Raw genomic sequence first — 53,879 nt, 5'->3', positions numbered from 1 at the left:
GCCCGCGCCCCACGAGGCGGCCACAACGCGGAACCCGCCCACAGCGCGCGACCCCCACGCTTGTCAGCGCCGCAACGGCGAGACGGTGCACGGTGGAGACCGGCGCCATGTGGGCGGTCGGCAAGGTGGGAAGCATGGCCCCGGTCAAGGGTGGCTTGTGGCGGCGGGTACCACGTGCGACGTGAGAAGCGCCCGACGATCGGCGGCGACCCGCGTCGGCGGGAGGCGCCCACGTGGCCCCGCCGTAAACTCACAAAAAGCTTGTGACTGAGAGAAAAATCAGGCCCACAACTGCCCGTCGAGGCGTTCCTCGGCCTCGTCGAGCGTGCCCTCGTACGCGCCGGTAGACAGGTACTTCCACCCGCCATCCGCCACCACGAACACCACGTCCGCCCGCTCCCCCGCCTTGACCGCCTTCCCGGCGACCCCGAGCGCCGCGTGCAAAGCCGCCCCGGTGGAAACCCCGGCGAAAATACCCTCCCCGGCCAGCAACTCCCGGGTACGCCGCAAAGCGTCCCCCGACCCCACCGAGAACCGCGTGGTCAGCACAGACTCGTCATAAAGCTCAGGAATGAACCCTTCGTCCACATTCCGCAGCCCATACACCAGCTCCCCATAACGGGGCTCGGCAGCGACGATCTGCACCCCCGGCACCCGCTCCCGCAGGAACCGCCCCACCCCCATCAACGTCCCGGTAGTCCCCAGCCCGGCAACGAAGTGCGTCACCGTGGGCAGGTCGGCGAGGATCTCCGGCCCTGTCGACTCGTAGTGGGAGCGCCAGTTGGCCGGGTTCCCGTACTGGTACAACATCACCCAGTCCGGATGCTCAGCCGCCAGCCCCTTGGCCACCCGGACGGCCTCGTTCGAGCCGCCGGCCGCGGGCGAGGAGATGATCTCCGCGCCCCACATCCGCAGCAACTGCCGCCGCTCGTCCGAGGTGTTCTCCGGCATGACGCAGATCAGCCGGTACCCCTTCAGCTTCGCCGACATCGCCAGCGAGATGCCGGTGTTTCCGCTGGTCGGCTCCAGGATCGTGCAGCCGGGCGTGAGCAGGCCGTCCTTCTCCGCCTGCTCGATCATCCACAGCGCGGGACGGTCCTTGATGGAGCCGGTGGGGTTACGGTCCTCGAGTTTGGCCCACACGCGCACCTCCGCGGAGGGCGAGAGCCGGGGCAGCCCGACGAGCGGCGTGCGGCCGACGGAGTCGATCAAAGATTCAAAGCGCATCGTGTACGGCTTCCGCCTCGGGCGCGCCCCCGGAAGGGGCGGCGCTAAAGGGATCTAGCTCGCGCCGCCGGCGACGGCGGGCAGGACGGTCACCGTGTCACCGTCGGACACGGGCGTGCCGAGACCGCCGAGGAAACGTACGTCCTCGTCGTTCAGGTAGACGTTCACGAACCGGCGCAGGGCGCCCTGGTCGACCAGGCGGTCCTTGATGCCGGGGTGCCGGGACTCCAGGTTGGCGATCAGCTCGTCGAGCGTGGCGCCCTCGGCGTCGACGGCCTTGGCGCCGTCGGTGTAGTTGCGCAGGATGGTCGGGATGCGTACCTCAATGGCCATCGCTGATCAGGTCTCCTCATGTCGGGATATGTCGGGGTGAGCGGGGGACCGTTCAGCGACAGTCGTAGACGACGACAGAGGGCGTGTGCGCGAAGAGGAAGCTCTGGACATGACGCACCCGCGCGGCGGCGGTGGCGACAGTCCTCATGGGATAAACCTTACCTCTTCTTCGCTGATCTCCCCGTCGAGGATGCGGTAGGAGCGGAATTCCGTCTCGTCCTCTTCCCGGGTTGAGACCAGCACGTAATGGGCGTTCGGCTCGGCGGCGTAGCTCACGTCGGTACGTGAGGGGTAGGCCTCGGTGGCGGTGTGGGAGTGGTAGATCACGACGGGTTCCTCGTCGTTGTCGTCCATCTCCCGCCAGACGCGCAGCTGCTCCAGCGAGTCGAAACGGTAGAAGGTGGGCGAGCGCTCGGCGTTCTCCATGGGGATGAACCGCTCGGGTACCCCATTTCGCCCCGCGATGACCCCACACGCCTCGTCGGGGTGGTCGGCCCGCGCGTGGGCCACGATCCTGTCCACCAGTTCCTGCGAGATCGTCAGCATGGGGCGGAAACTACCAGAGTGCGCGAACCAGGCTGTCCTGCAGGTAGGTCAGCCAGTCGTAGGTGACGTAGGCCGGGTAGCGCGGGTCGTCCTCGGACATCATCGCGATCTCGTCGTGCACCTCTTCGGTGACCTCCAGCCGCGTGCCCAGCGCGAGCCGTACGTCGTTGAGCGAGCGCAGCCACGCCTGCGCCTGCTCGGGCGTGAGCTCGCTGCGGCCGGGCTTGGCCGTGTCCAGCATCGTCTGCGCGTCGGCGCGCTTGCCCTCGCGCAGCGTCGCCTCGGTGTAGCGGCGGAAGTCGGCCGCGTCCTCGTCGTCCTCGTAGGCGCTCGGGAACAGCCGCTTCAGCACCGGGTCCGAGGGCGCCTGCGCGGCGCCGATGCCGAGCGCCCGCTCCAGCGGGTCGTCGCTGGTGAGCCCCGGCTCGACCAGCCCGAGCACCTGGGAGACCAGCGACTTGAGTATCGAGACCTCGGCGGGCTCGAACTCGGCGATCACGCCGTCCTTGTGCGCGCTGAAGCCAGAGCTCACCGGTTCCGCCTCACTTCGCCGAGTCCGGCTGGAGCGTCGCCCACAGGCCGTAGGAGTGAAGAATCTGCACATCGCGTTCCATTTCTTCACGCGTGCCGCTGGAGACGACGGCCTTGCCCTTGTGGTGGACGTCCTTCATGAGCTTCTCGGCTTTTTCCTTCGAGTAGCCGAAGACGGTCTGGAAGACATAGGTCACGTACGACATCAGGTTGACCGGGTCATTCCAGACGATCGTCACCCATGGCAGATCGGGCCGAACGTCCGTTGACGGACGCTCGACGGCGATTGGAGCGGTGCTACCCACATCCCCGAGTCTGCCCTATCTGGGCCGTAGTCTTCGAGTCGTGACTATGACCATGAGCACTGCGTTGCTCACAGATCACTATGAGCTGACAATGTTGCAGGCCGCGCTACGCAGCGGCGCCGCCCATCGACGCGCCGTGTTCGAGGTCTTCGCCCGCCACCTGCCGGGCGGGCGTCGCTACGGTGTGGTCGCGGGCATCGGACGGGTGCTGGAGGAGCTGGAGCGCTTCCGTTTCGGCGAGGAAGAACTGGCCTACCTGCGCGACAAGCGGGTGGTGGACGAGTCGACTTTGGCGTTTCTCGCCGATTACCGATTTTCCGGGAGCGTGTGCGGTTATCGCGAGGGCGATCTGTACTTTCCGGCTTCGCCCATTCTCGTGGTCGAGGGCACGTTCGCGGAAGCCGTACTTCTTGAGACCCTGATCCTTTCGATTCTCAACCACGACTGCGCCATCGCCTCGGCCGCCTCGCGGATGGCCAACGCGGCCGGGGGCCGGCCGCTCATCGAGATGGGCTCGCGCCGCACGCACGAGCGGGCCGCCGTCGCCGCCGCCCGCGCCGCCTATCTCGCCGGGTTCACCGCGACCTCCAACCTCATGGCCGGCCACGCCTACGGCGTCCCCACAGCCGGTACGGCCGCGCACGCGTTCATCCTCCTGCACGACTCGGAGAAGTCCGCCTTCGAAGCCCAGATCGCCTCCTTCGGCGCCTCGACCACGCTGCTGGTGGACACCTACGACGTGCCCGAGGCGGTCAGGACCGCGGTCGAGCTGGCCGGCAGCGACCTGGGCGCGGTCAGGATCGACTCCGGCGACCTGGCCGCCGCCGCGCAGGAGGTACGCGAGCAGCTCGACGCGCTGGGCGCCTTCAAGACCCGCATCCTGGTCACCTCCGACCTCGACGAGTACGCGATCGCCGCCCTGGCCGCGGCCCCCGTGGACGCCTACGGCGTGGGCACCTCGCTGGTGACCGGGTCGGGGGTGCCGACGGCGGCGCTGGTGTACAAGCTCGTGGCCAGGGAGACCGCGAGCGGCAAGCTGGAGCCGGTGGCCAAGCGCTCGGTGGGCAAGCCGTCGCGGGGCGGCCGCAAGCACGCCTACCGGCTGCTCGACGAGACCGGCCACTTCGAGACCGAGCTGGTCACCACGTCGGCGACGGAGGGCGCGGTGCCGGAGGGCGGCATCCCGCTGCTGCACCCGCTGGTCGAGGACGGCGCCGTCGTGGGCCGCGAGCCCCTGGACGCCGCCCGCGACCGCCATCGCGAGGCCATCGCCCGCCTGCCCCAGGATGCCCTCCACCTCGGACGGGGCTATGCGGCCATCCCCACGGAATTCGCCTGAAGTATCGTTCTTGGTATGAGCACGGCGCTGATCATCGTCGATGTGCAGAACGACTTCTGCGAGGGCGGCAGCCTCGCCGTGGCGGGCGGCTCGGAGGTCGCGGCGGCCATCACCCGCCACGTGGCCGACCACGGCTACGCCCACGTGGTGGCCACCCGCGACTACCACGTCGACCCAGGCGAGCACTTCTCCCTGTCGCCCGACTACGTGACCTCCTGGCCCGCGCACTGCGTGGCCGGCACCCCGGGCGCCGACTTCCACCCCGCCTTCGACGTGGCGGCGGTGGAGGAGGTCTTCAGCAAGGGAACGCACGAGGCGGCCTACAGCGGCTTCGAGGGCGCTTCGGGCGACGGCGTCTCGCTGGCCGACTGGCTCAACGCCCACGGCGTGCACCAGGTGGACGTGGTCGGCATCGCCACCGACCACTGCGTGCGCGCCACGGCGCTGGACGCGGTCAAGCACGGGCTCGCGGTGACCGTGCTGCTCGACCTGACGGCCGGGGTGGCCCGCGCCACCACCGACAAGGCGATCGCCGACCTGACCGAGGCGGGCGCCGATCTGCGCGGGGCCCCAACGGTCCGTAGCTAGAGACTACGCAGAGTACACGTCATGTGATATCCAAGACGGCGACACCCCTCTGTCCGCGAACTCATACGGAGAGTCACCTCTCTCCTTGACCGTCTTGGGGTCTTTCATGCTCGCCATCTCCCTGGGCCTGGCATGGCTGGTGCTCGCGCCGCTCAGCCTCTGGGTGCTCTTCCGCGGCCGCAACCTCGCCAAGGCCGGCGCGGTGCTCACGCTCGTGCTGCTGGAGTCGGGTACGGTCGCCCTGGCCGACACCCTGGACCCGGAGCCGGTCGTGGTCTCCCACACCATGCCGCGGCCGGCGGCGTGCGCCGAGAGCACCCCGGTCCCCTCGACCGCCCGCGTGGTCGGGCGCCGCAGCCTGGAGCTGACCTGGCCGGCCTCGGCGACCGAGTGCGACACGGCGAAGGTGCTGATGCGCCCCAAGGGCCACCGGCTGCGCGTGTGGATCCACGAGGGCCCGCTGTCCGGCCGTCACCCCGGCGTCACGACCGTCCCGGTGCGCGTCGCCGACGGCGCCGCCTCCCTCAGGATCCCCCTGCCCAAGCCGGGGACCTACCGGGCCGTGGACGGCCGTACCGACAACCGCATCCCCGCCCCGGCCGCGCACTGAGCCCGACCCGCATCAAGCAGGAGGACGTTGGAGACGGGTCATTGTGTCGGGTGTCCCAAACGCCCGAAGACGCGCGGCCCGTATCCCCCGGGCGCGCGCTGACGCGCGGGCCCGAGGCGGCGGATCAGGGCCGGTCAGCGGCGCTGGGTGGCCCAGGCGCGGATCTTGGCGATGCGTTCCTGGATCTGCTCGGCCGTGGCCTGGGCGATGGGCGGGCCGCCGCAGGCGCGGCGCAGGTCGTTGTGGATGACGCCGTGCGGCTGGCCGGTGCGGTGGTTCCAGGCACCGACGAGGCCGTTGAGCTCGCGGCGCAGCTCGGCCATCTGCTCGTGCGGCGCCATCGCGGGCGCGGCGGTCTCGGCCTTCTTGGTCTTGGCGGCCTGCTGGTCGGACTGGCGCTTGCGCAGCAGGGTCGCGACCTGGTCGGGTTCGAGCAGGCCGGGCAGGCCGATGAAGTCTTCTTCCTCGGCCGAGCCGACCTCGGCGCCGGTGCCGAACTCGCCGCCGTCGAACAGCACGCGGTCGAAGGTGGCCGACGTCTCCATGGTCTCGAACGGCAGCTCGTCGCCCAGGACGTCGGGGTTGTCCTTCTTGCGGTTGGCATCCTGCAGGAGGGAGTCGTCGAGACCGTCCTCCGGGGGCCGCTTGTTGAGGATGTGGTCGCGTTCGAGCTCCATCTCGTTGGCCAGGCCCATGAGGGTCGGCACCGAGGGCAGGAAGACCGAGGCCATCTCGCCGCGCTTGCGGGCTCGTACGAAGCGGCCCACGGCCTGGGCGAAGAAGAGCGGGGTCGAGGTGGAGGTGGCGTAGACGCCGACGCACAGGCGCGGGATGTCGACGCCTTCGGAGACCATGCGGACCGCGATGAGCCAGCGGTCCTCCGACACGGCGAACTGCTTGATCTTCTTGGAGGCGCCCGGGTCGTCGGAGAGCACGACGGTGGCGCCCTCGCCGCTGATGTTGCGCAGGTGGCGGGCGTAGGCGCGGGCGGCCTCGTGGTCGGTGGCGATGACCAGGCCGCCGGCGTCGGGCACGCCGCGCCGTACCTCGGTGAGGCGGCGGTCGGCCGCCTGCATCACCTGGCGGATCCAGTCGCCCTTGGGGTCGAGCGCGGCCCGCCAGGCCTGGGAGAGCTGGTCCTTGGTGAGCGGGGTGCCGAGGGTGGCGGCGATCTCGTCGCCGGCGCGGGTGCGCCACTTCATCTCGCCGGAGTAGGCGAGGAAGATCACCGGGCGGACGACGCCGTCGTCGAGGGCGGGGCCGTAGCCGTAGGAGTAGTCGGAGACGCTGCGCTTGAAGCCTTCGGCGTCCTCGGCGTACTCCACGAAGGGGATGGGGCTGTCGTCGGATCGGAACGGGGTTCCGGTCAGCTGGAGGCGGCGGGTGGCGGGCTCGAACGCCTCGCGGATGCCGTCGCCCCACGACTTGGCGTCGCCGGCGTGGTGCACCTCGTCGAAGATGATCAGCGTCTTGCGCGCCTCGGTGCGGGCGCGGTGGAGCGCCGGGTGCATGGCGACCTGGGCGTAGGTGACCGCGACGCCGATGTAGTCGCGTGAGGTGGCGCCCTGGCTGTTCTTGAACTCGGGGTCGATGTTGATGCCGACCTTGCCCGCGGCGTCGGCCCACTGGCGCTTGAGGTGCTCGGTGGGCGTGACGATGGTGATCGCCCGGATCACGCCGTTGGCCAGGAGCTCGCTGGCGATGCGCAGGGCGTAGGTCGTCTTGCCCGCGCCCGGCGTCGCCACCGTGAGGAAGTCACGGGGCTCGCGCCTGAAGTAGAGGTCGAAAGCCTCCTGCTGCCAGGCCCTCAGCTTGGGCGCGGTGCCCCATGCTGCCCTGTCGGGATAGGAGGGTGACAGATGGGATGCGGCGAACGTACTCACCGCATCACTCCTGGGGTTCGTGTGCTTCGCTCTCTCACAGTGACCCAAGAGTAATCGGGCTCACCGACAAGACGTGCCGTAGAACATGGATCCTGGCCAACCTCATCCTTGCGTGCTATTGGGCGTCACGCGGCTTATCGCACGCTCGCCATCACCGTGTCGAGGGCCTCGATTGAGGCGGTATCCGCTGGTTGGAGCAGTCCGACCAGCAGAACGGACCGCCCGGGTCGCGTGAGAAGAGTCACCCGCAAGTACGCCGGGCGGTTGACCACATCCCGATATTCGGCCCGCAGCGCGCGCGTGTATCCCTGGGGCAGGGCCCGGTCGTCGACGATGTCGACCTTGTCCCCTTTGAGGAGCAGCCGCGAGTAGAGCTGCGCGGTGTCGGCGACCATTGTGCGCGCCCCCTGCGCGGAGTGCGGTACGGCCCGCGCCATCACCACCCCCCGCTCCGACCGCGCCACCGAGGTGAACCCGGTGACCGGCGCCACGACCCCTTCCTGCCACCCCTGCGGCAACGTCAGCGTCACCTGGGCGACGGCGTCCACGAGCCGCCCCTGGACCGGCGGCGGGGTCGCCATCCTGAACACGACCACGACCAGCCCGCCGACCAGCCCAGCGGCCACCAGGAGCGCCAGCACGGCCCCCGCGCGCCTGCGCCAGAGCCGTCGGCGCACCGGGCTGGGCGTCGCCGGGCTGCCGTAGTAGCGGGCGGAGGGGGGCAGCGACTCCCACGGCGGCGGCTCGACGTCGCGGCCCGCCGTACGCCTGAGTGGGGGGTTCCACGGCTCGTCGGGATCGTCGGGCAGCGGAGGGGTGCCGCGCGGCGAGCCGGGCGGCCAGACGCGGTGATCGTCCTCCATGGCACCTCCTCGTCCCGCTGTCCTATCACTCCTCCCGCCGACGATTCCGGCGATCCGCGATCGCTGGGACGGGAGGGGAAAGTTAGGCGATTGAGGGGTACGGCGGGGCACGCGTCACCGGCGGGGGCACGATCAGTGCTTACCCGGCAACCCGCCCGCTCACTCCGCGCGATCAGGTCGCGGTGCGGGCCGAAAGGAGCGTCGCGGCCAGGGCGATGGCGGCCATGAGGCAGGAGATGACGATGAAGCCGGTCGCGATCTGTGAAGGGGCGTGGCCGATCATGTTCACCAGCGCGCCGCCCACGCCGATGGTCAGGGCGGAGCCGAGCATGTCGGTGACCGAGAGGGCGGCCGAGTTGGCGCCCTGCTCGTTGAGCGGCGACTGCTTGAGCGCGGTGACGCTGACCGTGGTCATGCCGATGCCCATGCCGAAGCCGGCGATGATCCAGGCGGGCACCGCGACCCACCCGGTGATGCCGGGGAGGACGGACAGCATGGTGAGGAGCACGCCGATCATCACGCAGAAGGCGCCCAGCCGGATGCGCCTGTGGGGCAGGGCGTCGCGGCGGCTCTGCAGGTAGGAGCCGGTCGACCAGCCGAGGGCGCCGGTGGTGAGCGCGATGCCGGCGGTGGTGGCGTCGAAGTCCTTGACCTCCTGCAACGCGAGCGGGATGTAGGCGTTGACGCCGAAGAAGGCGGCCGAGAAGAACCCGCGCATCATGACCGTGGTGGGCAGGCCCCGGCCGAAGCGCAGCGCGTGCGGCGGCAGCAGGCGGTACAGGCCGTACCCGAGCGCCGCCAGACCGGCCACGCCGATCAGGCCGCTCTCAACCGTGTGCTCCTGGATGCCGTAGAGCAGCGCGCCGGCGCCCACGGAAGCGCAGGTGGCCGCCAGCGCCATCAGGCCCGGCCGGGAGCGCGGGCCGGTCGAGGGGACGGCCTCCTCGGTGGACTTCCTGTTCAGGGCGGGGACGAGCATGACCAGCGCCGGCACGACGAGCGGGATGATGCCGTAGAAGACCCACTCCCAGCCGAACCGGTCGCCGACGAAGCCCGCGATGGCAGGTCCGACCATGGCGGGCACGACCCAGGCGGCCGACAGCCCGGCGAAGACCCTGGGACGCACCTCGGCGGGATAGACCCGGGCGATCATGACGAACAGCGCCACGATCGTGGTCCCGGCCCCCAGCCCCTGTACGGCCCGCGCCACGATGAACATCTCCTTGCTCACCGCCGCCCCGGCCAGCCCCATCCCGGCGACGAACAGCACCACGCCCACCAGGAACGGCATGGTGTAGCCGCGCCGGTCCGACCAGAGCCCCGACACCACGTTGGCGAACAGGCTGGCGATGAGGAAGGCGGAGAAGCTGATGCCGTACAGCGTCTCGGCGTGCAGGTCCTTGGAGACCTGGGGCATGACGACGCCGACGGACATGCCTTCGAAGGCGATGAGAGTGGCGACGAGGAGGATGCCGAGGGTGGCGGTGCGGTAGGCGGGCCCGAAGATACGGGGTGGGTCGACTGGAGCGTCCAGAGTCTTCGGTGCTGTCACCCCCATATCCTAGATGTCACCATTTTTCACTTCAAAGTAACCCCGGCGTTGCGGCCACAACCCGGTAGCCAGCGAAGATGGCACCATGCGATCTTCCACCAAGCCCGAGCGGGCCGAGCCCGGCACTCTGCTGGGCGGCGGCTCGCTGCTCGCCGGACTCGCCGGCCTGGCCAGCGGCCCCGTCTGGGCCCTCGCTCCCGGCGGCTGGATGGCCGCCGGCTACGCGCCCAACCCGTTCAGCCTGATCGCCGGCCTGGTCGGCCTGCTGTTCGGACTCGGCGGGCTGCTCACGGGGCTGGCCACCTGGCGTACCGGCGGCAGCCGCGCGGGCGCGCTGCTCGCCACCGCCGGACTGGCCGTGTCCCTGCTGTCGTTCGTGTAGCCCCGTCAGGTCTCCGTGCCGCGGTAGGCCGCCCACATCTCGTGCATCCTGACCGCCTGGCCCTGCGTGAACTCCTGCATGCACCGGTCGTAGGAATAGTCCATGAAGTTGCGGATCGGATCGGCCCCGCCCAGCGGGCAGGTGTCCTTGACCCCCGGGCAGCCCTCGGTCGGCAGCGCCTCGGGGGGCGTGTCGTCCACGCCGTCGCCGGGCTCCTCGCAGCCGTTCTCGAAGGTGTGGAACAGCCCGAGCCAGTGACCGATCTCGTGCACGCCGGTGAAGCCCAGGTCGAAGTTGCGCAGGGCGCCGCCGGGCAGGCTGCGCCAGTCGACGACGACGCCGTCCAGGCGCGGGCCGGAGGCGTACCAGAAGGGATAGGTCGAGAAGCCGAGCACGAGTTCGCTGAGCTGGCCGACGTAGAGGTTGAGCGTCTGCACGCCGCCTTTGCGCAGGTGGCCCTTCATCGCCGCCTCGTGACCCAGGGGGTCGCCGAACCAGGACGTGTTGCGGGTGAGCGTGATCCCGTCCAGGCGGAAGCGCACGCCGGTGTCGACCCCGCCGAGCCGCCCGCCGTACGCGGAGTTGAGCGCGGCGATCTGCGCGCGCACGGCGTCGTCGGGCGCCCGCCGACGGCCGTCGGTGAGCACGTGCACCCAGGTCGGGATCGTGATCGAGGTCGGCGGCTTGGTGTCGCCGAGCCGCTCGCCGAGTTCGGCGAGCACCTCACGCACCTGCCGCGGATCGGGCTCGCGCACGTGCGGCGCGCGCACGTCGGGCGGGCGCTCCCCCTTCAGCCGGGGTACGGCGGGCCGTTCGCAGGACGCGGCGGCAGCAGGGTGGTCGATCGGTGGCACGGCCGCGAGCAGGCACACCAACAGAACGGCGGTCGCACGCCGGGCCATGCACTCCCCCGATACGGCATGAGCAGGTCAGGACATCCCGACCGTAGCCCTACCGGGGGCGATCACCCGTGATCAACACTCACTGCTTGTCGTCGCCGTCGCCGCCGCCGATCGGCAGCCCCTCGTAGATCTCCTTGCACTCCGGGCAGACCGGGTACTTCTTGGGGTCACGGCTGGGCACCCACACCTTGCCGCACAGGGCACGGATCGGCGTGCCCGTCACCATGGCTTCGGTGATCTTGCGCTTGTCGGCATAGTGCGCGAACCGCTCGTGGTCCCCGTCGCCGTGCGAGGTCTGCGGCGTGGTTTTCTGCTCAGGGAGGATCTTCGTGCTCACCCCATCGAGTTTATGCCCGCGGGCAAGTGCCCACCCTCCCGGACCCGTACGGCACGCCGCCGCGGCAGCGAGGCCAGCCCGGCGATCCACCCGAGCACGATCCCCCAGAGGAGCCCGGCCACCAGCCCGCCGCCCAGATATCCCGCGTACGCGCCCAGCCCGGCCTCGGCCGAGATGGCGGAGACCGCTGCCCGCAGCAGGCCCGCCAGCGCCGTGCCCAGCACGAACGCACCCCAGGTGCCCCAGAATCCGCGCCGCGAACCGGCCACGACCGCGACCAGGACCAGTGCCGCGCCGACGTCGGTCAGAAGGAAGAGCCAGGGCGTCTCACCGACCGGCGTCACCCGCAGCCCCGGCAGCCCGTACGGCAGGCCCACGGCGGACGGCACGGCCAGATACCCGACCCGCGTCACCAGCCAGGTCCCGAACAGGCCGAAGAACAACGCGAGCAACGCGGTGACGATCGCCGGAAGGCTATTGCGACCAAAGCTCATGTTCGGCAGGCTAGCGGCCACCAAGATTGTGGCGGAAGACCCCAGACGCGGGGAACCCCTCAGATGCCGGAGTTCGATGAGATGAAGCGTGCGCGGTGGATCGCAGGTGCCGTGGTGGCCTTGGTCGTGGCCGGAGGCGGCGTCGCCGCAGCGGCGAGGGAGGCGCCGCAGCCCGCGCGGAGGTATGTGACCGACGACGCGGGACGGGCGCTGATTCTGCACGGGTTCAACACCGCCAGCAGCGCCAAGAGCACGCCGGACGGCCTGCCGAAGCTGACCGAGGCGGATGTCGAGCGCGAGTACCGGGACATGGGGACGAACTTCGTCCGCTTCCTGTTGCAGTGGCGGGCTGTGGAGCCCTCCCCCGGCACCTATGACACGAAATATCTGGACAAGGTGGCTGAGCGCATCGGCTGGTACCGCAAACGCGGCTACCACGTCATGCTCGACATGCACCAGGACCTGTGGGGCAACGGCATCACCCCCTCCAAGGTCGCCGGGAACGGCGCGCCCCAGTGGGCCACGTTCATGGACGGCCTGCCGGTCGCCACCGACCAGCCCACCTGGGAGATGTACTACCTGGAGCCCGGCGTCATCCGCGCCTTCGACCACTTCTGGAACACCACGGGCGAGCACCCCGAGCTCATGGACCGCTACGCCAAGGCCTGGAGGGCCGTCGCCGACCGCTTCAAGGACGACCCGGCCGTCATCGGCTACGACCTCATGAACGAACCCTGGGGCGGATCGGTGCAGGCCGCGGCGTTCGAGACCGGCCCGCTCGCCACCCTTTACCGCAAGTCCATCGCCGAGATCCGCAGCGTCGACCCCGACAGCTGGATCTTCCTCGAACCGCAGGCGGTCGGGGTCAACTGGGGCCTGCCCTCGGCGCTGCCCGCCTTCGACGACCCGCGCACCGGACCGCCGCGCATCGCGTTCGCGCCGCACCTCTACCCGCTCCCGCTGGACCTGGGCGACGACTACACCGCCGGGTCCAAGGAGTGGACCGACCGCACGCTCGGCTGGTGGCGCGACAACATCCTGCGCACGGCCGAGCGGATGAAGGCGCCGATCGTGCTGGGCGAGTTCGGGCTGGACATGACCAGGCCGGGCGCCACCGACCTGGTCGAGCGCATCCTCGACGTCACCGACGAGACCGCCATGGGCCGCGCCTACTGGTCGCGCGACGACGGACCCTGGGGGCCCTATGACAAGGGCAAGGCGGGGCCGCTGGTGGAGGCGTACGCGCGGCCGTACCCGAGGGCGGTGGGCGGTGTCCCGCTGCGGATCGCCTACGACGAGAAAGCGGTGAAGCTGACCCTCACCTTCGACGCCAACGAGACCGGCGCCACCGAGGTCTACCTGCCGGGCAAGGACTTCCCGAACGGCGGCAAGGCCTCCACGGGCGAGGCCACCTGGGATGCCGCCACGCGCGTGCTGACCGTCAAGACCAAGACCTCCGGCCGCCTCGACCTGGTCATCACCCCCAGATAGCGGTACGGCTCCCGCCGGGGCGGGAGCCGTACGCCGTCGATGAAGGGGTTGGTCAGCCGATGTGGACCGGCTCGCCCTCGATCTTGCGGCCCGAGCGCACGAACAGCGCCAGACCGGCGGTGATCACCGCGACGATCGTGCTGACCGTGAACGCGGTGTGCATGCCGTCCATGAACGCCAGGTGCACGGCGTTGGTCAGCGCGTCGATGATCTGCTGCTCCATGCCCTGGGTCGCCTGCGGCGGGACGGTGCCGAACGCGGCGGCCTTCTCCAGGCCCTCAAGCTCCGCGGGCTTGAGCGCGGCGGCGGCCGGGCCGAGGTAGCCGGGCAGCTTGTCGGAGATGGTGCCGGCCATGACCGCGCCGAGGATCGCCGTGCCCAGCGCGCCGCCGACCTGCATGGCCGACTGCTGGATGCCGCCGGCCGCGCCGGACAGCTCCAGCGGGGCGTTGCCCACGATGATCTCGGTGGCGCCGACGAAGACCGGCGAGAGGCCGAAGGCCAGCAGCAGGAACGGCAGGCCGCTCTCGACGAACGAGGCGTCCATGCTGAGCTGCGACATCAGGAACATCGCCGAAGCGGTGATCAGCAGACCGACGGCCATGGTGATCTTCGGGCCGAGCTTGCCGATCGCCATGGCCGCCAGCGGCGAGGCGACGATCATGCCGGCGCTCATCGGCAGCATGCGCAGACCCGCGTCGAGCGGCGTCAGGCCGTGCACGCCCTGGAAGAAGAAGCCCAGGAAGAACATGGCGCCGAACATCGCGAAGGCCACCATCATCATCAGCACGGTGCCGATGGAGATCGACGGGTTCTTGAACAGCGACAGCGGGACCAGCGGCTGCTTGGCCCGGCTCTGCCAGAAGATGAAGGAGGCGGCGAACACGACGAAGACCGCGCCGAAGATCAGCGTCTTCGCGTCGGTCCAGCCCCACTCGGGAGCCTTGATGATCGCCCAGACCAGCGAGAACATCATGCCGGACAGCAGCACCACACCCGGCCAGTCGATCCTGGACAGGCTCGCGGCGCGGCTCTCCTTGATGATCACGAAGCCCATGATCAGCGCGACGATGCCGACCGGCACGTTGATGTAGAAGACCGACTGCCAGCTGACGTTCTCCACCAGCAGGCCGCCCAGGATCGGGCCGGCGGCGCTGGACAGACCGATGATCGCGCCCCACGCGCCCATGGCCTGGTTCAGCCGCTCCTTGGGGAAGGCCGAGCGCAGCAGCGCGAGCGCGGCCGGCTGCAGCAGCGCGCCGAACAGACCCTGGAGCACCCGGAAAATGATCAGCGCGGTGACCGAGCCGCTCAGCGCGATGGCCGCCGAGGTGATCGCGAATCCCGCGACGCCGAGCAGGAACACCCGCTTGTGACCGTAGATGTCACCCAGCTTGCCCGCGGTGATCAGGAAGACCGCCAGCGCGAGCAGATAGCCGTTGGTCACCCACTGCATGTCCGAGAGCGTCGCCCCCAGTTCGGCGCCCATGACCGGAGCCGCGATACCCATGACGGTGCCGTCGAGCATCACCATGATGACGCCCAGACACACCGCCAGCAGCGTCAGCCACGGATTCCCCCCGATAGCCGATTGAGCCCCGCCCGGGGGCGACGGTGCCTCCACCGTCGCCTTCGCGTGAGCCGCCATTCGAGTCCCCCTACGCTAGCCACCCCACATCGGGGCATAAGTAACCTAAGACTCAGGTAACTTATGTCATACGATGACAAATGACAAACGGGTTTTAATCGGCAGACGATGACTTATGTCATACTGTGACAGGAAGGTTTCGAGGGAGTGACGACTGTGGGACTGCGCGAACGCAAGAAGGAGAAGACGCGCCTCGCTCTTCTCGACGTGGCGCTCGACCTGTTCCTCGAACAAGGGTACGACGCCACCACCGTCGAGCAGATCGCGGGGGTCGTCGACGTCTCGCCCCGGACGTTCTTCCGCTACTTCTCCAGCAAGGAAGCCATCCCGCTGTGGTTCCACGAGCAGGGGGAGGAGACGATGACGGAGACCCTCAACGGCCGGCCGGAGGACGAACCGCCGTTCACCTCGCTGACACACGCCTTGCGTGCGGTGATTCACGACATGCAGGGCTCAACGCCCGAAGACGCCGAGCGGTTCCTCAAACTCCGCAAACTCTTCGAGAACAACCCGGCCCTCGTCGGCAAGTCCGTCGCCCGCGGCGCCGCGACCGAACTGCGCCTCACCGAGATCATCGCCCGCCGCCGCGGCGTCGACCCCGCCGACCAGCTCTCCCACCTCATCGTCGCCTGGGCCATGGCCACCATGCGGGTCGGCTTCGAGTGCCCCTACGAGCCCACGAACGTGCGCGCCATCGTCGAGCGCATGGAGCAGACGCTGGCGATCGCCGAGCGTTCGCTGAAGCCCGGCTGGGACGCCTAGTTCAGCGACGGGTCGTCCGGGCAGGTCGCCACGAACGCCAGCTCGCCCGGCTGCCGTCTGAGCACCCGCCGCCACAGCGTGCCGGGATCGTCATGGAAGGTGTCGCCGGACTCGGAGTCGACGACGTACCAGTGGCCCTCGGCGATCTCCGTCTCCAGCTGGCCGGCGCTCCAGCCCGCGTAGCCGGCGAAGATCCGCATCTGCGCGATCTCGCCCTGCAGGATCTCCGGCGGCGCGTCCAGGTCCACCGTGCCGAGGCGGGAGACCGCCGGCGTGCCCGCGTGCAGGCGCCGCCAGCCCAGAGGCTCCTCCCCGCTCGGCACCGCCGCCAGCGCCAGCGCGCTGTCCGTCTGCACCGGGCCGCCCTCGAACAACACCGAAGGCCCGGTAACGAGCGGGTCCCAGACGGGTAGCACCTGCGTCACCGAGACGTCGCTCGGCCGGTTCAGCACCACGCCGAGCGTGCCGCCGTCGAGGTCGTGTTCCAAGATCAGCACGACGCTACGCCGGAAGTTCGGGTCGTCGAGCAGCGGAGTCGCCACCAACAACCCGCCCACGTAGATCGCCTCCGCCATACCTCCATCATGAGGGAGGAGTAGGCCATCCCGCTGCCCCGGGTTACTGATGTTACGCAGTGCTATCAAACGGGCACTGTAGGTAGCAAAGATCACCATGCTGGGGGAAGCTATGACCATTGGCACCCGCCTCACTCTGGCAGCACTGGCGGCCCCTCTGGGCGCATTGCTCCTCACCTCCGCGGCCTTCGCGGCCGAACGCCCGTCGCCCGACGCACCCTTCACCGTGAGCGTCAGCAGGCCGAACTGCGAGAACAGGACCGTCGAGGTCAGGCTCCGCAGCGTCACCGACTACCAGACCGACTTCCAGATCACCCGCGACGACGACACCGTCGACACCGGCACGCTCGAAGCCCGCCGCAACTACACCAAGCGCATCAAGCTCGGCCACCAGCGCCGCGTCGAGATCGAGACCTTCTACACCACCCAGGACTCGCGCGACAAACTCGTCTCCCGCGACCAGGTGAGCAACGACTGCGGCGGGAACCACCGCCGCGCCTGGGACCGCGGCCGCGAATGGGACGACTGCGATCGCGGCGAGCCCTGCTGGGACGACGAGGAGTGCGACCGGGGCGAGGACTGCTGGGACGACGAGGACTGCGATCGCGGTGAGCCCTGCTGGGACGACGACGAGGACGACTGCCGCCGGGGCGACTGCGACGACGACGAGCTGCCCTTCACCGGGCCGCCCGCCGACCTGATGGGCAAGCTGGCCACCGCCGGCGGGCTCGTCCTGACCGGCGGCATCGTCTGGTGGTACGGCTCGATCTGGCCCCGGCAGAGCTACCGGCGCCCAGGCTCAACCCTCTAGCCCGAGGCCAGCCCCTTAGCCCGAGGCCCCTTAGCCAGGGGGAACCCTCTGGCGGGGCCGTACCCTCACCCTCCCGTGAACGCACCCGCCCGCGCGCCCGCCAGCGCGCGGGCGGCGGCGCGCTCGGCGACCTTCTCGTCCACCGGCTCCCTGGTGACCAGCAGGCGGTAGTACAGCGGCGCGGAGACCGCCCTGATCACCTCCATCCCGTCGGTGCCCTCGGGCAGTTCGCCGCGGGCCACGGCCCGATCCACCACGGGGGCCCAGGCGCGGATGCGGCGCAGGTAGAAGTCGCTCAGGGCCGTGGCCGCCGCCTCGTTGCCGGTCGCGGCGGCGATGACGGCCTGGAAGGTCGCGCCCAGGCGGGGGTCGGTGACCGCGCCCAGGACGTTGAGCGCGTTGGCCCGCAGGTCGCCCTCGATCCCGCCGGTGTCGGCGTGCGGGGCGGAGGACTCGGCCAGCTCGGCCATCAGGTCGGTGACCAGGCCGGCGGGATCGCCCCAGCGGCGGTACACCGTCGTCTTGCCCACGCCCGCCTTGGCCGCCACGCGGTCCATGTTCAGGCCGTGGAATCCGCACTCCACCAACTCGTCCTGGGTCGCCTCCAGCACGGCGGCGCGGGTACGCGCCGTGCGCCCGCCGGGGCGGACCGTTCCGGCCAAACGGGACTGCTGTTCCATTAAGGCTCCTTTGTGTGTTACCTTCGTGTTTATCTTAACGGAACGAATGACCCATTAAGGGGCTGAGATGACCGTACTCGCGGAGCGGACACACACGTCCGCCCGGATGACCGCCCGGCAGAAGCTGATCCTCGTGCTGCTGCTCGGCTCCCAGTTCATGCTGGCCGTCGACTTCTCCATCCTGAACGTCGCGCTGCCCGTGATTGGCTCGGGACTCGGGTTCGCGCTGGCGGACCTGCAGTGGGTGGCGACCACGTTCGCGCTGGCGGCGGCCGGATTCACCTTGTTGTTCGGGCGCATCGCCGACCTGTTCGGACGGCGGCGCCTCTTCCTGGCCGGGATGGCGCTGCTCGGGTTGTCCTCGCTGGCCGGCGGGCTGGCCACCTCGCCGGGCATGTTGCTGGCGGCCCGGGTGGCGCAGGGACTGGCCACCGCGATCGTCACGCCCGCCGGGCTCTCGCTGCTGACCACCTCCTTCCGCGAGGGGCCGCTGCGCGAGCGGGCGCTCGGGCTGAACGGCGCGCTGATGTCGGCCGGGTTCACCTCGGGCGCGATCCTCGGCGGGCTGCTGACCGACCTGCTCAGCTGGCGGTGGGCGTTCTTCATCAACGTGCCCGTGGCGCTGGCCGTGCTCCTGGCCGCCCCCGCCGTCCTGGCCGAGAGCCGCCAGGAGGAGCGGCCCAAGATCGACGTGCCCGGCGCGATCACGGTGACCGGCGGCCTCCTGGCCCTGGTGTACGGGCTGACCAGGGCCGGCGAGCACGGCTTCGCCGACCCGCTCGGGCTGGGCGCGCTGGCCGCCGGGCTGGTGCTGCTGGTGGTGTTCTGGTTCGTCGAGCGGCGCGCGGCGTACCCGCTGGTGCCGGTGTCGATCCTCGCCCGCCCCACCGTCACCTGGGGCAACCTGGCCGGGCTGCTCGCCTTCGCCACCGAGACCTCGCTGGTGTTCCTGCTCACGCTCTACCTGCAGAAGGTGCTCGGCTACTCGGCGCTGGCGACCGGGCTGGCGTTCGGGGTGCTCGGCGTCGGCACCGTCATCGGCGGTGTGGTCGCGCCCAGGGTGCTGTCCAGGGTCGGCAACCGGGGCGCGCTGCTGGCCGGGTTCGCGGTGCAGGGCGTGGCCACCGCCTCGCTCGGGCTGCTCGGCGCCTCGCAGGGCTGGATCTGGCTGCTGCTCGTGGCCACCTTCATCGGCGGCATCGGCAACATGGTGGCCATCGTCGGGTTCATGGTGACCGCCACCTCCGGCCTGCCCGACTCGGAGCAGGGCCTGGCCACCGGCCTGGCCACGATGACCCAGCAGGTCGGCATCACGATGGGCATCCCGGTGATGAGCGCCGTCGCCACCGCCGCGATGGGCACGGTCCTGCAGGGCGTGACAGTCGCCGTCCTGGTCAACGCCGCCCTGGCGCTGGCCGCCACCCTCATCCGCAGAGTCTGACGGAACGCGGCGGAACGCCGTGGCACGTACCGGAACGCCCTAGGAGCGACGGCGGGCAGCGGAGCCCGCCCGGCCTATGGAGCACGACATGCGCACTGGACGCCGACTGGCCGCCTTCTTCGCGGCCGGCGCCCTTTCCCTGGCCGCCCTCTCGGGGGCGGCCAACGCCGCGCCCGACAGCGCGCTGCTGGTCATCAGCAAGGTCACCAACGTCAAGTGCCTGGTCACCGTCAAGGGCCACGCCCACGTGGGCGCGACGGAGCGGGACAACCTGGCCATCCGCCTGTTCGGCGAGGACCTGTTCGGCGACGACGAGCTGGTCAGGGAGGGCCCCTTCTCCACCGCGCTCAACGGCGACTACTCCGCCGTGTTCACGGTGGCCTGCGCGGATCTCGACGAGGACCCGGTGGAGCCGGACAAGATCTTCGCCATCGTCCAGGTCTTCGACCGGTCCACGGGCGTCACGAAGAAGATCCGGTCGAACACGGTGACGGGCCTCTTCTAGCCGACCCGAGCCGGGCCCGCACGGGATGGAGAGCTCCCGTGCGGGCCCCACCAGGTGAATCAGGCCTCGGTGAAGCCGCGGGCGCGGCCGCCGGCGGACTCGCGGACCGCCGCCGCGACGGCGGTGGCCACGTCAGGGTGGAACACGCTCGGGACGATGTAGTTGGGCCCCAGTTCCTCCGGCGTCACCACGGCGGCCAGCGCGCCCGCCGCGGCCAGCAGCATCTCCTGCGTCACCCCGCCCGCCTGCGCGTCGAGCAGGCCGCGGAAGACGCCGGGGAAGGCGAGCACGTTGTTGATCTGGTTGGGGTAGTCGGAACGGCCGGTGGCCACGACCGCCGCGTGCTCGCGGGCGTCGTCGGGCTGGACCTCGGGCTCCGGGTTGGCCAGCGCGAAGACCACCGCGTCGTCGGCCATGGTGGCGATGTCGTCGCCGTTGAGGATGCCGGGGGCCGAGACGCCCACGAAGACGTCCGCGCCCTTCACCGCGCCGCGCAGGTCGCCGGAGTAGCCCTCGGCGTTGGTGTGCTCGGCGATCCAGCGCAGCGACTCGTCGAGGTCCTCGCGGCCCTTGTGGACCGCGCCGAGGTAGTCGCAGACGATCACGTTGCGGGCGCCCGCGGCAAGCAGCAGCCGCAGTACGGCGTTGCCCGCCGCACCGGCCCCCGCCATGGTGATCCTGACCTGGCCGATCTCCTTGCGGACCACGCGCAGGGCGTTGGTGAGCGCGGCGAGCACGCAGATGGCGGTGCCGTGCTGGTCGTCGTGGAAGACGGGGATGTCGAGCAGCTCGCGCAGGCGGCGCTCGACCTCGAAGCAGCGGGGCGCGGAGATGTCCTCCAGGTTGATGCCGCCGAAGCCGGGGGCGATCACCTGCACGGTGCGGACGATCTCGTCGACGTCCTGCGTGTCCAGGCAGATGGGCCAGGCGTCGATGCCGGCGAAACGTTTGAACAGCGCCGCCTTGCCCTCCATGACCGGCAGCGCGGCCTCGGGGCCGATGTTGCCCAGGCCGAGCACGGCCGAGCCGTCGGTGACCACCGCGACGGTGTTGCGCTTGATGGTCAGGCGGCGCGCGTCCTCCTTGTTGCGCGCGATGGCCATCGAGACGCGGGCCACACCGGGGGTGTAGGCCATCGACAGCTCGTCGCGGTTGCGCAGCGGCACCTTCGACTTCATCTCGATCTTGCCGCCGAGGTGCATCAGGAAGGTCCGGTCGGAGACCTTGTGGATGACCACGTCCTCGATGGCCTCGAGCTGGTCGACGATGGCCTGCGCGTGGTCGGTGTCGCGCGCGGCGCAGGTCACGTCGATGCGGAGCTTGTCGTGGCCCGCGGTGTTGACGTCGAGGGCGGTGACCACGCCGCCGGCGGTCTCCACGGCGTGGGTGAGCGCGCTGACGGCCTTGCCGCCGGCGGGCACCTCCAGCCGCACGGTGATGGAGTAAGACACACTCGGAACGGTCGCCACGTCATCGCTCCTTCAGGGCCTGACCAAGAGTGCCTTCCATGGTGCCACTTCTCGCGAGTGGACGATCCCACAGCTGATGTTTCCGGATACTTCCCCAAGATCAGGAAATGTTGCTACGGAACGTTCATTCAGTCCCCCAAGGGTCGTCCCGTAACCCCTGCACGAGGAGCACCATTGCGCACCCCCGCACTGCTGGCCGCCACCGCGCTGGCCCTGCTGACCACAGCGGCGCCCGCGACGGCGGCCGGGAACGAACTTCGCGTCAACCACGTCCAGACCATGGCGACGCACAACAGCTACCACCTGGAGCTGACCGACGAGGAGAAGGACGTCCAGCGCAGGACCGACCGCAACTGGTGGAATCTGCAGTACTCGCACACCGCCATCCCCAACCAGTTCGCCGCCCAGCATGTACGCGGCATCGAGCTGGACGTCTTCCCCGACCCCAAGGGCGGCCTCTACACCAGCCCGCTGGTGCGCCGCGACGCGGGCCTGCCCCCGCTGACCGACCCCGACCTGGCCAAGCCCGGCTTCAAGGTCCTGCACTGGGGCGACCACGACTACGCCTCCAACTGCTCGTCGCTGGTCAAGTGCCTGCGCCAGGTCAAGCAGTGGTCCGACGCCAACCCCGGCCACGTGCCGATCACCATCCTGACCGAGCTCAAGCGCACCGACCCCGCCAAGGAGGCGATGGGCGGCGCCAAGAGCCCGCCGTGGGACACGGCCCTGCTGGACGCCCTGGACGCGGAGATCCGCTCGGTCTTCCCCGGCGAGCGGCTCATCACGCCCGACAGCGTCCGCAGGGCCGGCCGCACGCTTGAGGAGTCCGTCCTGAAGTACGGCTGGCCGCGCCTCGACCGCTCCCGCGGCAAGGTCATGTTCTTCATGGACAACCAGGACCCCGCCCTGCAGGCCCACTACCTGTCAGGACGGCCGAGCCTGGAGGGCAGGGTGCTGTTCACCAACTCCCGCCCCGGCCGCCCCGACGCCGCCTTCATCGGCTGGAACGACCCGCTCGGCGCCAACGTCGCCCAGATCCAGGAGTTCGTGAAGAAGGGCTACTACGTGCGTACCCGCTCGGACGTGCCCTTCACCGAGGCCCGCTCCGGCGACACCACGCGGCTGCGGTCGGCCCTGGAGAGCGGCGCCCAGATGGTCAGCACCGACTTCCCCGTCATCGGCCTGTCGGCGCGCAACGGCTCCGAGTACGTGGGCGAACTGCCCGGCGGCGCCACGGCCCGGTGCAACCCGGTCAGCGCCCCGAGGGGCTGCCGCGACCACCGGCTGGACGTCAGTCCAGGGCTTCGGCAGCAGTGACGATCAGCTCCACGCAGACCGGCACCGGGATCAGCGTGCTGTCCACGGCCAGCTGGTACTGGCAGGGCTCGGCCGGATCCACCCTGTAGAAGTGCCGCACGTACGCGGTGCGGGCCCGGTCGTTGTCCTCGATCGTGTGACGCGCCTCCTTCTCGGAGACCTCCGAGAGGGTGGCCGTCTGCGCGATCCGGCGTTTCAGCGGGGCGTCCAGCCGTACGTGCAGGGCTCCGGGGTGGTCGGCAAGCACCACGGCTCCGGCCCGGCCCAGGAAGACGCCGCCCGTCTCCCGGGCCGTCTCCTTCATCGTGCGCTCGGTCCTGCGTACGAACTCCTCCGGAGCCAGGGGCAGGACGCCGGGCACGTACATGTCCACGCCGCCGAACGTGACCGTCGGCAGCCGCATCGCGCCGGACAGCAGCCGGCCGAGGCCGTGCTCCGCCCGGTCGTCGTGAGCCAGCGCCTCCTCCAGCGAGCAGCCCAGTTCCTGGGCCACGGCGCTGGGGATCGCGCGGTCGACGAAGGGCACACCAAGCCGTTCGGCCACGGCCGGACCGATCAGGTGCCCGGCCGTGCCGTACGTCGCCGAAATCGTGACGACCCGCATATCTCCAGGTTAGACGTCAGAAGAGGGCATTAGCCAGGGCCCTGCGCGCCTTGGCGAGCGACGGGTCCTCGGCCGGCAGCGCGTCGAACAGGCCGAGCAGGTGCCTGCGCGCCTTCTCCCGCTCGTCGCCCGAGGTGCGCTTGACCACGGCCACCAGCCGGGCGAACGCCTCGTCCACCGATCCGGCCAGCATCTCCAGGTCGGCCGAGAGCAACTGGGCGTCGATGTCGGCCGGGTCCTGGGCGCGGCGGCGTACCTCGTCGGGGTCGGCCGTCATCGTGCGCTTGATCAGCCCCACCCCGGCCAGGCCCATCCTGGCGTCCTCGTCACCCGGCACGCGGGCCAGCAACCGCTGGTAGGCCGCCTCGGCCTCGTCGAGGTCGCCCTTGTCGATCGCCTGCTCGGCGGCCAGCAGGTCGGGGTCGGCCGGCGGCTCGGCCTGGGCCTGCGGCTCCTGCGCCTCGTCCTCCTGAAGCTGCGGGCGGGCGTCGGGGTTGGCCTCGTAGAACTGCTCGACCGCGCCCATCAGCTCATCCAGCCAGCGCTGGATCTCCGCCTCGGGCAGCACCTGCTGGAATCCGGTCACCGCCTGGCCCTGGAAGATCGCCAGCACCGTCGGCACCGCCTGCACGCGCAGCGCCTGCGCGATCTGCGGGCTGGCGTCCACGTTCACCTTCGCCAGTACGGCCCGGCCGCCCATCCCGGCGACCACCTTTTCCAGCGCGGGGCTGAGCTGGGCGCTGCCCGGCGCCCGGGGCGACCACAGGTCGAGAATGACCGGCACCGTCATCGAACGGTCGATGACCTCGCTCGTGAACGTCGCCTCGGTGACGTCGGCCACCGACGCCGACGCGGCCTGGGGACCCGCGGCCTCCCGCCTGGCCTGCGCCTCCAGTGCCTGCTTACGCGCGCCCAAGTCCACCGCTCCGTAGAGCGACCCGGGCCTAGAGAAGTCCGCCATGCTCCTCATCTTGCCGCATGGAGGACGTGCGGAAGTCACCAGCCGCCACCCTGAGAGTGCGCAGCTGGTCGAACATCTGCTTCAGCCCGGCCTCGCCGTACATCTCCATGCCGAACTCCGCGGCCATGAGGTCGGCGGTGGCGTGGCGCACGGCCTCGCGGCCCGCGTCGGTGATCTCGGCGAGCACCCCGCGGCCGTCGCGCGGGTTGGGCAGGCGGGTGACCAGGCCCGACCGCTCCAGCCTGTCGACCGTGTTGGTGACGCTCGTGGGATGGACCATGAGGCGTTCGCCGATCTTCGACAGCGGGAGCGAGCCGGTTCTGCTGAAGGTCAACAAGACCAATGCCTCGTACCTCGCGAAGGTCAAGTCGTAAGGCTTAAGGAGCGAGTCAAGTTGCGACAGCAGGATCTGATGCGCTCTCATGATCGAAGTAACGGCGGCCATGGCGGAAGAGGGCCCGAAGTGAACACGCCAGGTCTCGGCGGCGCGTTCGATGGGATCGAACGGCAGGTTGAGCGGCTTCGGCTGTGGCACAGCGCTACGTTAGCGCTGGTTCGTCTGATTACGTAGCGGAGCCGGACGCACAAGCTTGACCAAGAACGCCGCCTTCAATCATCACGCTCAGTTATGGTTCTCGCACGGAAGGTGACGCGGAGCGCAAAGTCCGGAAGAAGCCGTGGGGACGGCCCGGACACCTCAGCTTCGCGGCGCCAAGGGCACGGGGGGTGCTTTTGATGTACGTCAACGGGGTTTTCTGTGCGTGAGCACGCGGGTGTCACTCGCGAGGAGCTGAAGCACAGCGCGGCGGTCACCGTCGCGGTCCTGCTCGCTCTGGGCCTGATGGCGGCATGGAGCGTGCTCATCCCCGGCGTCGACGCCTGGGAGAACATCGTCGCCGCCGTCATCGGCTCGCTCCGGCTGACCGGCCCGGTGGCGGCGGCCTTCGCCGCGTGGGTGGCGCTGCGCAAGCGGCGCGCGCTGCGGGGACGTTCTCTGTCGACCTGGCGCGCGCTCAAGGCGCCGCTGGCCATCCTGGTGGTCGTGACGGGCTCGTTCGCCGCCACCGTGCTCGTGCTCGCGATCAAGACGGTGCTGACCGAGCAGGCGGGCCGGCTGAGCCTGTCCGGGCTCGGCATGGGCATGGCGGGGCTGGCGCTCTACTCCGTCGTCGGGTGGGTCGCCGGGTGGCTGCTGCCCTACCCCTTCATGCCGCCGGTGGCCGGGATCGCCTGCTACGGGCTGTTCACCTGGCTGGCCGAGGGGCGTCCGTGGGCCGATCGGCTGGCGCCGGGCACGGGCGAGCCGTACGACCTGTTCCAGGGGCTCAGCGGGGCGGCCTTCCTCGACCAGACGTTGTGGCTGATCGGGATCACCGCCGCGCTGCTGCTCGGCTGGGCGGCCGTGGTGACGCGGCGGGCGCTCGTGCTGGCCTGCGCGCTGCTGGCCGTGATGGCCGCGGGGACGGGGGTCGCGCGGCTGCTGACCGATCCCAAGCCCGCCGCGGCGCAGGCGATCGCCTACAGCTGCCAGGACTGGCCGATCACTGTCTGTGTCCACCCGGGCATGCGCGGCGGGCTGACCGAGCTCGGCGCCACCTTCACCAAGATCGCCTCCCGTCTGTCCGGTACGCCCGCCGCCTTCACCCGGGTGGAGCAGCGCCCGCTCGGTCAGCCGCTGAAGTCCGCCTCGGGGCTGGCCGCCATCCACGTGCCCGATCTGTCGGCCGGGTTCGCCGACGAGGCCGCCTATGCCTACATCGAGTCGCTGGCGGCCAAGTGCACCGACTCCCCCTCAGACGGCTACCGCGACATCGTCATGGCGTGGCTGCGTGGCGAGCCGCTGCCGGGCGGGCCGCTGCCCGAGCACCAGTACGCCGCGGCCTGGTTCTCCGGGCTCAGCGAGCCGCAGCGCCGCGAGTGGCTGCGCATGTTCTACAACGAGTTCCAGTCGTGCCGGCTGTCGGGGACCCACTTCGGCGGTGGGCCCATGGCCAGTGCCGTACCGGCCTCGCCAACGCCGATTTATCCGGTGTATCCGACAGGAATGTCACCCCAGAGCTGGCAATGATGATCGTCATGCGGGTAGTACTGCCCGCATGACGACATCTCCCCTGACGCGACGTCGCAGGTGGCGAAATATCGCCGGGCTCCTCGTACTCGCCGCGCTGCTCATCGTCGGCGGGCGCCTGGCCTGGGCCTGGTGGAATCCCCTCGGCGAGCAGACCGTCGACCGCAGCCAGCCGGTGCTCCTGCAGTCGATCCACGACCTGAGCCGCTTCGAGGCGGCGACCGGCACCTTCCAGGTGGTCGTCGACCTGGAGAAGGACGCCAACTTCCTGCCCGACGCCATCAAGGGCAGCCGCACCCTTTTCGTCGGCTCCGGCGGCGTCGACGCCTACGTCGACTTCACCGGCCTCGCCAAGGACGCCGTCACCGTCTCCGAGGACCGCACCCAGGTCACCCTGCGCCTGCCCCGGGCCCAGCTGGAGAAGCCCAACATCGACAACAACCGCTCCTACGTCTTCGCCCAGCAGCGCGGCCTGCTCGACCGGGTCGAGGACTTCCTGTCGGCCAGCCCCACCGACCAGCGCGAGCTGTACGTCCTGGCCGAGAAGAAGATCGCCGAGGCGGCCACCGCCAGTGACCTGCGCGCCCGCGCCGACGCCAACACCAAGGTCATGCTCCAGGGACTGCTGAGGTCACTGGGCTTCTCCAAGGTCACCGTCAAGTTCTCGGATGAGCCCTAGGGAGGCCTAGGACCCCGTCTAGGTACTCCCAGACCTGCCTAAGGCACACAGATAAGGCATCCGCCCGATGTGGCGGGGTGGGCCTTAGGAGGAGTGTTAAGAGTGCAAGAAACAACAGCACCAAGACACCGGGAGTCACCCGAAATGAACGCCGAGCTTGAGTACGCGCTCATGAAGAACCACGCCGAGGAGCTGCGCCGCGTAGCCGCCGAGCACCGCAGGGCCGTGGAGGCGAGCAAGGGCCGCAAGAGCCGCCGCTCCGTCTTCGCGAAGTTCCTCTCCCACTAAGACCTTCCCCCCTTACGACTCCAGGAGGTTCCGATGAACGCAGAACTCGAGTACACCGTGATGAAGAACCACGCCGAGGAGCTTCGCAAGGCCGCCGCCGAGCACCGGCGGGCCCGCGAGGCGCGTAAGACCGGGCGTCGCTCGGTGTTCGCCAAGTTCCTGTCCTCATGACCACCGCACGATGGCCCGGCCGCCACCTCCCTCGCGGCCGGGCCAAACTGCCTCCCTAGCCGCACGCACCGGCCCGGCCGCATGGCGAGATTTCCCGCCACGCGGCCTTCTTGTTTTCGTGCCCCTTTACGGCTTTCAGCCTCTAAAAGGGCTTCCGTGCGGTCAGGGGACGCGGATGATCAGCGCGTCGCCCTGGCCGCCGCCGCCGCACAGCCCGGCCGCGCCCAGCCCGCCGCCGCGCCGCTTGAGCTCGTGGGCCAGCGCCAGCACGATGCGCGCGCCCGAGGCCCCGATCGGGTGGCCGACCGCGATGCCGCCGCCGTTGACGTTCACCTTGTCCATCGGGATGCCGAGCTCCTTCACCGACTGCAGCACCACGCTGGCGAACGCCTCGTTGATCTCCACCAGGTCCAGGTCGCCGGCGCTCAGCCCCTGCTTCGACAGCGCGTGCTTGATGGCGTTGGCCGGCTGCGACTGCAGCGAGGCGTCCGGGCCCGCCACGTTGCCGTGCCTGCCGATCTCGGCCAGCCAGGGCAGGCCCAGCTCCTCGGCCTTGGCCTTCGACATCACCACGACCGCGCAGGCGCCGTCGGAGATCTGCGAGGCCGAGCCCGCGGTGATCGTGCCGTCGGCGGCGAAGGCCGGCCTCAGCTTGGCCAGCGCCTCCGGCGTCGTGTCGCCGCGTACGCCCTCGTCGTCCTTGACCACGATCGGCTCACCGCGCCGCTGGGGGATCTCCACCGGGACGATCTCGTCGTCGAACAGGCCGTTCTTGATGCCGGCCGCGGCGAGCTGGTGGGACCTGGCCGAGAAGGCGTCCTGCTCCTCGCGGCCGATGCCGAGGCGGGCGTTGTACCGCTCGGTCGACTCGCCCATGGCCACCTGGTCGAAGGCGCAGAACAGGCCGTCGTGGGCCATCGAGTCGACGATGCCGGTGGGGCCGTACTTGACGCCCTTGCGCAGGCCGGGCAGCAGGTGCGGCGCGTTGGACATCGACTCCATGCCGCCCGCCACCACGATGTCGAACTCGCCGGCCCTGATGAGCTGGTCGGCCAGGGCGATGGCGTCCAGGCCCGACAGGCACACCTTGTTGACGGTCAGCGAGGGCACGGTCATGGGGATGCCCGCCTTGACCGCCGCCTGTCGCGACGGAATCTGGCCGGCGCCCGCCTGGAGCACCTGGCCCATGATCACATACTGGACCTGGTCGGGGCTGACCCCGGAACGCTCCAGGGCAGCCTTGATAACGACGCCGCCAAGCTCAACGGCGGACAATCCGGACAACGAGCCGAGCAGCCTGCCGATCGGCGTGCGCGCTCCGGCGACGATGACGGAACCAGACATGTCAGGGGCCTCCTGTGCACACGAGGGGTCGTTTGACACCATACCCACGGGTACCTGGATGACCGCCATGGAGGTAGGCCACACATGTTCATGCGTATCGACCACATCGGGATCGCCTGCAACGACCTGGAGGAGAAGATTGCGCTCTTCTCCGGCCTGTTCGAGCTGACCGTCGTCGCCAGGGAGGTCAACGAGGAGCAGGGCGTCAAGGAGGCGATGCTGCACATCGCGGACGGCGAGGGCGGCGGCTCCTACATCCAGCTCCTGGAGCCCCTCAACGCGGACTCCCCCGTGGGCAAATTCCTGGCCAGGCGCGGCGAGGGCGTCCACCACGTCGCTTTCGGCGTGCCCGACGTGGCAGGGGCGATGGAACGGATCGGGGCCAAGGGCGTCAGGCTGCTCGACGAACATCCCCGTCACGGCTCGATGGGATCTTCGATCGCGTTTCTGCACCCCAAGGACGTGGGAGGAATGCTGACGGAGCTTGTCCAAGCGGCCAGGCCCTAGGAAATGCAAAAAACGTTCATATGTAACTAGTCACGCAGATAGTTGGACGGGGCCTCCAAGGCGGCACCAGCGGAGTACGCTGGCTTTCCACCGGACATGGAGCCTGCCGTGAGGCACAGGCTCCTGGCTCGGATGCCCCGAACCCCCCGTCCGGCCGATGTAGCCGTCTCGACAACCCAGGATCGAGCCTCCATGCAGTCCGACATCGACGCCCAGCTCAACAATTTCTTCGAGGACGCCCCAGCTCGCGAATTCGACGTGGTGCTGCGTGGCTATGACCGCCACCAGGTCCACGACCACCTGAAGCAACTCGACGGCGAGTTGCGTCAGTCTCGCGAACAGCTCGCCAACATTCAGCGCGACCTCTCCGACTCCCAGCGCCAGCTGCAGGAGCAGGAGCGCCCCACCTATTCCGGTCTCGGCGCCCGCATCGAGCAGTTGCTGCGCCTGGCCGAGGAGCAGGCCACCGAGCTCGTGCAGGCCGCGCGCTCCGAGGCCAACGAGGTCAAGGCCGCGGCCAAGGTGGAGGCAGCGGACGTACGCGCCGCCGCCGAGGCCGAAGCCGCCGAGAAGCGCGCCCAGGCCACGCGCGAGACCGACGACATGCGCACCAGCGCAGAGCGGGACGCCGAGGAGATCCGCGGCACCGCACGCCGCGAGTCCGACGAACTGACCGCCACGACCGAGCGTGAGGCCGCCAAGCTGCGCGCCACCGCCGACCACGAGGTGGCGGAGAAGCGCGCAGACGCCGAGCGCGAGATCGCCAAGCTCCGCACGACCACCGAGCGCGAGGTGGCCCAGCTCCGCGCATCGACCAAGCGCGAGCGTGACGAGGTCCTGACGACGGCCAAGCGCCAGGCCGACGAGATGCGCGCCCAGGCTCAGCGGGTGCTGGAGGAGTCCGAGGCCAAGCGGGCCCAGGACGAGGCGGAGTTCGAGATCCAGCTCGCCTCCCGCCGCGAGGAGGCCGAGCGCCAGGAGGCCGAGCGCCACTCCACCGCCCAGGCCAACACGCAGAAGCTGGTCGCCGAGGCCGAGCAGCGCGCGGCCACGGCGGAGTCGCGCGCGACCAAGGCGACCCAGCAGGCCGAGCAGACCCGCCGCGAGGCTGACATCCACGCCAAGCAGCTGGTCGCCAACGCCCGCAAGAGCTCCGAGCAGATCGTCTCCGACAGCAAGTCCAGCGCCGAGACGATCGTCTCGGAGGCCAAGTCGGAGGCCGAGCGCATCCGCTCCTCGATGCAGCGCCAGGTCGACGAGCTGACGCGCCAGCGCGACAGCATCACCAGCCACCTCGCCCAGCTGCGCCAGCTGCTCGGCGGCGCGGCGCTGCCCGGCATGGAGCCGGAGCCCGCGGTGGCCGCGGCACCGGCCAAGCCGGCGATCGCAGCGTCCGCCAACGACAAGCCGGCGCCCACGCCGGCCGCTGCCGCACCCGCCAAGACGGAGGCCAAGGCGGACGACGACAGCGAGTGGTGGCAGGAGTAAGGCCCGCCCTCGGGGGGTTTGACTGACGGCTGAAAGGGGCCTGGCGACCACATGGTCGCTAGGCTCTCTTTTTGTTGCCTCCGCCCCATTTGTCCCAGGAGCCCCCATTGTCAGCTGAGGTCGAGACTCCGGCCGAAGAGAACACCCAGTACGGCATGCCGGGCAAACCGCTGGCCCGCGGGCCGTTCCTGTTCGGACTGATCGGCGGGCTCGGCGTGCTGACCGCCATCGCGATCGGCCAGATGGTCGTGCGCTCGCTGAGCGTGATCATCCTCATCACGGTCGCGATGTTCCTGGCCGTGGGCCTCAACCCGGCCGTCGAGGCCCTCCAGCGGCGCCGCCTGTCCAGGCGGACGGCGATCGGGATCGTCTTCGCCGGCGTCATCGTGGCGTTCGCGTTGTTCGGCGTGGCCATCGTCCCGCCGGTCAGCCAGCAGCTGGCCGACTTCGTCAGCGCGGTGCCCGGCTACTTCACCGAGCTCGGCAACAACCCCACGCTGCGCGCGCTGGAACAGGACTATCAAATCCTGTCGCAGCTGCGCTCATTCTTCACCGGCTCCATGGCGACCACGCTGGCCAGCGGCATCATGGGCGCGGGGCTCGTGGTGGTGGACGGCCTGTTCACCACGGTGACGCTGCTGGTGCTGATGCTCTACTTCCTCGGCTCCCTGCACACGATCAAGGTCTACCTGCTCACGCTCGTGCCGGCCACGCGCCGCGAGCGTACCGGAGCGATCACCGAGGAGATCCTGAGCGGCATCGGCGGCTACGTCGCCGGCAACGTGCTCATCTCGGTCATCGCGGGTGTGCTGAGCTGGATCTTCCTGACCATCGCGAACGTGCCGTACGCCCTGGCGCTCGCTCTCATCGTCGCGCTCACCGACCTCATCCCCCTCGTCGGCGCGACGATCGGCGCGGTGCTCGTGACCGGCGTGGCCCTGCTCGGCTCGGTACCCGCCGGCATCGCCTGCGCCATCTTCTTCGTGATCTACCAGCAGGTCGAGAACTACTTCATCTACCCCCGCGTCATGAAGCGCTCGGTCGACGTGACGCCCGCGGTCACGGTGATCGCCGCGTTGTTCGGCGGCGCGCTGCTCGGGATCGTCGGCGCGCTGCTGGCCATCCCGGTCGCCGCCGCCATCTCGCTGATCATCCGGGAGATCGTCCTGCCCCACCAGGCCCGGAACTGACGAAGTCGGCCACCGCGGCGTTGAACGCCTCGGGCTGCTCGACCGCGCTCAGGTGCCCGGCCTTCTTGATGATCTCCAACCGCCCATCCGGTACGGCCCGCGTCATCGCCTCCGCGTCGGCCACCGGCGAGAGCTCGTCCTCCTCGCCCACGATCGCCAGCAGCGGCACCTTCAGCCCGCTCAGCGTGTCGAAGGAGTCCGGCCGAGCGGCCATCGCCCGCTGCGCCCAGGCCACCGCGGCGGGCGGCGCGGCCTGCACCAGCCCGCGTACGCGCCCGAACACCATGGCCCGCCGCTCGCGCGTGGTCCGCCCGATGAGCGCGGGCAGCACCTCCTCGACCAGCACGCCGGGGCCCTCGTCGAGCACCCGCAGGGCGATGCGCTCGCGGTTGTCGCGGGCCGGCTCGGGGTCGGGCGAGGCCTTGGTGTCGGCCAGGATGACGCCGAGCAGCCGGTCGGGGTGGCGCCGGCAGAAGGCCATGGTGACGTAGCCGCCCATGGACAGGCCGCCGACGACGGCGCGTTCGATGCCTTCCGCGTCGAGCATCGCGGCGACGTCGTCGGCCATGGCGTCGACCGACGGCTCGTCGTCACCGAGCCGCGATCCGCCGAACCCCCGCAGATCTGGCGTGATCACCCTGCACGAGGCGGCCAGCCCTTCGCGTTGGGCCAGCCACATCGCCGAGGAGAGGGGGAAGGCGTGGAGCAGGACGACCGGGACACCGTTCCCGGCTGATCTCGTGTAGAGCTGCACGGACTCACGGTAGTCCGCTTCGTTCAGGTTGTCGTCAGACCGCCGTCGATGAACAGGACTTGGCCTGTCATATAGGCAGACGCCGGACTGGCCAGAAATACGGCGGGGTGTGCCATCTCCTCGGCGGTGCCCCAGCGGGCCATCGGAACCGAGGCGATGGTCGAACGGCTCGCCGCCTCGTCCTGCCAGAGGTTGCGGTTGAGGTCGGTGGCCGTCCAGCCGGGGCACAGCGCGTTGACCCGGACGCCCGCGCGGGCCCACTCGATGGCCAGGGACTTGGTGAGGGCGACCAGCCCGGCCTTGGCGGCGGCGTAGGGCGCCAGGAAGGGCGCGCCCCTGGCGGCCGCTGAGCCGACGTTGATGACCGAACCGGAGCCCCGCTCCAGCAGGTGCGGCGCGATCGTGTGGCAGACGGAGACGGCCGAGTCGAGGTTGAGCCGCATGAGCTTGTCCCAGCCGGACAGGCGCAGGTCCTTGAACTCCACCAGGAAGTTGGAGCCTCCGGCGTTGTTGACCACGATGTCCACGTGCCCGAGCGCCTCGATCGAGGTGCGCACGGCAGCGGCGGCGGCCTCCCTGTCGGCCAGGTCAGCGGGGACGACGAACGCGCTCCTGCCGAGCTCGGAGATCTCCTTGGCCACCTCGCCCAGCGACTCGGCCGAACGGGAGAGCAGCGCCACGTCCGCGCCCGCCCGCGCGTAGGCGAGCGCGATGGCTCTGCCGATGCCCCGGGATGCTCCGGTGACCAGTGCCTTCTTGCCGGTCAGATCGAACGCGTCCACGCCCGCCTCCTCGCTCCACAGAACATCGTTCTACAGGGCGAGCTTAGCCTTCCGGCACCTCGGTGGGCAGCGGGTGGCGTTCCGGATTCACCCGCTTGACGATCTCGTTCAGTGCGATGCGCACGTACGGCTCGCCCACCCACAGATGCTTGGCCCCCTCGACCGCCACCACCTCGGCCTGGGGCACCCGGGCGAAGCGCCTGCGCGCCTCCTCCGGCCGCAGGTAGTCGTCGAACTCCGGCACCAGCACGGTCATCGGCCGCCCGAACTCCGCCCACGCGTCGAGGTCGGTGTCCACGGCCCTGTGCAGCGGCGGCGACATGAGGATCGCGCCCTCCACCAGCGGGTCGCGCGCCCACTTCAGCGCCAGCTCGGTGCCGAACGACCAGCCGACCACCCACACGCGCGGCAGATCGTGGTACTCGGCGTACTCCAGCGCCGCCGCCACGTCGTAGCGCTCGCCCTCGCCGCCGTCGAAGGCGCCCTCGGAGGTGCCGCGCTCGGAGGAGGTGCCGCGGGTGTTGAAGCGCAGCACCGCCAGATCCGCCAGTGCGGGCAGGCGGTTGGCCGCCTTCTTGTAGACGTGGCTGTCCATGAAGCCGCCGTGAGTGGGCAGCGGGTGCAGGGTGACGAGCGTCGCGACCGGGTCGCGGCCCTCGGGCTGGGCCAGCTCGCCGACCAGGGTCAGTCCGTCACCGGTGTGCAACTCGATCGGCTCACGCCGGGCGGGCAGCACGCTCGCCGCGCGGATCTCCACATCGTTCCTTTCACTAATCGTTCCTTTCAGTAACGGCTACGGCCGGGACCGCGGTCCAGTCTCTTGCGCCAGCAGGCCGTGTGCCAGTGCCGCCGCTCCTCGTCGCCGCCGGTCCAGTTGGGCCAGCTCACCAGATGCGGCTGGCCCGCCTTGATCTCCTGGTCGCAACCCGGACAGCGGTAGTCCTTGGCGGCTCCGGCACCGCTGAGCATGCGTACCTTCCACTCCCCGTCCGGCCACTCCTCCACCTGGTCGGTGGTGGAGGGGAAGGCGTTGGGGCGGGTCGACTCCTTGCGGCGGGCGCGGCGGGGGCTCATGCGCGCGGGAACGTCTGCAGGCCCGCGGTGACGAGCTGGTCGAGCAGGGGCGCGGGCGCGTAGGACGGCTCGCGGTACTCGGCGTAGAGGGCGCGCAGGCCGTCGCGCACCTCCCGCGGCCCGATGCTCTCGATCATCTCGAACGGCCCCGCCGGATAACCGCAGCCCAGCCGCATGGCGTTGTCGATGTCCGCGATCGAGGCGTAGCCGGACTCGTGCATCCTGACCGCGTCGTTGAGATAGGGGAAGAGCAGGGCCTCGACCACGAAGCCCGCCCGGTCCCGGCAGGGCACCGGGGCCAGGCCGAGCACGGTCATCAGGCCGACGGCCGCGGTGGTCGCCGACGGGGCGGTGAGCACGGTCGAGACGACTTCCGCGACGCTCTGGCCCACGAGGTGGATGCCCACCACGCGGGACGGGTCGGCATGCCGTACGGCGTGCTCGATCACGGGACGCTCACCGAGCCGCAGCACGACGTCGGGCGTGTCGGACTCACCGAAGCCCGCGGCGGCCAGCCGCGCGGCGAGCTCCTCCGCGCCCTCGCCGCGGACCAGGACCCGGGTCGCGGACGCCTTGTCCGGCTCGCCGGGAGCGGGCTCCTCGCCGTGGAATCCGCGCCCGCTCTTGCGGCCGAGAAGCCCGGCGGTGACCAGTTCGCGCAGGACGGGGGCGGGCGCGTGGCGCGGGGAGCGCGTCTCGTCGAAGAGCACCCCCATGACCTCGTAGGAGGTGTCGAGCCCGATGAGGTCGAGCAGCGCGAACGGGCCCATCGGCAGCCCGACACCCTTCCTCATCGCCGTGTCGATGTCGTCGCGCGCCGCGACGCCGCGCTCCAGCAGCACCGCGGCCTGGTTGAGGTACGGCAGGAGCAGCCTGTTGACCACGAACCCGGCCCGGTCGCCCACCACCACCGGCGTCTTGCCGAGCGCCCGGGACAGGTCCGCGATCCGCTCCGGCAGCCCGTCGTCCGTCATGACCGTGCCGACCACCTCGACCAGCTTCATGACCGGCGCCGGGTTGAAGAAGTGCATGCCGATCACCTTGCCGGGCCGACCGGTGGCGGCGGCGACGGCGGTCACCGACAGCGACGAGGTGTTGGTGGCCAGCACCGTTTCCGGCTTGCAGATCCGGTCGAGGTCGGCGAACAACGCGATCTTGTACTCGAGGATCTCGGGAATCGCCTCCACCACCAGATCGGCGTCGGCGAGATCCTCGCGCGCGGTGGTGAGCGTGATCCGCCCCAAAATCGCCGCACGCTCCTCGGCGCTCAGCCGCCCCTTGTCCAGGGCCCGGCCGGTGGACCTCTCCAGGTGCCCGCGACCCCGCGCGAGCGCCTCGGGATCGGCCTCGACGCCGATCACCCGTATCCCCGCACGCGCGAACACCTCGGCGATCCCCGCACCCATCGTGCCGAGACCGACCACTCCCACCTTTTCAAACGCCATGCCCCCCAGTTTTCCAGAGCCGGTAGGGTGGGCCGTCATGCGGCTGGTCATCGCGCGATGCAGCGTGGATTACATAGGACGGCTCACGGCGCACCTGCCGATGGCGCCGAGGCTGATCATGATCAAGGCGGACAACAGCGTGAGCATCCACGCCGACGACCGCGCCTTCAAGCCGCTCAACTGGATGAACCCGCCCTGCAAGCTCAAGGAGGACGGCGACACCTGGACCGTCACCCACGGCAAGACGGGCGAGAAGCTGGTCCTGACGATGGAGGAGATCCTCCACGACTTCTCCCACGAACTGGGCGTGGACCCCGGCCTGATCAAGGACGGGGTGGAGGCGCACCTGCAGGAACTCCTGGCCGAGCACATCACGACGCTGGGCGACGGGTACTCGCTGATCCGCCGGGAGTACATGACGGCGATCGGGCCGGTGGACATCCTGTGCCGGGACTCCGCGGGCGCGACGGTCGCGGTGGAGATCAAGCGGCGCGGCGAGATCGACGGGGTGGAACAGCTGACCCGCTACCTCGAACTCCTGAACCGCGACCCGCTGCTGTCGCCGGTGCGCGGGGTGTTCGCGGCCCAGGAGATCAAACCCCAGGCCCGGGTGCTGGCGACGGACCGCGGAATCAACTGCGTCACCCTGGACTACGACGCGCTGCGCGGCATCGAACCCGAAAACCCCACCCTCTTCTAGCCCGACGGAGCAACGGGGCCGCTGCGCGGGCAACGGTCCTCACGAGGGCGCTACGCGCCGGGGGCGCTCGGGCTCCCCTCAGCGGGGGGCCAAGCCCCACCACCCCCGGCCGGGGGCCCACCCCCGGACCCCCGCGCGTTGCCCAGCAGGTCGGCGAAAGACCCTTGGCCGACGCACCGGCGTTGGGCCAAAAGCCGGCACCCGATCGGGATGGGCGCGCGGCCGACCGGGCAGAGCCTGTGCGACTCCGCCAGGCCGTGCAGGACGCGGAGCAGGCACCCGGCCCCGGAGCCCAGAACCGAATGGCTAGTCCTGCTTGTTCTGTGCTGCTCAACACACCCGGCGCTCCGGCGAGCCAGATGCGCCGTCGGGCTTCAGTGTGAGGACACGCCAGTCAGTGCGTAGTTGACGCCGACGGCGACCGCCAGGGGCGGCGAGGGCGGTGGCGAGATCGACCCGCTGCCAAGCTCCCGGCTTCTCCGCGCCACTGTCGGATGGAGAGCGATCTCGCAGGTGTTGTCGGACGCGAAGTACAACGCGGTTCCGAAATCCCCGATCTTCACGACACCCAGGCAAGACAAGACGGGCTTCTGAATTTCTTCACCGGGGTCAATCAACTCCTCGCCTACGCGAGGCAGTACACGCAGCGGTGGCGGTGAGCGTGCTGCAGCCGCTGGCCACGAAGGCCCGGCAGTTCAAGGTGGTCACGCAGGCCTTCCCGGTCCTCAACAGCCTGGCGTGCGTGTCGTACTGGGTGTACGTGGCCCCCGACGTCATGGGCCAGATCCAGGACCTGAAGGACCAGAAGTGGTGGGCCATCACCAACCAGGCCATCACCGATCTCATGGTCGTGAAGTCGCTCGTGGACCTGGGCGTCGGGCTGACCGCGCGGGACTCGGGCGCGAGCAAGGTCTGGGGCCCGGCGTCTCCCTGGGTGGACTTCGGCGCGAACATCCTGTGGGAGGTGCCGACCATCGCCGCGACCGTCGATGAGGAGAACCAGAACACGATCGGCGTTCTCAACGGCTGGGCCGGGACCTGTTTCGACGGCAGCGGCGTCCTGTCGCCGTTGCTGGCCGACGATGAGGAGCCCGTCACCTGGGGCATCGCGGTCGGCGCCGCGACCCTGTTCAACCTCGCCTACGGCTCGATGTCCTGCGCGGCCGGATCTCTGACGGCCCAATCCTGATATTCCATCATTGACAGGTCATACATGAAGCTTCTATGTTCGACCTATCAAGATTGGAGTATCGGCATGGAAAAGGCCTACCTGACCGGCTATCTGGCTCCCGTTCCCGATGAGATCGACGCCTACGACCTTCCGGTGGAGGGCGCGTTGCCACCCGAGCTCACCGGGCGCTACTTCCGCAACGGCCCCAACCCGCGGCCCGGCGAGGACCCCGGCCACTGGTTCGCCGGCCACGGGATGATCCACGGCATCCGCCTGCGCGACGGCCGGGCCGAGTGGTACCGGAATCGGTGGGTGCGGACCACGACGTTCACCGACGGGACCGATCTGGTCAGCGACAAGGGTGTCGATCTGACCGCCACCCAGGCCAACACCCACGTGATCGGGCACGACGGCCGCATCTTCGCGCTGATCGAGGTCGGCCTGCCGTACGAGATGACGCCCGAGCTCGACACGGTCGGGCCGGTCGACTTCCAGGGGAAGCTGGCGACGGCGATGACCGCGCACCCCAAGCAGGACCCGATCACCCGCGAGCTGCACTTCTTCGGTTACGGGTTCTTCCCGCCCTTCCTGACCTACCACCGGCTGTCGGCGGGGGGTGAGCTGGTGGAGACGAAGGAGATCGAGGTTCCGGGCTCGACGATGATGCACGACTTCGCGATCACCGAGAACTACCTGGTCTGGCTGGACCTTCCGGTCACCTTCAATCTGGACCGCGGCATGGGCATGCCCTACGCCTTCGACGAGGGGTACGGCGCGCGGATCGGGCTGACGCCGCGGGCGGGCGGGCTGACGCGGTGGTTCGAGGTGGACCTGTGCTACGCGTTCCATGTCGGCAACGCCTGGGAGGACTCCGAGGGCCGCGTGGTGCTCACCGCCGCACGCTACACCGCCGACGTCTTCGTCAAGCTGTGGGAGCACATCGCCGGCCAGGCCGACGCCGCCCGCCACGCCGCGGGCACGATCAGCGCCTCCCTGTACAGCTGGACGCTCGACCCGGCCACGGGCAAGGTGTCGGAGGAGCCGCTGGACGACCGCAACGTCGAGTTCCCCACGCTGAACGAGGACCGGCTCGGGCTCGGCAGCCGCTACCTCTACACGGTCGGCGACGACCAGATCATCAAGTACGACCACCAGAGCGGCGGCGCCTCCGCCCTGGCGACGGGCGGCGCCACCGGGGAGGCGGTGTTCGTGCCGGCCGAGGGCGCGCGGGCCGAGGACGAGGGCTGGCTGCTGTCGATCGTCACCTCGGGCGAGGCCTCGCGCCTGCTCGTGGCCGACGCGCGCGATCTTTCGGAGGTAGCGTCGGTACGGCTGCCGCGACGGGTCCCCGCCGGCTTCCACGGATCCTGGCTGGAGGACTGAGCTTCATGGAGATCGTGACCGCGGACAAGACGAGCGGTATGGAGGAGATCGGCGAGATGCTCGGACGGGCGTTCGCCGACGACCCGGTGATGGAGTGGATGATGCCGCGGGCCGCGGACCGGCCCGGGATGTTCGTGGCGACCGCCCGCTACATGCATGACGTGGTGGAGGTGGCCCGCGACGGGAGCGGCGCGGTGACCGGGGCGGCGATCTGGGACCCGCCCGGCTTCACGCCCGACCTGGAGGCGGGCGGGCCCGTGCTGCTGGAGGTGATGGGCGACCGGGTGGTGTACGGCATGCGACTGGAGGAGGCGTTCGCCGAACACCGCCCGAAGGAGCCGCACTGGTATCTCGCCCAGATCGGTACCGACCCGGCGGTCCAGGGCACCGGCGTGGGCGGGGCGCTGCTGCGTTCCGGGCTGGCCCGGTGCGCGGGGCTGCCGGTCTACCTGGAGAGCAGCAAGGAGGCGAACATCCCGATCTACGAGCGGTTCGGCTTCTCGGTGACCGGGGAGATCAAGCTGCCCGACGGCCCGGTGGTGTGGGGGATGCTGCGCCCGGCCGTCCTCTGAACGGAGGACAACGGGGTCGATCACCCGAAGGTGTCGCGGGTCCGGCCATATCCGGACCCTTGACTCCATGGAGACCGCAGTGCACGTCCGCGGACTCGCCAAGCGCTACGGCGCGTTGGAGGCGGTCCGCGGCATCGATCTGGACATCCACCGGGGCGAGACCTTCGCCCTTCTCGGCCCCAACGGCGCGGGCAAGTCGACCACGATAGAAATCCTCGAAGGGCTCAGGAAGCGCGACGGCGGCGAGGTCGGCGTCCTGGGCGCCGACCCGCACCGGCCGACCCGCGCCTGGCGGGCCCGTGTGGGCATCGTCCCCCAGACGGCAGGCGACGTGGCCGAGATCTCGGTACGCGAGGTCGTCACCCACTTCGCCCGCTTCTACCCGGACCCGGCCAACCCCGACGAGGTCATCGACCGGGTGGGGCTGGCCGAGAAGGCGAAGGCGCGCGTGGCCAAGCTCTCCGGCGGCCAGCGCCGCCGCCTCGACGTGGCACTGGGCCTGATCGGCAACCCGGAGCTGCTCTTCCTGGACGAGCCGACCACCGGCTTCGACCCGGAGGCCCGCCGCCGCTTCTGGGAGCTGATCAGGAACCTGGAGGACACCACGATCCTGCTCACCACGCACTACCTCGACGAGGCCGAGGAACTGGCCGACCGGGTGGCGGTGATCGCGGGCGGGCGGATCGTGGCCGAGGGCACGCCGCGTACCCTCGGCGGGCGCGCGAGCGACGAGGCCACGGTCACGTGGGCGGACGGCGAGAAGCGCACGGCCACGCCGACCAAAACGGTCGCCGAGCTCATGAGCCGCTACGACGGCGAGATCCCCGAACTGCGCGTCACCCGGCCCACTCTGGAGGACGTCTACCTCCGCCTGCTGGAGGAGTCATGATCGCGCTGTCGAGAGCCGCCTTCGAGCTCAAGATCTTCTTCCGCGCCCGAGACCAGGTCGTCTTCACCTTCGCCTTCCCGATCGTGCTGCTGGTGCTGTTCAGCGCGATCTTCGCCGGGACCTTGGAAGGAACGCACGTCACGGTCTCGCAGCTCTACGCGGCGGCGCTGATCAGCGCGGGCATTTTCAGCGTCAGCTTCCAGAACCTCGCCATCAGCATCGCGGTCGAGCGTGAGGAGGGCGGGCTCAAGCGGCTGGCGGGCACGCCGATGCCGAAGAGCTCGTACTTCGCCGGGAAGGTGCTGAGCGTCCTGGTCATCGCGGCCATCGAGGTGGCGCTGCTGCTGGCCGTGGCGGTGTTCCTGTACGACCTGGAGCTGCCCGCCGACCTGGTCGGCTGGCTGACCTTCTCCTGGGTGCTGGTCCTGGGGCTGGCGGCCGGCGGCCTGCTGGGGATCGCGGCCAGCAGCCTGCCCAGCTCGGCCAAGTCCGCGGCGGCGGTGATCACGCTTCCGTTCGTGGTGCTGCAGTTCATCTCCGGGATCTACATCCCCTTCACCGAGCTGCCGCCGTGGCTCATCGACGTCGCCTCGGTCTTCCCGCTGAGGTGGGTGGCCCAGGGCTTCCGCTCGGTGTTCATCGGCGACGGCGGGGTGGCGCTGGAGCTGGCCAGGTCGTATGAATTGGGCAAGGTCGCCCTGGTGCTGGGCGCGTGGACGGTCGGAGGCCTGGCGCTGTGCCTGATGACGTTCCGGTGGAAGAGCCGCCGCGACGGCTGAGCTCCGCGGGCCCCAACGTCTGGGAGAGCCTGCGCGGCTGGGAGTTGCTGCTCGTCGTCACCACGCTGATCCCGGTGGTGTTCGCGCTGGCCGGCGACTTCTCGGTCAGGGAGAAGGCGATCGTGGCCGGCTGCCTGCTGGCCACGATCCCGCTCTACGTGTTCGTCGGCCGGCCGGGCATCCTCGCGGAGGACCGGCGCAGGAGCGTGCTCTACGTGGCGCTGCTGGTCGTGCTGTTCACCCCGGCCGCGCTGACGATCCCCGCGATCTCGTTCTCGCTGTTCGGGCTCTGCTCCATGTGCTACCTGGCGCTGCCCGCCAAAGAGGCGACGATCGCCAGCATCGTCTTGTGGACGGGCCCGGCGATCACGGTGGCCGACCGGGAGGACCCGCTGGGCTCGGCCTTCAACCTGATCGTGGTCATGACGGTCGTGGTGTTCTTCTCCTGGACCATGGGGCTGTGGATCGAGCGGATCACCAAGCAGAGCAAGGAGCGAGCGGCGCTGATCGAGGAACTTGAGGCGAGCAGGGCCGAGGTGGCCAGGCTCTCGGCCGAGCGCGGGGCGCAGGCCGAGCGCGAGCGGCTGGCCGGGGAGATCCACGACACGCTGGCCCAGGGGTTCACCAGCATCATCATGCTCGTGCGGGCGGCGCAGCGGCAGCCGGATCCGGCCCGGCATCTGGCGCTGGCCGTACGGACGGCGCAGGAGAACCTGGCCGAGGCGCGCGCGTTCCTGTCGGCGCTCGCGCCCGCGCCGCTCGACGACGCCTCGCTCGTCGAGGCGTTACGGCGGATCACCGAGCGGATGGGCGACGAGATCGGGATCGGCGCGCGCTTCGAGGCGTGCGGCGCGGCGCGGCCGCTGGCCACCCGCACCGACGTGGTGCTCATCCGCGCGCTGCAGGAAGGGCTGGCCAACGTGCGCAAGCACGCCGCCGCGCGGGACGTGCGCGTGGCTCTGGAGTACGGCGAGCGGCAGGTACGCCTGAGCGTGGCCGACGACGGAAGAGGATTCCGGGAGGAGAGCGTCGGCTTCGGCCTGCGTACCATGCGCGGCAGGGTCGAGCAGGCGGGCGGCACGCTGACGCTCACCAGCACGCCGGGCGCGGGGACGACGCTGACCGTGGAGGTGCCGGCGTGATCAAGCTCCTGATCGTGGACGACCATCCGGTGGTCAGGGAGGGCCTGCGCGGCATGCTGGACGGCGACCCCGGCCTCGACGTGGTCGGCGCCGCCTCCTCCGGCGACGAGGCGGTCGTGCGGGCCCGTGAGATGGCCCCCGACGTGGTGCTCATGGACCTGCGCATGCCCGGCGGCGACGGCGTGAGCGCGACCGGCCGCATCCTGGCGGACCGCCCGGGGGTCCGGGTGATCGTGCTGACGACGTACGAGAGTGACCAGGACATCGTGCGCGCGGTCGAGGCCGGCGCGGCGGGCTACCTGCTGAAGGACACCAGCGCCGAGGACCTGGTGGCGGCCGTTTACGCGGCGGCCAGGGGCGAGACTGTGCTGTCGCCGTCGGTGGCGACCAAGCTGGTGACGCGGATGCGCGGCCCGGTGCAGCAGGCACTGACGCCGCGTGAGGCGGAGGTGCTGGCGCTGGTGGCGCGCGGGCTGACCAACGCCGAGGTGGGCCGCCGGTTGTTCATCAGCGAGACCACGGTGAAGACGCACCTGCTGCGGATCTTCGGCAAGCTCGGCGTCTCCGACCGTACGGCGGCGGTCACGACGGCCATGGAGCGCGGTCTGTTGTAAGCGTTGATTTACCGGCTTATCGTGGCGGCCATGACGACGCTGACGTTCGACTCCCTGAACCCCGCGACCGGCACGGTCGTGGGCAGCCATCCCAAGCAGGGCCAGGAGGCGGTCCACGCCGCCGTCGGCCGCGCGGAGGAGGCGGCCGCCTGGTGGGCGGGCCTGGGCGCGGCCGAACGGCGCCGCCGGCTGCTCGACTACAAGGCCGTCATCACGCAGAACCTCAGGCAGCTGGCCACGCTCGTCCACGAGGAGACCGGCAAGCCGGTGGGCGACGCCACGCTGGAGATCGTGCTGGCGATCACCCACATCGACTGGGCGGCGCGCAACGCGGCCAAGGTGCTCGGCCGCCGCCGGGTCTCCCCCGGCATGGTCGGCCTGAACCTGGCCGCCACGCTGGAGTACCTGCCGCTGGGCGTCGTCGGCGTGATCGGCCCGTGGAACTACCCGGTCTTCACGCCGATGGGCTCGATCGCGTACGCGCTCGCGGCCGGCAACGCGGTCGTCTTCAAGCCCAGTGAACTCACCCCCGGCGTCGGGGTACGGCTGGCCGAACTGTTCGCCGAGTCGGTACCCGAGCACCCGGTCCTGCAGACGGTGACCGGCCTGGGCGAGACCGGCGCGGCCCTGGCGGGCGATCCGAGGGTCAAGAAGATCGCCTTCACCGGCTCGACCGCCACCGCCAAGCGGGTCATGGCGGCCTGCGCGCAGAACCTCACGCCGATCGTGGCCGAGTGCGGCGGCAAGGACGCCTTCATCGTGGACGCCGACGCCGACCTGAAGGCGGCGGCCGACGCGTGCCTCTGGGGCGCGCTGTCCAACGCCGGCCAGACCTGCGTGGGCGTGGAGCGGGTCTACGTGGTGGACGCGGTGTACGAGCCGTTCATGCGGGAGCTGGCCGAGCGGGCGAGCACGGTCAAGGCGGGCAAGGACTACGGTCCGATCACCATGCCGGGTCAGATGGACATCATCCGCCGGCACATCGACGAAGCCACCAAGTCCGGAAAAGTCGTGACTGGTGGCCCGGAGTCGGTCCGCGCGCCGTTCGTGGACCCGGTCATCGTCGAGGACGTGCCCGAGGACTCCCCCGCCGTGCGCGAGGAGACCTTCGGCCCGACCATCACCGTGCGCCGCACCCGTGACGCGCGGGAGGCGCTGGAGCTCGCCAACGCCTCGGCGTACGGGCTGGCCGGAACGATCTTCTCGAAGAACACCCGCCGGGCCATGGAACTGGCCAGGCTGATGCGCAGCGGAATGACCGCGATCAACTCAGTCATCTCCTTCGCGGGCGTTCCCGCGCTACCCTTCGGTGGGGTCGGTGACTCGGGGTTCGGCCGCATCCACGGCGCCGACGGACTGCGCGAGTTCGCCAGGCCCAAAGCCATCTCACGGCAGCGCTTCGCGATGCCCGGGATGAACCTTACGTCCTTCTCCCGGGGCGCCGACGAGCTTGAGCGGCTGATCAGGCTTGTCACGTTCTTGCACGGACGACGTAAGAGGTGATCTGCGCGCTCTTTCCGAATACAGATCATCCGTCCATAATTATGTGCTCTGGGGGCCACGATCATGTTGGACGGGTGGAATGTGAACCGGTCTTACCGGGGAATGTCGGCTGAGCAAAGGCTGGCAGACAGACGCGAGCGGCTGATGACAGCTGCGTACACGCTCTACGCTAAGCCGGGCTTCTCGGCTACAACGATCGAAAGGCTGTGTTCTGAGGCGCGGATCTCCAACCGGGCGTTCTACGAATGTTTCGGCGGGCGCGAGGAACTCCTTCAGGCGCTCCACGAACGCTGCGTCGAGGAAAGCCTCGCCGTCGTCGCCAAAGCGTTGCAGGATGCGCCTCAGACGCTCGACGGGAGAATCGGCGCGGGAGTGCGCGCCTATATGGAATTCGCCACGGCCGACTGGCGCCGTGCCCGCATCATGCACCTGGAGGTGCGCAGGTCGGGAGATGTGCTGGCGGCATCCCGGCAGCGCGCCGTGGCCTCCTTCGCCAGGCTCGTGGAGGAGGCCTCCGCCGAATTCCCGCAGGCGGCGAAGATCGATCGGCATCTGCTGGCGCTCGGCGTGATTGGAGCGCTGCAAGAACTTCTCATCGAATGGATCCTCGCCGAGGAGCCGAAGGAACTCGAAGAGCTGGTCCAAGTCGCTGTTCACATCTGTGGACGGGCACTCGGTGCGTCGTGAGCATTTGATGACAGACCGTGATTCCATGGCGGAGTGCGCCGGGGGATAATCACGCTAATCGGCATCTGCGTAGCTTTGGGAACGGCGGCGTGCGGCAACGTCACGGCACAACCATTGCCCGGCAGGCTCGGTTTGTCCGCACCCGTCAGCCCTCGGCCCAGCGAAACAAGTACGGGAAAGTCGCCCTCCCCCGGAGGGCGGAGTTCGTGGTGCGCGGAGAACAGCTGCCGCCTGCGCCGGGGAGAACGCCCGCCCCAGTTCGTGGTGATCTCCTTCGACGGGGCGGGGGTGGACGGCCAGGACTGGTTCCCGGTCTTCCGCAGGGCCGCCGAGCGCCACCAGGCCAAGCTGACGTTCTTCCTGTCGGGCGTCTACCTGCTGCCCGCCGACCGGCGCGAGCTGTACCGGCCGCCCGGACGCCCGCGCGGCAGCTCCGACATCGGCTTCCAGCGCCCCTCCAGGATCGCCGGCCAGGCGGCCGAGCTCACCGCCGCCTGGAACTCGGGCCACGAGATCGGCACACACTTCAACGGCCACTTCTGCGGCCCGACCGGCGTCTCCTCGTGGTCGGCCGCCGACTGGCGCAGCGAGATCGACCAGTTCTACGGCCTCGTCGAGAACTGGCGGCGCAACTCCGGCCGCACCGACCTGCCCGAGCTGCCCTTCCACATCCGCGAGGCGGTGTCCGGCGGCCGCACGCCCTGCCTGCAGGGCGATCGCGAGGCGATGTTCACCGCCTTCAAGAAGTACGGCTGGCGCTACGACGCCTCAGGCACCGGCGAGGTCCGCTGGCCGCGCAGGCGCTCGGGGCTGTGGCAGTTCCCGCTGCCCAGCATCCCGCTGCCCGGCAGCACGACGCGCGTACTCGGCATGGACTACAACTTCTTCACCGTGCACAGCGGCGCCCGCAGCGGCGAACGGCACAACTGGCGGCGCTGGCAGCGCCAGACCACCGAGGCCTACGTCGGCGCGGTGCGGCGCTCATTCCGCGGGGATCGCGCCCCGGTCTTCATCGGCAACCACTTCGAGACGTGGAACGGCGGCATCTACATGCGGGCGCTGATCACGCTCATGGAGGAGGTCTGCACGCGTAACGCCGTCAGATGCGTCTCCTTCGAGCAGCTTGCCGGCTGGCTGGACGCCCAGACCCCCGCGACGCTGGCCCGGCTCCGGGCCGAGACGTAGAAACCGAGACGTAGAAGCCGAGACGTAGAACCCGTCAGGCCACCGCGGCGGCGGGCACCTCCACGTGCAGGACCCGGTTCAGCCGGGTCACCGCCAGCACCCGCATGATCCGGGGCGGCACCCGGCGCAGGACCAGGCGGCGTTCCGCGGCGAGCGCGCGCCGATGCGTGCCCACGAGCACCCCGAGGCCGGTGGCGTCGATCATCTCCAGCTTGGAGAGATCCAGGACGAGATCGCCCGTGCCCGAGTCCACCGCGTCGTGCAGCCGCTGGCGCAGCCCCGCCGAGGTCCCGGCGTCCAGCCGGGAGCCGATCCGCACCACCTGGGCCCCAGGCTTACCCCGGACGCGCATGCCACCTCCTCAACCCACGCTCCGCGATGATCGTCACGCAACGTCGCTTTACCCTGCCACAACGGCACTAGTAACAAAGAACTACCCGCTCAGCGAGGCACTACCGCTTTCAGCGTGAATTCCCCATCACCATTCGGCAACGCCGTCAGCTTCCCGCCCACGGCGGCCAGCCGCTCGTTCAGGCCGCTCAGCCCGCTGCCGAGGTCGAGGGCGCGCCTGCGGGCCACGCCGTCGTTGCGGACCTCCAGCGTCGCGTCGTCGCCGGTGAAGCGCAGGGTGATGGCGCAGAATCCGGCCGTGGAGTGCTTGAGCACGTTGGTCACCGCCTCGCGCACCACGTACGCGAAGACCCGGGCCACCTCCGTCGGCACCTCCCGGTAGGGCAGGTTCAGCTCGCACCGCACGCCGGCCGCCTCCAGCACGCTCTTGACGCTCAGCAGTTCCGCGGGCAGATCCAGCTCCCGGTAGCCGCGCACCGCCTCACGCAGCTCGCGCAGCGCCTTCCTGGTCAGGTCGCGGACCTCGGTCATCTCCGCCTTGGCCGCTTCCACGTCGGCGTCGGCCAGCCGTACGGCCAGCTCCGACTTGACCGCGAGCGCGGAGAGCTGATGCCCGACGAGGTCGTGCAGGTCGCGGGCGAAGCGCAACCGCTCCTCGGCGACCGCGAGCTGCGACTGGGCCTCCTTGGCCTCGTGCGCCCTCGCGGCGAGCAGCCAGATCCACACCCACAACCGGTTGGACAGCGGGGCCATCATGCAGATGAGCAGGTAGGTGACGGCGGCCACCGTGATCCCGGCCGCCACCGGGGTGTCCTCGGACACGAAGACCGCCCGCCCGGCCACCGTCCAGAAGGCCGCCAGCGCGGTGACGGCCAGCCAGCTGCCGAGCATCAGCAGGAACATGGTCCGCCGCCGGACCCCCACCACCGCCACCGACAGCCACGCCATCGGGACGAAGCCCCAGCCGGCCACGTCGGCGCCGCTGATCGCGCAGGCGGCGAAGGCCAGGACGCCGGCGGCCACGACGTCCCTGACCGGGTAGCGGCGCTCGAAGACGGCGTCGCTGACGCGCAAATAGAGCCAGCTGAAGGCGACCGCCATGAGCAGCGCGGGCCCGACCTGCCACAGATCCGCCCGCCCGGTAGCCAGCGTGGCGACGGAGTTGAGCAGGATGACCAGCCACATGGCGCCGAGTGTCGAGTTCAGCACCAGGCGGGTCATGCGGCGGGCCCGCGTCAGCTCATCCATCTACTTCGCGCGCAGCACGTCGCCGAGCTTGACCTTGGCCCCGGTACGCAGCACCGCCCGCTCGTAGACCTTGGCGCCGACGGACAGCATGCCGAGCACCGCTCCCACCATCAGCACGGCCGCCAGGGAAACCTCCCACAGGGGCACCTCGGCGGCGGCCAGGCGCACCGGCATGACGATCGAGGAGAAGGGCGGGATGATCGAGACGATCTGCGCCAGCGTGCCGGTCGGCTGGTTGGCGGCGAAGAACCCCACGAGGTAGGTGACCATGATGAGCATGGTCATCGGGGTCAGCGTGTTGCCGACCTCCTCCTGCCGGGAGACCAGGGAGGCCAGGGAGGCGGCCAGCGTGGCGTAGAAGGCGTACCCCAGGATGAACCACACCAGCACCCAGGTCACGATCATCGGCATCCCGGGCGGGAAGTCCATGGCCAGGCCCGAAGCGAACGCGGCCACGAGACCCGCGGCCAGTGTCACGGCCAGGTTGATGACGCCGATCACGCCCAGGCCGACGATCTTGCCGCCGAGCAGTTGCCAGGGCCGCAGCGAGGCGAACAGGATCTCCACGATCCTGCTGCCCTTCTCCTCGACCACGCCCATGGCCACCATCATGGCCTGCCCGATGACCAGCATGAACAACACGATGACCAGCACGGTCGCGATGCCCGCGCGGGCGGCCTGGTAGCGGGTGTCGGCGCCCACCGACTCCATGGCCAGCGGCGGGATGTTCACCCCGGCCGCGCCGAGCCGCGCCTCGCGGTTGACGCTCTGGAGCAGGATGCCGAGCTCGGTCTCGATCTCACCGTCGGTCAGCACCTTCGTGCCGTCCACGAGCACCGCCTCGACGTCGCCGTCGAGCAGCGCCTTCTTGGCGGCCGCGGCGTCGGCGTACTTGCGCCACTCGAACTCGATGTCGGGGGCCGCCGCCTTGAGCGGTAGCTGCTGGGAGTTGACCGTGCCCAGCGTGTAGGAGTCGGGGCCGCCCATGAGCTTGGGGGCGAAGGCGAGGCCGGCCATGATGACCACGGTGACGATCAGGCCGATGATGAAGGCCTTGGTGCGCAGCTGTGTCGAGATCTCCCGACGCGCCACCAGGAGCAGGGAGTTCATGCCACGGCCTCCTTGAAGATCTCGGTGAGGGTGGGGTGCTCGACCCCGAAGTGCTCGACGTGTCCGGCCTTGATGGCGCGGTGCAGGATCTCCTGGTCCTCGCCGGACTCGATGAGCAGCACGTTCCGGTCGCCGGTGACCGTGAGCCGCCCCGGCAGGCCGTCGGCCCAGCCGGGCTGGGCGTCGCGCACGACGACGCGCAGCGTGCTGCTCTCGGCCGCGCGCAGCTCCTCGACGGTGCCGCTGGCCACCATGCGCCCGGCGGAGACGATGCCGACCGCGTCGCACAGCCGCTCCACCAGCTCAAGCTGGTGGCTGGAGAAGATCACCGGCACACCGCCCCTGCACCGCTCCTGCAGCACTCCGGCCAGCGCGTCGACCGCGATCGGGTCCAGGCCGGAGAACGGCTCGTCGAGCACGAGCACCTCGGGGTCGTGCACCAGGGCCACGGCCAGCTGCACGCGCTGCTGGTTGCCCAGGGAGAGCGCCTCGACGGCGTCCGCGCGCCGCTCGGTGAGCGAGAGCCGCTCCAGCAGCTCGTCGGTGGCCTGGCGGGCCTTGGGCTGGCTCAGCCCGTGCAGGCGGCCGAAGTACTCGACCTGCTCGCCGACCCGCATCTTCTGGTAGAGCCCGCGTTCCTCGGGCATGTACCCGAAGTTCCGCCGGTCGGCGGCGCCGAGCGGACGGCCCTGCCAGACGACCTCGCCGGCGTCGGGCCTGAGCACCCCCATGACGATCCGCATGGTGGTCGTCTTCCCGGCGCCGTTGGCGCCGACGAACCCGAACATCTCGCCGGGCCGTACGGCGAAGGCCACCCCGTCCAGGGCGACCTTCTCCGCGTACCGCTTGCGCAGATCCCTTATCTCCAGCATGCGTCCATGGTGCTGGCTGGGCGGTTCATCCAGGTAGTCGTGGAAATCACTGGCTGGAAATGCAAGGTGCGTGCGCTTCGGATGACATTTGTCATCCCGGTGCGCCGCCATGTGGACGCCCTTTGTCGGAAGCCCCCCGGCTGTGGCAGTCTCCGCAGTTGGACGCGCCAGAACGACACCGACCAACCCCTGCCGAGGCCAGCCACATGACCGCCAGTTTCCACCCGGACGGCTTCCCGCTCCGGTTCACCCACCCCGACCTGCCCGGCCACCCCTTCCTCCTGCAGGAGGGCGCCGACCGCTGGCACACGCCAGCCCACCGATGGGGCGGCGGCTTCGCGATCACCTCGCGGGGTTCGGGCCGCTGGAACGCCGCCTCCGGCACCCACGAGCCCGTCCCCGGCCTCACGCTGACGATCGCCAGAACCACCGGCGAGACCGCCCTCACCGAGACCTACACCTGGCTCAACACCGGCGACTCCCCGCTCACGCTCGGCTCGCTGGCCGTCTCCCTGCCGATCAGGGACGTCTACGACGACGCCGAGGACGCGCTCACCCGCGCCTGCCACGCCCACGTCTGGACCGGCGGCGCCTGGTCCTGGGTGCTGGCCCAGCCGATGAGCGGCGAGGGCCCGGTTCTGGGCACGATCGTGCGCGAGGGCGCGCTGTGGGCCTACTCGGTCGAGTCCAGGAACATCGGCTCCGGCTCCAACGTCCGCGGCCACATCCTGCTCCACGTCACCGACCACGCCAGGAACCCCCAGGCGTTCGGCGGGCAGCCCGAGATCGTGCTGGAGCCCGGCCGGGCGTACGTGCTGCGGCTGGAGACGGGCTTCCACGACACCGTCGAGGCGTTCCTGGCCGCGACCCGCCCGCCGGTGGCCATCGACCGGCTGGTCGCCGAGACGGGGCGGACGCTGCGCGTGGGCGACCGGGAGATCACCTCGCACGAGCACGGGGCGCTGCACGTCGAGCTGCCGGGCGGCAGCCGTACCGCGGTGTTGTTCCACCTGCCACGGCGCGAGCTGGTCGAGCGGCGGGTCGCCCGCGTCCTGGCCGACCATCGGCCCCTGCACCTCGACGCGCCGGAACGCCACGCCTTCGTCCCCTACGACAACGCCACCGGCCTCACCCAGCCCACCAACGGCTGGGGCGACTGGACCGACGGCGCCGAGCGGCTGGCCATGCCCACGCTGCTCCAGCAGGCCAGGCTGCGCGGCTGGGGCGACGCGGCGGCGATCGACGAGGCGCTGCACGGCTGGTCGGCCTTCGCCCGCGCCTGGCTGGTGGAGGAGGACGGCACCGTCCGCCGCGGCAGCCACTTCCCCGAGCGCGAGCCGCGCCTGTACAACTTCCCCTGGCTGGCCCACTTCTTCGCCGACCAGTTCAAACTGTACGGCGAGGCCGCCGACCTCGACCTGGCCGCCCGCATCGTCGAACGCGCCTACACCCTGGGCGCCATCGACCACCTGCTGCTCGGCTTCCCCGAGGTGATCCTCCAGGTGGCCGGTCAGCTCGACGAGAACGACCAGCCCGCACGGGCCGCCGGACTGCGCGACTCCCTGGCCAAGCACGCCGCCCACTTCGCCCGCCTCGGCCACGCCCTGCCCAGCCACGAGGTCAACTACGAGCAGTCGATGGTGGCGCCGCTGGTGTCCCTGCTGGCCGCCGACGGCGGCCACCCCGAGGCGCTGGAGCGGGCGCTGCGCTGGCTACGCGCCTTCGGCGGCCCCCAGCCCCACGTACGGCTGCGCGACATCGGCATCCGGCACTGGGACGGCTTCTGGTTCGGCCGCGACCGGCTCTACGGCGACGTCTTCCCGCACTACTGGAGCGTGCTGACCGCGGTGGCCCTGTCCCAGGTGGGCGAGAAGGAGAGGGCCGAGGCCATCTTCCGCGCCAACCTCGTCAACTACACCGCCGACGCCTCGGCCACCTGCGCGTTCGTGATGCCGAGCTGTGTGGAGGGGCTGCCAGCGCACCGGCCCGACCCGCTCGCCAACGACCAGGACTGGGCGCTCACGCTGTGGCTCCGCAGTACCCATGAAGAGTGAGATCCTGGGTCCATGACCCGAGCAGACAAGGACAAACCCGTCGTCCTCTCCAAGATCTACACCCGCACCGGGGACGACGGGACGACCGCGCTCGCCGACATGAGCCGCGCCCCCAAGACCGACCCCCGCCTGGCCGCCTACGCCGACGCGGAGGAGGCCAACGCGGCGATCGGCCTGGCCCTGTCGTTCGGCACGCTGGCGCCGGAGATCGCGCAGGTGCTGGGCCGTGTCCAGAACGAGCTCTTCGACCTGGGCGCCGACCTGGCGACGCCGGTGGTGGCCGAACCGGAGTTCCCGCCGCTGCGGGTCGAGGCGTCCTACGTCGAGTGGCTGGAGGAGCGGTGCGACGCCTTCAACGCCCAGCTCAAACCGCTGCGCAGCTTCATCCTGCCCGGCGGCGACCCCGCCACCGCCCAGCTCCACGTGGCCCGCGTGACGGTCCGCAGGGCCGAACGCACGGCCTGGGCCGCCCTGGAGACGCACGACGACATCAACCCGCTGACCGCCAAGTACCTGAACCGGCTGTCGGACCTGCTGTTCATCCTGTGCAGGATCGCCCACGACGGCTCCGAGATCCTCTGGAAGCCGGGCGGCACCCGCTAGGCGACGTCGAGGTAGGCGCTGGGCGGAGCCGACTCCAGCCACGCCAGGAAGCCCGTCAGGGCGTCCGCGCTCATCGCCAGCGACACCGGGCCGCAGTCGATGGCGTACAGGTCGTCGTCGAGCGGGCGGCGGTCGGAAACGACGAGGCCGCGCCTCGCGATCGCGTGGCGCGGCCTCAGTCGCACTCCGATGAGCGGGATCCAGTGGAGCTCCCCGTCGGCGTAGCGGGCTACCCCGCTGCGCCAGGAGCCGGACCCCTGCCGCAGCCGGCAGGGCACACTCCCGCGCGTGCGCGCGAGCACCAGCCCGCGCAACACGATCAGGGCGGCGAACAGCAGCACACCGATCAATACCGTCAGCGCTGCCGCCATCGCCGCCCCCAAATGATCAGACGTCCTCGCCGGCCGCCTTCAGCCGAGCCCGCGCACGCTTGGCCTCGACTGCCGCGTCGGCATCCTCCTGGTTGCTCTCGATCGAGGCCTGAGCCCGCTCAAGAGCGTCGCGCGCAGCCGCGACGTCGACCTCGGAACCGAGCTCGGCCACCTCGGCGAGCACGGAGACCTCGTCGTCGGCCACGGAGATGAAACCCCCGTGGACCGCGGCGACCAGATCGCCCTCGCCCTCCCGCTTCACGCGCAGCACGCCGCCCTCGACGAGGACGCCGAGAACGGGTGCGTGTTGCGGCATAATACCGATCTCGCCGTCCACGGTCTTGGCAATCACCATGTCGGCCTCGCCCGACCAGATCTCACGCTCTGGCGAGACAACCCCTACGCGTAGCTTGGCCACGTTAGGTTCCCTTCCGGTCTCAAGATGCCGGTATCAGCGCTTGCTGACACCGGCATCGTCGGGCGATCAGCGCTCGAGTTCCTTGGCCTTCGCCACGGCCTGCTCGATGCCGCCGACCATGAAGAACGCCTGCTCGGGCAGGTGGTCGTACTCACCGGCGCACAGCCCCTTGAAGGAGGCGATGGTCTCGTCCAGCGGCACGTTCTCACCCGGCTGACCGGTGAACGCCTCGGCGGCGTACATCGGGTGCGACAGGAAGCGCTCGATGCGGCGGGCCCGGT

The 53,879-nt window shown here is 70.1% G+C and carries 61 protein-coding genes (1 of these 61 only partly in view); 30 read left to right on the top strand and 31 right to left on the bottom strand.

Annotated features, from left to right (window positions below):
• Positions 1-279: 279 nt before the first annotated feature.
• The 5 genes from ACFWYW_RS02075 to clpS all read right to left on the bottom strand — a co-directional run bounded on the left by ACFWYW_RS02075 (position 280) and on the right by clpS (position 2,942).
• The gene (locus ACFWYW_RS02075; RefSeq protein WP_379609163.1) at positions 280-1,227 is read right to left on the bottom strand and encodes a PLP-dependent cysteine synthase family protein; all 948 of its coding nucleotides are present in this window, start codon (positions 1,225-1,227) and stop codon (positions 280-282) included.
• 54 nt (positions 1,228-1,281) lie between these two features.
• Entirely contained in the window at positions 1,282-1,560 is a 279-nt protein-coding gene (locus ACFWYW_RS02070; protein WP_157249969.1) for a MoaD/ThiS family protein, read from the bottom strand.
• Between the two features lie 144 nt (positions 1,561-1,704).
• Positions 1,705-2,106 (bottom strand): Mov34/MPN/PAD-1 family protein, encoded by a 402-nt coding sequence (locus ACFWYW_RS02065; RefSeq protein ID WP_184965844.1) that lies wholly within the window; start codon positions 2,104-2,106, stop codon positions 1,705-1,707.
• Positions 2,107-2,116: 10 nt separating this feature from the next.
• Complete coding sequence (locus tag ACFWYW_RS02060; protein ID WP_379609162.1) at positions 2,117-2,638, bottom strand: DUF2017 domain-containing protein; 522 nt, start codon at positions 2,636-2,638, stop codon at positions 2,117-2,119.
• A gap of 10 nt (positions 2,639-2,648) precedes the next feature.
• Entirely contained in the window at positions 2,649-2,942 is a 294-nt protein-coding gene (clpS, locus tag ACFWYW_RS02055; protein ID WP_184965848.1) for an ATP-dependent Clp protease adapter ClpS, read from the bottom strand.
• 46 nt (positions 2,943-2,988) lie between these two features.
• Here clpS and ACFWYW_RS02050 point away from each other — a divergent pair, with 46 nt between their 5' ends.
• The 3 genes from ACFWYW_RS02050 to ACFWYW_RS02040 all read left to right on the top strand — a co-directional run bounded on the left by ACFWYW_RS02050 (position 2,989) and on the right by ACFWYW_RS02040 (position 5,479).
• Complete coding sequence (locus ACFWYW_RS02050) at positions 2,989-4,281, top strand: nicotinate phosphoribosyltransferase (protein ID WP_379609161.1); 1,293 nt, start codon at positions 2,989-2,991, stop codon at positions 4,279-4,281.
• 15 nt (positions 4,282-4,296) lie between these two features.
• Positions 4,297-4,869 carry an isochorismatase family protein gene (locus tag ACFWYW_RS02045; RefSeq protein WP_379609160.1) on the top strand — a complete coding sequence of 191 codons (573 nt, stop codon included), beginning with the start codon at positions 4,297-4,299 and terminating at the stop codon, positions 4,867-4,869.
• Positions 4,870-4,975: 106 nt separating this feature from the next.
• Positions 4,976-5,479 carry a hypothetical protein gene (locus ACFWYW_RS02040; protein ID WP_379609158.1) on the top strand — a complete coding sequence of 168 codons (504 nt, stop codon included), beginning with the start codon at positions 4,976-4,978 and terminating at the stop codon, positions 5,477-5,479.
• A gap of 134 nt (positions 5,480-5,613) precedes the next feature.
• Here ACFWYW_RS02040 and ACFWYW_RS02035 read toward each other — a convergent pair whose 3' ends face one another.
• From ACFWYW_RS02035 to ACFWYW_RS02025, 3 genes are all read right to left on the bottom strand, one after another.
• Positions 5,614-7,362, bottom strand: a complete 1,749-nt coding sequence (locus tag ACFWYW_RS02035) for a DEAD/DEAH box helicase (protein WP_379609157.1) — start codon at positions 7,360-7,362, stop codon at positions 5,614-5,616.
• Positions 7,363-7,496: 134 nt separating this feature from the next.
• The gene (locus ACFWYW_RS02030; RefSeq protein ID WP_379609156.1) at positions 7,497-8,225 is read right to left on the bottom strand and encodes a hypothetical protein; all 729 of its coding nucleotides are present in this window, start codon (positions 8,223-8,225) and stop codon (positions 7,497-7,499) included.
• Positions 8,226-8,397: 172 nt separating this feature from the next.
• Entirely contained in the window at positions 8,398-9,783 is a 1,386-nt protein-coding gene (locus tag ACFWYW_RS02025) for an MFS transporter (protein WP_379609155.1), read from the bottom strand.
• 79 nt (positions 9,784-9,862) lie between these two features.
• Here ACFWYW_RS02025 and ACFWYW_RS02020 point away from each other — a divergent pair, with 79 nt between their 5' ends.
• Complete coding sequence (locus ACFWYW_RS02020; RefSeq protein ID WP_184965858.1) at positions 9,863-10,159, top strand: hypothetical protein; 297 nt, start codon at positions 9,863-9,865, stop codon at positions 10,157-10,159.
• 5 nt (positions 10,160-10,164) lie between these two features.
• On the opposite strand, the gene ACFWYW_RS02015 is transcribed toward ACFWYW_RS02020, so the two are convergent.
• From ACFWYW_RS02015 to ACFWYW_RS02005, 3 genes are all read right to left on the bottom strand, one after another.
• On the bottom strand, positions 10,165-11,061 hold the full coding sequence (locus ACFWYW_RS02015; RefSeq protein ID WP_379609154.1) for a zinc metalloprotease: 897 nt from the start codon (positions 11,059-11,061) through the stop codon (positions 10,165-10,167).
• A 79-nt stretch (positions 11,062-11,140) separates the two neighbouring features.
• The gene (locus ACFWYW_RS02010) at positions 11,141-11,398 is read right to left on the bottom strand and encodes a DUF3039 domain-containing protein (RefSeq protein WP_379609153.1); all 258 of its coding nucleotides are present in this window, start codon (positions 11,396-11,398) and stop codon (positions 11,141-11,143) included.
• A complete protein-coding gene (locus tag ACFWYW_RS02005; protein ID WP_379609152.1) occupies positions 11,395-11,892 on the bottom strand; it encodes a hypothetical protein in 498 nt (165 codons plus the stop codon). Before ACFWYW_RS02005 ends, ACFWYW_RS02010 begins: the two co-directional genes overlap by 4 nt.
• A 63-nt stretch (positions 11,893-11,955) precedes the next feature.
• Between ACFWYW_RS02005 and ACFWYW_RS02000 the strand changes: the two genes are divergently transcribed.
• A complete protein-coding gene (locus tag ACFWYW_RS02000) occupies positions 11,956-13,383 on the top strand; it encodes a cellulase family glycosylhydrolase (RefSeq protein WP_379609151.1) in 1,428 nt (475 codons plus the stop codon).
• A 52-nt stretch (positions 13,384-13,435) separates the two neighbouring features.
• On the opposite strand, the gene ACFWYW_RS01995 is transcribed toward ACFWYW_RS02000, so the two are convergent.
• Positions 13,436-15,031 (bottom strand): DHA2 family efflux MFS transporter permease subunit, encoded by a 1,596-nt coding sequence (locus tag ACFWYW_RS01995; protein ID WP_379609150.1) that lies wholly within the window; start codon positions 15,029-15,031, stop codon positions 13,436-13,438.
• Positions 15,032-15,178: 147 nt separating this feature from the next.
• Between ACFWYW_RS01995 and ACFWYW_RS01990 the strand changes: the two genes are divergently transcribed.
• Positions 15,179-15,793, top strand: a complete 615-nt coding sequence (locus ACFWYW_RS01990) for a TetR family transcriptional regulator (protein ID WP_379609149.1) — start codon at positions 15,179-15,181, stop codon at positions 15,791-15,793.
• On the opposite strand, the gene ACFWYW_RS01985 is transcribed toward ACFWYW_RS01990, so the two are convergent.
• Complete coding sequence (locus tag ACFWYW_RS01985) at positions 15,790-16,368, bottom strand: YqgE/AlgH family protein (RefSeq protein WP_379609148.1); 579 nt, start codon at positions 16,366-16,368, stop codon at positions 15,790-15,792. The two genes, ACFWYW_RS01990 and ACFWYW_RS01985, sit on opposite strands and share 4 nt — an antisense overlap.
• 112 nt (positions 16,369-16,480) lie before the next feature.
• On the opposite strand from ACFWYW_RS01985, the gene ACFWYW_RS01980 reads away from it, so the two are divergent.
• Entirely contained in the window at positions 16,481-17,179 is a 699-nt protein-coding gene (locus ACFWYW_RS01980) for a hypothetical protein (protein ID WP_379609147.1), read from the top strand.
• Between the two features lie 65 nt (positions 17,180-17,244).
• Here ACFWYW_RS01980 and ACFWYW_RS01975 read toward each other — a convergent pair whose 3' ends face one another.
• Positions 17,245-17,859 carry a TetR/AcrR family transcriptional regulator gene (locus ACFWYW_RS01975; RefSeq protein WP_379609146.1) on the bottom strand — a complete coding sequence of 205 codons (615 nt, stop codon included), beginning with the start codon at positions 17,857-17,859 and terminating at the stop codon, positions 17,245-17,247.
• A 67-nt stretch (positions 17,860-17,926) separates the two neighbouring features.
• Here ACFWYW_RS01975 and ACFWYW_RS01970 point away from each other — a divergent pair, with 67 nt between their 5' ends.
• Complete coding sequence (locus ACFWYW_RS01970) at positions 17,927-19,300, top strand: MFS transporter (RefSeq protein ID WP_379609145.1); 1,374 nt, start codon at positions 17,927-17,929, stop codon at positions 19,298-19,300.
• Positions 19,301-19,388: 88 nt separating this feature from the next.
• The gene (locus ACFWYW_RS01965) at positions 19,389-19,805 is read left to right on the top strand and encodes a hypothetical protein (RefSeq protein WP_379609144.1); all 417 of its coding nucleotides are present in this window, start codon (positions 19,389-19,391) and stop codon (positions 19,803-19,805) included.
• A gap of 59 nt (positions 19,806-19,864) precedes the next feature.
• Here ACFWYW_RS01965 and ACFWYW_RS01960 read toward each other — a convergent pair whose 3' ends face one another.
• Positions 19,865-21,274, bottom strand: coding sequence for an NAD-dependent malic enzyme (locus ACFWYW_RS01960; RefSeq protein ID WP_379609143.1), 1,410 nt, complete (start codon positions 21,272-21,274; stop codon positions 19,865-19,867).
• A gap of 174 nt (positions 21,275-21,448) precedes the next feature.
• Here ACFWYW_RS01960 and ACFWYW_RS01955 point away from each other — a divergent pair, with 174 nt between their 5' ends.
• Positions 21,449-22,591: a phosphatidylinositol-specific phospholipase C1-like protein gene (locus ACFWYW_RS01955; protein ID WP_379609142.1), complete on the top strand. Its 1,143-nt coding sequence runs from the start codon at positions 21,449-21,451 to the stop codon at positions 22,589-22,591.
• Here ACFWYW_RS01955 and ACFWYW_RS01950 read toward each other — a convergent pair.
• Genes ACFWYW_RS01950 through ACFWYW_RS01940 form a run of 3 tightly spaced genes read right to left on the bottom strand, consistent with a single transcriptional unit; the run spans position 22,566 to position 24,691 of the window.
• A complete protein-coding gene (locus ACFWYW_RS01950) occupies positions 22,566-23,195 on the bottom strand; it encodes an AAA family ATPase (protein ID WP_379609141.1) in 630 nt (209 codons plus the stop codon). The two genes, ACFWYW_RS01955 and ACFWYW_RS01950, sit on opposite strands and share 26 nt — an antisense overlap.
• A gap of 16 nt (positions 23,196-23,211) precedes the next feature.
• Complete coding sequence (locus ACFWYW_RS01945) at positions 23,212-24,156, bottom strand: co-chaperone YbbN (protein ID WP_379609140.1); 945 nt, start codon at positions 24,154-24,156, stop codon at positions 23,212-23,214.
• The gene (locus ACFWYW_RS01940) at positions 24,140-24,691 is read right to left on the bottom strand and encodes a MarR family winged helix-turn-helix transcriptional regulator (protein WP_379609139.1); all 552 of its coding nucleotides are present in this window, start codon (positions 24,689-24,691) and stop codon (positions 24,140-24,142) included. The genes ACFWYW_RS01945 and ACFWYW_RS01940 overlap by 17 nt, the downstream gene beginning before the upstream one ends.
• Positions 24,692-24,913: 222 nt before the next feature.
• On the opposite strand from ACFWYW_RS01940, the gene ACFWYW_RS01935 reads away from it, so the two are divergent.
• The 4 genes from ACFWYW_RS01935 to ACFWYW_RS01920 all read left to right on the top strand — a co-directional run bounded on the left by ACFWYW_RS01935 (position 24,914) and on the right by ACFWYW_RS01920 (position 27,362).
• Positions 24,914-26,224 carry a hypothetical protein gene (locus ACFWYW_RS01935; protein WP_379609138.1) on the top strand — a complete coding sequence of 437 codons (1,311 nt, stop codon included), beginning with the start codon at positions 24,914-24,916 and terminating at the stop codon, positions 26,222-26,224.
• A gap of 28 nt (positions 26,225-26,252) precedes the next feature.
• A complete protein-coding gene (locus tag ACFWYW_RS01930; RefSeq protein WP_379609137.1) occupies positions 26,253-26,903 on the top strand; it encodes a DUF4230 domain-containing protein in 651 nt (216 codons plus the stop codon).
• A 144-nt stretch (positions 26,904-27,047) separates the two neighbouring features.
• Entirely contained in the window at positions 27,048-27,191 is a 144-nt protein-coding gene (locus ACFWYW_RS01925) for a hypothetical protein (RefSeq protein WP_379609136.1), read from the top strand.
• A 33-nt stretch (positions 27,192-27,224) separates the two neighbouring features.
• Positions 27,225-27,362 carry a hypothetical protein gene (locus ACFWYW_RS01920; protein ID WP_184965887.1) on the top strand — a complete coding sequence of 46 codons (138 nt, stop codon included), beginning with the start codon at positions 27,225-27,227 and terminating at the stop codon, positions 27,360-27,362.
• Between the two features lie 162 nt (positions 27,363-27,524).
• On the opposite strand, the gene ACFWYW_RS01915 is transcribed toward ACFWYW_RS01920, so the two are convergent.
• Positions 27,525-28,706 (bottom strand): acetyl-CoA C-acetyltransferase, encoded by a 1,182-nt coding sequence (locus tag ACFWYW_RS01915; RefSeq protein WP_379609135.1) that lies wholly within the window; start codon positions 28,704-28,706, stop codon positions 27,525-27,527.
• 84 nt (positions 28,707-28,790) lie between these two features.
• On the opposite strand from ACFWYW_RS01915, the gene mce reads away from it, so the two are divergent.
• The 3 genes from mce (at position 28,791) to ACFWYW_RS01900 (ending at position 31,891) form a co-directional block, all read left to right on the top strand.
• Positions 28,791-29,213: a methylmalonyl-CoA epimerase gene (gene mce, locus ACFWYW_RS01910; RefSeq protein WP_379609134.1), complete on the top strand. Its 423-nt coding sequence runs from the start codon at positions 28,791-28,793 to the stop codon at positions 29,211-29,213.
• 192 nt (positions 29,214-29,405) lie between these two features.
• Positions 29,406-30,701: a DivIVA domain-containing protein gene (locus ACFWYW_RS01905; RefSeq protein ID WP_184965893.1), complete on the top strand. Its 1,296-nt coding sequence runs from the start codon at positions 29,406-29,408 to the stop codon at positions 30,699-30,701.
• A 107-nt stretch (positions 30,702-30,808) separates the two neighbouring features.
• Positions 30,809-31,891, top strand: a complete 1,083-nt coding sequence (locus tag ACFWYW_RS01900; RefSeq protein WP_379609133.1) for an AI-2E family transporter — start codon at positions 30,809-30,811, stop codon at positions 31,889-31,891.
• Here the strand turns inward: ACFWYW_RS01900 and ACFWYW_RS01895 are convergent.
• Genes ACFWYW_RS01895 through ACFWYW_RS01875 form a run of 5 tightly spaced genes read right to left on the bottom strand, consistent with a single transcriptional unit; the run spans position 31,851 to position 35,946 of the window.
• Positions 31,851-32,645 carry an alpha/beta fold hydrolase gene (locus ACFWYW_RS01895; protein WP_379609132.1) on the bottom strand — a complete coding sequence of 265 codons (795 nt, stop codon included), beginning with the start codon at positions 32,643-32,645 and terminating at the stop codon, positions 31,851-31,853. The genes ACFWYW_RS01900 and ACFWYW_RS01895 overlap by 41 nt on opposite strands.
• 23 nt (positions 32,646-32,668) lie before the next feature.
• The gene (locus ACFWYW_RS01890; RefSeq protein WP_379609130.1) at positions 32,669-33,427 is read right to left on the bottom strand and encodes an SDR family NAD(P)-dependent oxidoreductase; all 759 of its coding nucleotides are present in this window, start codon (positions 33,425-33,427) and stop codon (positions 32,669-32,671) included.
• A 43-nt stretch (positions 33,428-33,470) separates the two neighbouring features.
• The gene (locus tag ACFWYW_RS01885; RefSeq protein ID WP_379609129.1) at positions 33,471-34,184 is read right to left on the bottom strand and encodes an alpha/beta hydrolase; all 714 of its coding nucleotides are present in this window, start codon (positions 34,182-34,184) and stop codon (positions 33,471-33,473) included.
• A 26-nt stretch (positions 34,185-34,210) separates the two neighbouring features.
• Positions 34,211-34,501 carry an ATP/GTP-binding protein gene (locus tag ACFWYW_RS01880; protein WP_379609128.1) on the bottom strand — a complete coding sequence of 97 codons (291 nt, stop codon included), beginning with the start codon at positions 34,499-34,501 and terminating at the stop codon, positions 34,211-34,213.
• The gene (locus ACFWYW_RS01875) at positions 34,498-35,946 is read right to left on the bottom strand and encodes a 3-hydroxyacyl-CoA dehydrogenase family protein (protein ID WP_379609126.1); all 1,449 of its coding nucleotides are present in this window, start codon (positions 35,944-35,946) and stop codon (positions 34,498-34,500) included. Before ACFWYW_RS01875 ends, ACFWYW_RS01880 begins: the two co-directional genes overlap by 4 nt.
• A 37-nt stretch (positions 35,947-35,983) precedes the next feature.
• On the opposite strand from ACFWYW_RS01875, the gene nucS reads away from it, so the two are divergent.
• From nucS to ACFWYW_RS01820, 11 genes are all read left to right on the top strand, one after another.
• Positions 35,984-36,646: an endonuclease NucS gene (nucS, locus tag ACFWYW_RS01870; protein WP_379609125.1), complete on the top strand. Its 663-nt coding sequence runs from the start codon at positions 35,984-35,986 to the stop codon at positions 36,644-36,646.
• 655 nt (positions 36,647-37,301) lie between these two features.
• Complete coding sequence (locus ACFWYW_RS01865; RefSeq protein ID WP_379609124.1) at positions 37,302-37,835, top strand: hypothetical protein; 534 nt, start codon at positions 37,302-37,304, stop codon at positions 37,833-37,835.
• 66 nt (positions 37,836-37,901) lie between these two features.
• Complete coding sequence (locus ACFWYW_RS01860) at positions 37,902-39,200, top strand: carotenoid oxygenase family protein (RefSeq protein ID WP_379609122.1); 1,299 nt, start codon at positions 37,902-37,904, stop codon at positions 39,198-39,200.
• 5 nt (positions 39,201-39,205) lie between these two features.
• Positions 39,206-39,772, top strand: coding sequence for a GNAT family N-acetyltransferase (locus ACFWYW_RS01855; protein WP_379609121.1), 567 nt, complete (start codon positions 39,206-39,208; stop codon positions 39,770-39,772).
• A gap of 67 nt (positions 39,773-39,839) precedes the next feature.
• Entirely contained in the window at positions 39,840-40,661 is an 822-nt protein-coding gene (locus tag ACFWYW_RS01850; RefSeq protein ID WP_379609120.1) for an ABC transporter ATP-binding protein, read from the top strand.
• On the top strand, positions 40,658-41,440 hold the full coding sequence (locus ACFWYW_RS01845; protein WP_379609119.1) for an ABC transporter permease: 783 nt from the start codon (positions 40,658-40,660) through the stop codon (positions 41,438-41,440). Before ACFWYW_RS01850 ends, ACFWYW_RS01845 begins: the two co-directional genes overlap by 4 nt.
• The gene (locus ACFWYW_RS01840) at positions 41,398-42,582 is read left to right on the top strand and encodes a sensor histidine kinase (protein WP_379609118.1); all 1,185 of its coding nucleotides are present in this window, start codon (positions 41,398-41,400) and stop codon (positions 42,580-42,582) included. The genes ACFWYW_RS01845 and ACFWYW_RS01840 overlap by 43 nt, the downstream gene beginning before the upstream one ends.
• Positions 42,579-43,196 carry a response regulator gene (locus ACFWYW_RS01835; protein ID WP_379609117.1) on the top strand — a complete coding sequence of 206 codons (618 nt, stop codon included), beginning with the start codon at positions 42,579-42,581 and terminating at the stop codon, positions 43,194-43,196. The genes ACFWYW_RS01840 and ACFWYW_RS01835 overlap by 4 nt, the downstream gene beginning before the upstream one ends.
• A gap of 30 nt (positions 43,197-43,226) precedes the next feature.
• Positions 43,227-44,699: an aldehyde dehydrogenase family protein gene (locus ACFWYW_RS01830; protein WP_379609116.1), complete on the top strand. Its 1,473-nt coding sequence runs from the start codon at positions 43,227-43,229 to the stop codon at positions 44,697-44,699.
• Between the two features lie 144 nt (positions 44,700-44,843).
• The gene (locus tag ACFWYW_RS01825; RefSeq protein WP_379609115.1) at positions 44,844-45,386 is read left to right on the top strand and encodes a TetR/AcrR family transcriptional regulator; all 543 of its coding nucleotides are present in this window, start codon (positions 44,844-44,846) and stop codon (positions 45,384-45,386) included.
• A gap of 261 nt (positions 45,387-45,647) precedes the next feature.
• Positions 45,648-46,571 carry a hypothetical protein gene (locus tag ACFWYW_RS01820; protein ID WP_379609114.1) on the top strand — a complete coding sequence of 308 codons (924 nt, stop codon included), beginning with the start codon at positions 45,648-45,650 and terminating at the stop codon, positions 46,569-46,571.
• Positions 46,572-46,605: 34 nt separating this feature from the next.
• Here the strand turns inward: ACFWYW_RS01820 and ACFWYW_RS01815 are convergent, their stop codons facing one another.
• The 4 genes from ACFWYW_RS01815 to ACFWYW_RS01800 all read right to left on the bottom strand — a co-directional run bounded on the left by ACFWYW_RS01815 (position 46,606) and on the right by ACFWYW_RS01800 (position 50,152).
• Positions 46,606-46,923 (bottom strand): STAS domain-containing protein, encoded by a 318-nt coding sequence (locus tag ACFWYW_RS01815; RefSeq protein WP_379609113.1) that lies wholly within the window; start codon positions 46,921-46,923, stop codon positions 46,606-46,608.
• Positions 46,924-47,012: 89 nt separating this feature from the next.
• Positions 47,013-48,170, bottom strand: a complete 1,158-nt coding sequence (locus ACFWYW_RS01810) for a sensor histidine kinase (protein ID WP_379609112.1) — start codon at positions 48,168-48,170, stop codon at positions 47,013-47,015.
• Positions 48,171-49,280: an ABC transporter permease gene (locus ACFWYW_RS01805; RefSeq protein WP_379609111.1), complete on the bottom strand. Its 1,110-nt coding sequence runs from the start codon at positions 49,278-49,280 to the stop codon at positions 48,171-48,173. It abuts the gene before it with no gap.
• A complete protein-coding gene (locus ACFWYW_RS01800) occupies positions 49,277-50,152 on the bottom strand; it encodes an ABC transporter ATP-binding protein (RefSeq protein WP_379609110.1) in 876 nt (291 codons plus the stop codon). Before ACFWYW_RS01800 ends, ACFWYW_RS01805 begins: the two co-directional genes overlap by 4 nt.
• 206 nt (positions 50,153-50,358) lie before the next feature.
• Here ACFWYW_RS01800 and ACFWYW_RS01795 point away from each other — a divergent pair, with 206 nt between their 5' ends.
• Positions 50,359-52,206, top strand: a complete 1,848-nt coding sequence (locus ACFWYW_RS01795; protein ID WP_379609109.1) for a hypothetical protein — start codon at positions 50,359-50,361, stop codon at positions 52,204-52,206.
• A gap of 12 nt (positions 52,207-52,218) precedes the next feature.
• Positions 52,219-52,809, top strand: a complete 591-nt coding sequence (locus ACFWYW_RS01790) for a cob(I)yrinic acid a,c-diamide adenosyltransferase (protein WP_379609108.1) — start codon at positions 52,219-52,221, stop codon at positions 52,807-52,809.
• On the opposite strand, the gene ACFWYW_RS01785 is transcribed toward ACFWYW_RS01790, so the two are convergent.
• The 3 genes from ACFWYW_RS01785 to atpD form a co-directional block, all read right to left on the bottom strand.
• Positions 52,806-53,180: a DUF2550 domain-containing protein gene (locus ACFWYW_RS01785; protein WP_184965940.1), complete on the bottom strand. Its 375-nt coding sequence runs from the start codon at positions 53,178-53,180 to the stop codon at positions 52,806-52,808. The genes ACFWYW_RS01790 and ACFWYW_RS01785 overlap by 4 nt on opposite strands.
• Positions 53,181-53,196: 16 nt before the next feature.
• Positions 53,197-53,598: a F0F1 ATP synthase subunit epsilon gene (locus ACFWYW_RS01780; RefSeq protein WP_184965942.1), complete on the bottom strand. Its 402-nt coding sequence runs from the start codon at positions 53,596-53,598 to the stop codon at positions 53,197-53,199.
• Between the two features lie 66 nt (positions 53,599-53,664).
• Positions 53,665-53,879, bottom strand: partial view of a F0F1 ATP synthase subunit beta gene (atpD, locus tag ACFWYW_RS01775; RefSeq protein WP_379609106.1) — the end only. Its footprint extends 1,219 nt past the window's final position; 215 of the gene's 1,434 nt are visible here — the last part of the coding sequence; its start codon lies beyond the right edge, outside the window; it ends in the stop codon at positions 53,665-53,667.

The organism is Nonomuraea sp. NPDC059023 (assembly GCF_042740095.1).
GTDB lineage: Bacteria > Actinomycetota > Actinomycetes > Streptosporangiales > Streptosporangiaceae > Nonomuraea.
This window is presented reverse-complemented; position numbering and strand designations above follow the sequence as displayed.

What these genes read in the sequence shown, in the direction of transcription:
- ACFWYW_RS02075 (WP_379609163.1), bottom strand. Translation starts at nt 1,227, where the DNA reads ATGCGCTTTGAATCTTTGATCGACTCCGTCGGCCGCACGCCGCTCGTC.
- ACFWYW_RS02070 (WP_157249969.1), bottom strand. Translation starts at nt 1,560, where the DNA reads ATGGCCATTGAGGTACGCATCCCGACCATCCTGCGCAACTACACCGAC.
- ACFWYW_RS02065 (WP_184965844.1), bottom strand. Translation starts at nt 2,106, where the DNA reads ATGCTGACGATCTCGCAGGAACTGGTGGACAGGATCGTGGCCCACGCG.
- ACFWYW_RS02050 (WP_379609161.1), top strand. Translation starts at nt 2,989, where the DNA reads ATGACCATGAGCACTGCGTTGCTCACAGATCACTATGAGCTGACAATG.
- ACFWYW_RS02045 (WP_379609160.1), top strand. Translation starts at nt 4,297, where the DNA reads ATGAGCACGGCGCTGATCATCGTCGATGTGCAGAACGACTTCTGCGAG.
- ACFWYW_RS02040 (WP_379609158.1), top strand. Translation starts at nt 4,976, where the DNA reads ATGCTCGCCATCTCCCTGGGCCTGGCATGGCTGGTGCTCGCGCCGCTC.
- ACFWYW_RS02030 (WP_379609156.1), bottom strand. Translation starts at nt 8,225, where the DNA reads ATGGAGGACGATCACCGCGTCTGGCCGCCCGGCTCGCCGCGCGGCACC.
- ACFWYW_RS02025 (WP_379609155.1), bottom strand. Translation starts at nt 9,783, where the DNA reads ATGGGGGTGACAGCACCGAAGACTCTGGACGCTCCAGTCGACCCACCC.
- ACFWYW_RS02020 (WP_184965858.1), top strand. Translation starts at nt 9,863, where the DNA reads ATGCGATCTTCCACCAAGCCCGAGCGGGCCGAGCCCGGCACTCTGCTG.
- ACFWYW_RS02015 (WP_379609154.1), bottom strand. Translation starts at nt 11,061, where the DNA reads ATGGCCCGGCGTGCGACCGCCGTTCTGTTGGTGTGCCTGCTCGCGGCC.
- ACFWYW_RS02005 (WP_379609152.1), bottom strand. Translation starts at nt 11,892, where the DNA reads ATGAGCTTTGGTCGCAATAGCCTTCCGGCGATCGTCACCGCGTTGCTC.
- ACFWYW_RS02000 (WP_379609151.1), top strand. Translation starts at nt 11,956, where the DNA reads ATGCCGGAGTTCGATGAGATGAAGCGTGCGCGGTGGATCGCAGGTGCC.
- ACFWYW_RS01995 (WP_379609150.1), bottom strand. Translation starts at nt 15,031, where the DNA reads ATGGCGGCTCACGCGAAGGCGACGGTGGAGGCACCGTCGCCCCCGGGC.
- ACFWYW_RS01985 (WP_379609148.1), bottom strand. Translation starts at nt 16,368, where the DNA reads ATGGCGGAGGCGATCTACGTGGGCGGGTTGTTGGTGGCGACTCCGCTG.
- ACFWYW_RS01980 (WP_379609147.1), top strand. Translation starts at nt 16,481, where the DNA reads ATGACCATTGGCACCCGCCTCACTCTGGCAGCACTGGCGGCCCCTCTG.
- ACFWYW_RS01975 (WP_379609146.1), bottom strand. Translation starts at nt 17,859, where the DNA reads ATGGAACAGCAGTCCCGTTTGGCCGGAACGGTCCGCCCCGGCGGGCGC.
- ACFWYW_RS01970 (WP_379609145.1), top strand. Translation starts at nt 17,927, where the DNA reads ATGACCGTACTCGCGGAGCGGACACACACGTCCGCCCGGATGACCGCC.
- ACFWYW_RS01965 (WP_379609144.1), top strand. Translation starts at nt 19,389, where the DNA reads ATGCGCACTGGACGCCGACTGGCCGCCTTCTTCGCGGCCGGCGCCCTT.
- ACFWYW_RS01950 (WP_379609141.1), bottom strand. Translation starts at nt 23,195, where the DNA reads ATGCGGGTCGTCACGATTTCGGCGACGTACGGCACGGCCGGGCACCTG.
- ACFWYW_RS01945 (WP_379609140.1), bottom strand. Translation starts at nt 24,156, where the DNA reads ATGGCGGACTTCTCTAGGCCCGGGTCGCTCTACGGAGCGGTGGACTTG.
- ACFWYW_RS01930 (WP_379609137.1), top strand. Translation starts at nt 26,253, where the DNA reads ATGACGACATCTCCCCTGACGCGACGTCGCAGGTGGCGAAATATCGCC.
- ACFWYW_RS01925 (WP_379609136.1), top strand. Translation starts at nt 27,048, where the DNA reads ATGAACGCCGAGCTTGAGTACGCGCTCATGAAGAACCACGCCGAGGAG.
- ACFWYW_RS01920 (WP_184965887.1), top strand. Translation starts at nt 27,225, where the DNA reads ATGAACGCAGAACTCGAGTACACCGTGATGAAGAACCACGCCGAGGAG.
- ACFWYW_RS01915 (WP_379609135.1), bottom strand. Translation starts at nt 28,706, where the DNA reads ATGTCTGGTTCCGTCATCGTCGCCGGAGCGCGCACGCCGATCGGCAGG.
- mce (WP_379609134.1), top strand. Translation starts at nt 28,791, where the DNA reads ATGTTCATGCGTATCGACCACATCGGGATCGCCTGCAACGACCTGGAG.
- ACFWYW_RS01905 (WP_184965893.1), top strand. Translation starts at nt 29,406, where the DNA reads ATGCAGTCCGACATCGACGCCCAGCTCAACAATTTCTTCGAGGACGCC.
- ACFWYW_RS01880 (WP_379609128.1), bottom strand. Translation starts at nt 34,501, where the DNA reads ATGAGCCCCCGCCGCGCCCGCCGCAAGGAGTCGACCCGCCCCAACGCC.
- ACFWYW_RS01875 (WP_379609126.1), bottom strand. Translation starts at nt 35,946, where the DNA reads ATGGCGTTTGAAAAGGTGGGAGTGGTCGGTCTCGGCACGATGGGTGCG.
- nucS (WP_379609125.1), top strand. Translation starts at nt 35,984, where the DNA reads ATGCGGCTGGTCATCGCGCGATGCAGCGTGGATTACATAGGACGGCTC.
- ACFWYW_RS01860 (WP_379609122.1), top strand. Translation starts at nt 37,902, where the DNA reads ATGGAAAAGGCCTACCTGACCGGCTATCTGGCTCCCGTTCCCGATGAG.
- ACFWYW_RS01855 (WP_379609121.1), top strand. Translation starts at nt 39,206, where the DNA reads ATGGAGATCGTGACCGCGGACAAGACGAGCGGTATGGAGGAGATCGGC.
- ACFWYW_RS01850 (WP_379609120.1), top strand. Translation starts at nt 39,840, where the DNA reads ATGGAGACCGCAGTGCACGTCCGCGGACTCGCCAAGCGCTACGGCGCG.
- ACFWYW_RS01845 (WP_379609119.1), top strand. Translation starts at nt 40,658, where the DNA reads ATGATCGCGCTGTCGAGAGCCGCCTTCGAGCTCAAGATCTTCTTCCGC.
- ACFWYW_RS01830 (WP_379609116.1), top strand. Translation starts at nt 43,227, where the DNA reads ATGACGACGCTGACGTTCGACTCCCTGAACCCCGCGACCGGCACGGTC.
- ACFWYW_RS01825 (WP_379609115.1), top strand. Translation starts at nt 44,844, where the DNA reads ATGACAGCTGCGTACACGCTCTACGCTAAGCCGGGCTTCTCGGCTACA.
- ACFWYW_RS01815 (WP_379609113.1), bottom strand. Translation starts at nt 46,923, where the DNA reads ATGCGCGTCCGGGGTAAGCCTGGGGCCCAGGTGGTGCGGATCGGCTCC.
- ACFWYW_RS01810 (WP_379609112.1), bottom strand. Translation starts at nt 48,170, where the DNA reads ATGGATGAGCTGACGCGGGCCCGCCGCATGACCCGCCTGGTGCTGAAC.
- ACFWYW_RS01805 (WP_379609111.1), bottom strand. Translation starts at nt 49,280, where the DNA reads ATGAACTCCCTGCTCCTGGTGGCGCGTCGGGAGATCTCGACACAGCTG.
- ACFWYW_RS01800 (WP_379609110.1), bottom strand. Translation starts at nt 50,152, where the DNA reads ATGCTGGAGATAAGGGATCTGCGCAAGCGGTACGCGGAGAAGGTCGCC.
- ACFWYW_RS01795 (WP_379609109.1), top strand. Translation starts at nt 50,359, where the DNA reads ATGACCGCCAGTTTCCACCCGGACGGCTTCCCGCTCCGGTTCACCCAC.
- ACFWYW_RS01790 (WP_379609108.1), top strand. Translation starts at nt 52,219, where the DNA reads ATGACCCGAGCAGACAAGGACAAACCCGTCGTCCTCTCCAAGATCTAC.
- ACFWYW_RS01785 (WP_184965940.1), bottom strand. Translation starts at nt 53,180, where the DNA reads ATGGCGGCAGCGCTGACGGTATTGATCGGTGTGCTGCTGTTCGCCGCC.